The sequence below is a fragment of the Streptomyces sp. NPDC001153 genome (assembly GCF_053598315.1).
This window is the reverse complement of record NZ_JBSFJZ010000026.1, coordinates 1-57,671: the sequence shown is the minus strand read 5'-3', so window position 1 is coordinate 57,671 and position 57,671 is coordinate 1. Positions and strand designations below refer to the sequence as shown.

Genomic DNA, 57,671 nt, shown 5'->3' with positions numbered 1-57,671 from the left:
GAACGAGCGGACCGGCGCGGTCTGCGGCATGCTGGCGCGCTCCGACCTGGCGGGCAGCGCCCACATGGTGCCGATCGAGGAGGTGCTGGCGCGCTGTGCCGTTCCCGGGGCCCCCATCGCCTGGCTGTCCGCGCTGGACGACGCTCAGCTGCGCGCCGGCGGCTTCCGCCACCCCGGCCCCCGGCTGCGGGAGTATCTGCGGGCGGCACGGATCGGGGCGGACGAGCATCCCTACGCGATGCTGGTCGCCGACACCAAGGACATTCCGCTGTCCACCGTGTACGTGCGGCAGGAGGCGTCGGCGCGGCGCGAGACGCCCGACCGGCGGGCATCCGACGAGAAGCGGCCCGCCGAGGGCGTTCTCGACGGCGCCCGGCATGTGCTCTTCACCGGTGAGGCCGGGTCCGGCAAGTCCAGCCTGCTGCGGCGCCTGACGTTCACGGCGGCGACGGCGTGGCTGGAGCACCCGGCGGACGCGCCGTCGTACGTCCCCGTGCGCATCGCCGCCGACCAGCTGGTCGACCGCCCGCTGCCGGAGGCCCTGGCGGAGACGGTACGGCGCGATCTCACCGGTCTGCGCCGCTCGTTCGGCGCGGAGTTCTTCGCGGCCGCTCCCCTGCCGGGCGTGCCCTGGCTGGTGTGCGTCGACGGTCTGGACGAGGTCCTGGACCCGGAGGCCCGGCGCAAGGTCGTCCGGCGCCTCAAGGGGCTCACGGACGATCCGGACCTGCGGTTCGCGGTGGCCGGCCGGTCGCTGGTGGCGGCGGAGATGTACCAGCTGGGCGAGCTGCGGCAGTACACGCTGGAGCAGTTCGGGGAGGAGGAGATCGCCAAGGTCGCGCTGGCCTGGTTCACCGAGCTCGAGGTGCCGGACGCGGCGCGCCGGGTCGCGTCCCTGACCGACGAGCTGCGCCACGGGTGGCTCGGGGACATGGCCCGCAACCCGCTGTACCTCACCATGATCTGCGTGATCGCGGCGACGGGTGGCCTGCCCCGGCATCACGCCGACCTCTACGCCCGGTTCGTCCGGCTGCTGCGCGACAAGGGCGGCCGGCGCCTCGCCGACGGCGGCGCGGCGGTGCTCGGTGTCACCCCCGAGCTGCTGGCCCATGTGCATGACGTCCTCGGGCCGGTGGCGGACCGCCGGCAGGCCGGGGACACCCGTCCGCTGCTGGACCAGGTTCTCGAACTCCTCGCCGTGCGGGCCCCGGAGGCGGCTGCGCCCGCGGACGTGGTCGAGCGCGCCCTGACCCTCACCGGTCTGATCACCCGGCGCAGCGGCGGGTTCTACTTCCTGCACCACACTGTCCAGGAGTACCTGGCGGGGTGCGCCATCGCCGAGCGGCTGAGCCCCCGGGCCCCGGAGGCGCTGCGCATCCTGCGGGACGCGATCGCCGCCGAACAGCCCAAGCTGATCCTCTTCATCGCGGCGGCCTGGCAGCAGGCCCACCCGCTGGACGAGTTCCTGCGCACCGCCGTACGCACGGGCGGCTGGCGGGACCTGCTGCTGTGCGCGACCATCCTCTGCGACGAGGCGACCGTGGACCGGCGGCTGGCGGCCTGGTTCACCCGGGCGGTGATCAAGCTGTACGACCGGGGCGTCCGGGTGGGCGACTCGGTCACGGTGAACACCGTGCTGGAGCGGCTGTGCACCGTGCTGCACGAAGAGGACCTGGCCGCCCTCGTGCGTGACGGCACCGTGCCGAACGGGCCGCGTCTGGTCGCGCTGGAACGCTACGTACGGCGTGCGTGCGCGGACGCGGCCGCCCTCGCCGCGGAACTCGCCGACGACGAGGACCTGCCGCTGTCGCTGCGGATCGACATCGCGGAGCTGTTGGCCGAGGCGGGGGATCCCGCCGGGGCGTGTGAGCGTCTGGTGGCCATGGCCCGGGATCCCGGCCGGCTGCCGGACCGCCGCCTGCTGGCTGCCACGGCGCTGTGGGGACTGGACCGCGCCGGGGGCACGCATCTGGTCGCACGTCTGCTGCGCACGTCCACGGGTTTGCTGGACATCGACACCGACGACCAGCTGTACCACCTGGTGAACGTCACCGACTCCGACACGCGGACCGCTCTGGCCGAGGCCCTGGCGGCGAATCCCCGGCTGGCCCGGCTGCCTGCGTACGAGGCCGTGTACCTGGTCGGCACGCTGCTGTCGCAGGAGCGGCCCGAGGTGCTGGAGAGCCTCTGCCGGGACACCTCCGCTCCGGCCCACCTGCGTCTGCAAGCCGCCATGCGGCTGCGCCGACCGTTGCGGCTGCAGGTCACGCGGACGCTGGCGGCCGAGATCCTGCGCGACCGGACCGCTTCCGACGACGTGATCCGCAACGCCATTGGTGCCACGACCGACGCTCAGCTTCTCGAGCGGACGGCCCGCGACGAGAGGCTGTCCGCCTCGACCCGCTGGGCAGCCGTCCGCGCCCTCGTCCGAGCCGGCCGGCTCACCACTGCGCAAGCCTGCGTGGACGAGTTCCCGCAGACGCGGCGGCAGGGCTCGCAGCTCAACGAACTGGCGCACTTCCTGAGGGAGTTGGGGCACCCGGCCAGGGCCCGGGAACTTCTGCTGACGGCGATGCGCGACCCGGACGCCACCCTGACCGAGCGCCTGGGGTACGCCTCCCGGCTGATCGGCATGGGCGCGAGCGAGCGGACACGTGACGAACTGCGCCACCTGGCCTCCGATCCCGACGTGGGGATGTCCGAGCGCCTGGCCCTCGTGGAGTTCCCCGCCGACGACGACACCGCGGCCTGGGCGGAGAGCGTCGTCAGCATGGCATCCGACGGAACACTGCCCGCAGCCGTGCGCCTCCGCGCCGCGACGGGGATCCTGGGCGCCGAACACCGCGAAACCGCGTCCGGTCTGCTGCGCCGGATCGCGGAGGACCCGCTCGCCGGTGTGCGGCACCGCATCCAGTCACTCGAGAGACTGGCCGCGGTGGACCAGCGCGCGGCCTCGGATACGTTGCACCGTCTGCTGGACGAGCCCGGAATCAAGGACGAACGGCTGTGGCAGCTGCTGGATCTCGCTGACGCGCTGGTGCCCGAGTCACCGGTGCACGAACGGATGCGGGCCATGTTCGCCGGCACCACGACGCCCCCGGACGCTCTGCTGGACATCGAAGAGGAACGGTGGCAGTACCGCGCGGCCATGGCACCGTGCGTCCGCCTCGCGCTCATGCGCATGGTGGAGGATCCCGGGATCGACGAGGCGATCCGGGTGAGGGCCTTGAGCCGGGCCTTCGAGTGGATTCCCTACGACCGGTGGATGGCGCTGGTCGCGGGGATGCGCGACGGCCGGCTGCACCGGCTGAGCATGCAGCTGGCCGCGACGGGATCGTACGTGTCCGGTCTGTCCGGCGGCTGTGCCGAGTACGTGCTTCTCGGGCGGGGCACCGACCGCACTCACCTCCGCATCGCCGCGATCGCCGGTGTGGACCCCCGCGAGGCCGTCGACCGGTGGATGGACCTGGTCCAGCAGCGTCGGACCGAGGCCCTGACACTGCTGAGGCCGCTCGGCCTGCTGCTGCGGGACGAACCTGGGAAGCGCCGGACGGAGGGTCTGCTGCTGGCCTGGGCGAAGGATCCCGAAGCGCCCTTGCCGGACCGGATCGCGGCCGCGGAGGGGGTCGGCTGGGCGCAGCCGGCCATGAGGCACTCCCTCGCGAGCGACCCCACCGAACCGCCCGAACTCCGCGTAGCCCTCTGCGCGTTCCTCCCCACCAGCGGCGCCCACAACCGCATCCCCCTCACCCGCGCCCTGGCCACCGACCCGGACGTGCCGCCGGCGGTCAGGGCCGGGGCCGCCGCCCTGCTCACCGAAGACCTCGGCGAGGAGGGACGGAACGTCCTGCGCGACCTCTCCGGCTCGCACACCACGGACCCCGAGGCTCACCTCGCCGCCGCCTCCGCCTGGGACGGACTGGACGTGGGCAACGAGGCGGTGGCCGCCTATCGCAGGATCCTGGAATCCGATTCCGCAGCGGCCCGGCACCGGGTCCGGGCGGCACGAGGACTCGCGGCGTACCGCCCGGTGCGCAACCTGGCCGAGGAAGCACTGAAGACGGTGCTCGCCGACACCTCCGCCCCCGTCCCCGACCGGGTCGAGGCCGCCGGGGCGCTGCTCGGTCTCCGCGAGACCGCCGAGGCCCACCTCGGCCTCTTCCGCCTTGCCCGGGAGGTCGGCCCGAGCGAGGCCGAGCGGGACCGGATCCTCGGCCTGCTCCCGCCCGACCTCCGTGCCTGCGCCGAGGCCCGACCGCTCAAGCCCGCCAGTCCACCTTGAACACCCACACGTACCGGCCCGCGATCCGCGCGGCCTCCGGTACGTCGATGACCAGCGAACCGTTCGTCATGGTCCAGGTCAGGGGCCGGTCGTGGCCGAGCATGGTCACCTTGTCCCCCGCCCGCACCGGCACCGGCGCCCCGACGATCAGCCTCGCGCCCGGGCGGGCCGGTGAATGGACGTTGAAAGCCTCGTCCGGGCGGACCGTGAAGCGCGGATCCTCCCCGAGCTGGCCCATCCGGGACCAGTACGTGGTGTCGTACACCGCCTCCCCGTTGACCTTGAGCCACTCCCCCGTCTCCCGCAGCCGGGCGCCTGCCGTGGCCCCGGGCGTGCTCATGAGCGGCTCCCATAAACTCCGATTCATCGGACGTCTTGATAATTGTGTGGCTCCGACAAGCCTGTCAACGGCGCTGCAGGGTACGGGACTTGAAGGATTGATCGGATGACGAACACGTTGCGTCGCCCTGGCTCTCGACGTACCCCGCCCGACCAGGCACAGTTCTCCCTGCGCCGTGATTCGTACCAGCGAGTAGCCGACGACCGAGCGAGACCGAGCGAGGAGTGCCCGTGGGTGACTGGGCCGGGCGGAGTGCCGCCGAGATAGCCGCTGCCGTACGCGAGAAGCGGGTGACACCCCGGGAGGTGGCGGCCGAGCATCTCGCGCGGATCGAGCGGCTCGACGGCCGGATCGGGGCGTTCCGGAAGGTGCGGGCCGAGGCGGCGCTCGCCGAGGCAGACGAGGTGGCCTCCCGCGCCAATCTGGCCGAACTGCCGCTCGCGGGCGTGCCGGTGGCCGTGAAGGACAATCTCGCGGTGCGCGGCGAGTCCCACCGCGACGGCTCCGCCGCCACCCCCGACACCCCGGCCGCCGAGGATCACGTCACGGTGGCCCGGCTGCGTGCGGCCGGCGCGGTGGTCGTGGGTCTGACGAACGTGCCGGAGCTGTGTGTGTTCGGCACCACGGAGGGCGTGTTCGGCACCGCCCGCAATCCCTGGGACGTCTCCCGGACGGCGGGCGGCTCCTCCGGCGGCAGCGCGGCCGCGGTGGCCGCGGGCCTGGTACCGATCGCGCTCGGCAACGACGGGATGGGGTCACTGCGCATCCCGGCGGCGAACTGCGGCCTGGTCACGCTGAAGCCGGGGCACGGCGTGGTGCCGGCGGGGATCGGCAACGGCGACTGGTTCGGCATGGCGGAGAACGGCCCGCTGGCCACGACGGTCGAGGACCTGCGGCTGATGCTGGGCGTGCTCGCGGGCGCGGAGGTCCCGGGTGCGGCGGAGCCCCCGCGCCGGCGGATCGCCGCGGCCGTGCGCAGTCCGCTCGCCGGGGTGAGCGTGAGCCGACCGTATACGACCGCGGTCCGGGAGGCGGCCGGGGAGCTCACGCGGGCCGGGCACCGGGTGCGGCGGGCCGAGCCGCCGTATCCCCTCTCGCTGGGCGTGACCGCGCTGCGGCACTGGACGGCCGGGACCGCGGTCGACGCCGAGGGCCTGGACCGGGCCCTGCTGGCCCGGCGGACCCGGGTGCACGCGGCGCTGGGGCGTCGGTTCGTCCGCTCGGTGCGCACCGGGGACAGCCGTGAGCGCCTGCGCGCCCGGCTGACCCCCTTCTTCACCGAGTACGACGTCCTGCTCACCGCGGCCCTGGCCCGGCGCTCCCCCGAGGCCGGTCCGTGGCACGAACGCGGCTGGCTGCGCAACGTCCTGGCCAACACCGCGTACTCCCCGTTCACCCCGCCCTGGAACCTGACCGGCTGGCCCGCGATGTCGGTCCCGTTCGGCACCCTTCCCTCGGGCGCCCCCTGCGCCGTACAGCTCGTGGGCCGGCCGGGTTCGGAGGCCGTGCTGCTGGAGCTGGCGGAGGAGCTGGAGACGCTGCGCCCGTGGCGGCGGACGGCGCCGGTGGCCGGCTCCTGAGCCCCGGCCGTACGGGTCAGGAGGCCCGCGCCTGTTGGCGGCCTACTCGAGCGACCGGTACATGATGTGCAGGCCCACCCTGCCGTGCCGGGGATGGTCGAAGGCCTCCGGGACCGTGCCGAGGACGGTGAAACCCAGGGAGGTCCACAGGGCGACGGCGGGGTTGGTCTCGACCACGGCGTTGAAGACCATCGCGCGGTAGCCGTGGGCCCTGGCCTGGGCGAGGACGTGTTCGGCGAGGGCCCGGCCGATGCCCTCGCCGGCGCGGTCCGGGTCCACCATGAAACCGGCGTTGGCGACGCGGGCGGCGGGGCCGCCGTAGTTCGGGGTGAGATAGGCCGAGCCGACCACCGCTCCGGTCGCGTCCTCGGCGACGTAGACGCGCTTGGCGGGGTTCATCCAGAGTGCGCGGGCGTCGTTCTCGGAGGTCTCGGGGTCCCAGGCGTAGGTTTCGGCGGCGGCGACGATCCGGTGCCAGAAAGGCCAGATCCGCGGCCAGTCCTCGGCCAGGGCTGCTCTGATCAACATGGGCGTGAGTCTGTCAGGTCACGCCCATGCGGCCGGCGATCGCCAGGGGTCCGGCCCGGGGGTCAGTCCACGCTGGGCAGGATGTGGGGTTCGGCGAGGTCGTCCTCGTAACCCGCCAGGCGGATCGGGGCGGACCGGGCCCACACATCGAGGCTGCCGAGCTCCCCAGGGCGCCGGCCCACGCGTTCCGTGCGTTCCTTGGGGCGCTGATCGCGATTCGTCTTCTCCGGTGTCACCGCGCGCTCCTTATGTGTCGGTCACCCTCGGGGGGCCTGCCGGACAGCCTGCGCTCCGGCACTCGGCGCCCGCTCGGGTCTGGTTGGAAGGCCAGTTCGGACGCGGTGGCGCCGGTACGGACGTATGGGTCTGGGTGGGACCCGGTGCTGCTGCCCGTCCCCTCCAGATTACCCAAATGAGCGGGCTCGCGCTCGATCGGGAGTGCAAACAAGGTGTAACTATCAGAAGTCGTTTCGCCCCCCAATACCTCCTAATATGCGGCCATTTACCTTGCGGCGCATCACCCGGCCGTCGAGCGGGTCACCCACTCGGACTACATGCGGCTCAGTTCAGGTGCCGTTGGCCGGGGCGCAAGCTCGCCATGATCTGCTGATGAGCTGCAACGGCTGTCTCGCGGAAGGACTGACGCATGGAGCTGCGCAGCGTCGAGGAGCTGATGGATCTGCTGTACGCCGGCCGGCACCAGCACGCGCTGCGAACCGCCGCGCTGCTGCGCCGCAGCCGCCCCGCCGACAAGGAGCTCCAGGTGGCGGGGCTGGTGCACGGCATCGGGCCGGTGCTGTGCCCGGGTGACGAGAGGGGCCGAGCGCTCGGCGCGGCCGAGGCGGTGCGCTCCCTGCTCGGGGAGCGGGTGTTCCGTCTGGTGCGCGGGGAGGCGGGCCCGGCCGACGACGATGTGCTGCGGCTGCGCCAGGCCGACGAGGAGAGCCGTACGGCGGGGTTCGACGCGGGCGTCCTGGAGGACTGGCGCACGGTGCTGGAGCTGGTGGCGGCCCGCCATTCCCGGCTCGGCGCGGTGGACTGACGCCCGGGGCGCGGGGAAGGGCGTCACCTGCGCACGGTCACCACTTGCCCGGCGCGTAGTCCTTCAGGAAGACGCCGTGCAGGTCCTCGCCCGCCTCGCCGCGCACGATCGGGTCGTAGACGCGGGCGGCGCCGTCGACCAGGTCGAGGGGGGCGTGGAAGCCGGCCTCGGCGAGGCGCAGCTTGTCGTAGTGCGGGCGCTCGTCGGTGATCCAGCCGGTGTCGACGGAGGTCATGAGGATGCCGTCGGTCTCGAACATCTCCGCCGCGCTGGTCCGCGTGACCATGTTCATGGCCGCCTTCGCGGCGTTGGTGTTCGGGTGCCCGGCGCCCTTGTAGCCGCGGCTGAAGACGCCTTCCATCGCCGAGACGTTGACGATGTACGCACGCCCGCTGCCCGCCTTCTTCGCGGCGTCGGCCATGGCCGGGCGCAGGGCGCTGATCAGGATGAACGGCGACGTGTAGTTGCACAGCTGGGTCTCGAGCAGCTCGACCGGCGAGATCTGGTCGATGGTCTGCACCCAGGTGTTGGTGTCGACGACGTCGGGAACGAGGCCGCCGGCGTCGATGGCGGTGCCGTCGAGGTGCCGGGCGACGCTGGCGTTGCCCGCGACCAGGGCGAGGTCGGCGACCTTCTGGGCGTCCAGGCCGCTGGTGCCGACGGGCAGGGCGGCGATGCCGTCGACGGCGCCGGAGTTGAAGGCGCCGATGACGTGGTGGGCGGGGAGTTCACCGGCGGGCAGCGGGGCGGTCTCACCCTCGACCAGGGCCGCGTACGCGGAGGGCAGGCGGCGTACGGTCTGGGTCGCGTTGTTGATCAGGATGTCGAGCGGGCCCGCCTCGGCGACCTGCTCGGCGAGGGCCACGGCCTGGGCCGGGTCGCGCAGGTCGATTCCGACGACCTCCAGACGGTGGATCCAGTCCGCCGAGTCCTCCATCGCCTTGAACCGGCGGATGGCGTCCTTGGGAAAGCGCGTGGTGATGGTCGTGTGCGCGCCGTCACGCAGCAGGCGCAGCGCGATGTACATGCCGATCTTGGCGCGGCCGCCGGTGAGCAGGGCGCGCTTGTCGGTGAGGTCGGCGCGGGCGTCGCGCTTGGCGCGGTTCGTGCGGGCGCAGTCCGGGCAGAGCTGGTGGTAGAAGTAGTCGACCTCGACGTAGCGGGTCTTGCAGGTGTAGCAGGAGCGGGGGCGCTGGAGTATGCCCGCGATCGTGCCGGCGTCGACCTTGGAGGAGGGCAGGATGCCCTCGGTCTCGTCGTCGATGCGCTCGGCGGAGCCGGTGGCGGTGGCCTCGGTGACGGCGCGGTCGTGCGCGGTCTTGGCGGCCCGGCGCTCCTGGCGGCGGCGCTGCTTGACCGTGCGGTAGATGTGCGAGGTGGCCCGGCGGACCTTGATCGCGTCCGGGTGGTCGACCTCGATGGTGTCGAGCTCCTCGAGCACGCTGAGGCAGACGGCCAGCCGCTCCGGGTCGATACCGGGGCCGTAGACCACTTCCTCCGTGGCCATGGAGGCCATGGAGCCGTCCTCTGTCACCGTCATCGCGCTGCCGCTTCCCTGATCACCCGCGCAGCGCTCCGACTCGCGCCCGCTTTCGAACGGGGAATTTTACGGAGCGCACCGGCCCACCGCCAAACCCACCAGGACCAGCAGCGAAACCACCCACTCCCGCGCCCGTTTCCCCATCGCCCGAGCGGACCGGGCCCCCGCGGCTGCAGTGCCGCACCAGCCGGAGATCCGGTCGCCTTGGGGGCGGCCCCCGCCGAGCGCCCTCCCCGCCCCCGACCAGCCACAGCCGCCGCCGGCGGCGGCGCAGGCGCACCGCCGGGGCCACCCGCACCCGGCGACGAAAACCACACGGCAGTACGCGCGCGAACCCCACCCCGACCGAAGCCAGACCACCCCCGCCCCCGACCAGCCACAGCCACCCACCACGAGAGCGCACCACCGGGAGCCACCCGCACCCGGTGGTGAAAGCCGCTCGGCGGTGCGGGTGGGAACCCCGTCCCGGCCTGCGAGGCCGGGTCAGGCCTCGCAGGCCGCCAGCAACGTCGACACCTCGGTCGACACCGCGTGAGCGAACCGGTCCAGGTCCGGCACTGCCTGCGCATCGGCGACCAGGCCGTAGTGCACACGGCCGCGATACGTGGAGATGGCCACCGCCAGCGACTGCCCCGGGGCGAGCGGTGCCAGCGGATACACCTCGCTCAGCTCGTGCCCGCCCAGCCGCAGTCCCAGCCCCGGCAGCGGCACGCTGGTGACGAGGATGTCGAACCACAGCCGGGCCGCCTGCCCGACGAGCGGCCCGCCGAGCCGGTGGCCGAGGGCCGGGACGTGATCGGCGAGCAGCGCCACGGCACCCGCGCCACGGTTCGGCCCCGCGTCCTTGTTGCGGAGCATCGCGGTGCGCACGGTACCGAGCCGGCCGAGCGGATCCGGCTCGCCCACCGGGAGCCGTATCAGATAGCCGGAGAGCCGGTTGCCCTGTGGGTGCGCGGTGCGCGGACGGCGCCGCGAGACGGGGATGAGGGCACGGGGCGCCACGTCCTTCGTGCACTCGCCGCGTTCCTCCAGCCAGCGGCGCAGCGCCCCGGCGACGACGGCGATCAGCACGTCGTTGACGGTGCCGCCGGCGGTCTTGCGCACCCGGTGCACGTCGTCGATGTCGAAGACCACGCCGGCGGTGCGGCGGGTGCCGCTCGGGGCGGAGGTGAGCGCGGAGGTGGGCCGCATGCCGAGGGTGGACCGGGCGAGGGAGGCCCCGATGTCCAGGGCCCGGCCCACGTCGGACAGCGCACCTTTGACCAGCCCGGGGACGAGCCCCGGCAGCCTGCGCACGTCGGGCAGCAGCCCGCGCTGCGGCTCGATGGCGCGCGGCGCCCGCTCGGGCAGGTCCACCGGGTCGAGGACGCCGGCGGCGAGCTTCAGCGCGCGCAGCCCGTCGGCGAGGGCGTGGTGGAACTTGAACAGCACGGCGAAGGACATCCCGTCCTCGCCGGGCAGCACATGCGCCTCCCACGGCGGCCGGCCCCGCTCGAGCGGGCGCTCCATGAGCCGGCCGGCGACGCCGTGGAAGTCGAGGGTCGGGGCGTGCAGCCGTACGTGGTTCAGCGGGTCGAAGTCCGGGTCGGGCTCCCGGGTGGCGCTGCCGAAGGCGAGCGGCTGCCACACGTCGCGGATGCGCAGGCGAAGCCCGGGCACGGCGGCGGCCCGGGCGGCGAGCAGGTCGGCGGCGTGGGCACCGGCGGTGGGCGAGTGCGCGCCGAAGACGCCGAGCGCGCCGAGGTGCATCGGATGCCGGTCGGACTCGATGTTCCAGAACGCCAGGTCCAGGGGGGCGAGCAGGTCGGAAGTCAAGGGATTGCCTCACGCGTCGACGACGGGCGGATCTGCAGTCGCTCGCAGTCAATCTCTGCCACCCGATTACGGTCAAGTACGATCAGGCTACGCTCAGTTAACAGCAGATTAAGTCCCGCCTCGTCCGAAAGAGGCGGGACGCAGGTGGAACGTGAGGTCACCTCAGCACGGGTTGCGCCGCCCCGGGTGACGTACCCCACTCAGACGGGCGCGGGCCGACCGTGAACGCGAGCGAGCGCAGGGAGCGCAGCGCACCCGTCGTCAGATACGTCTGCCCGTGCGGTGCTCCGTCGGTGCGGACGGTCTGGATGTAGCGGTCGGTGGCGGAGGTGCCCGGCGCGGCGACGGTCAGCCGGCCGCTCGGCCAGTAGCGGCGGTCCAGAGTCAGGTCGACGCGGTCGAAGACCGGCGTGGACAGGCCCCAGGTGCCGTAGCCGGGCTGGATCGGGAACAGGCCGATGGACGACAGCACGTTCCAGGCGGACATCGTGCCCAGGTCGTCGTTGCCGGTGATGCCGGTGGGCCCGTCGGTGAAGAGGGTCAGGGCGGCGTGCACCACGTCGGTGGTCTTCCACGGCTGACCGGTGGCCAGATAGGTGTAGGGGGCGATGAGGTCGGGCTCGTTCATCGGGTTGTACTTGTCGGCGTTGTAGTACGCGTACGCGTCGCCGTGCACCCACACCTCGCGGGCCGTCTGCGCCGGGTCGGCGAGCAGCCGGTCGTAGGCGAAGAAGGAGTCCAGCCGGTCGTTGGCCGCGTGCTCGCCGCCGATGAGCCGCACCATGCCGGGCACGTCCTGTGGCACGAGCCACTGGTACTGCCAGGCGGTGCCCTCGTGGAAGCCGGTGCCGCGCGCCGGGTCGGCCGAGCCGGTGAAGGCCCCGGAGGCGTCGCGGGCACGGAAGAAGCCGGTCGAGGGGTCGAAGATGTTCCGGTAGTTCTGCGCCCGTGCCGCGAAGCGGGCGGCGTCGGCCTCGTGGCCGAGGCCGCGCGCCATCTGGGCCAGCATGGCGTCGGCGAGCGCGTACTCCAGCGTGACGGAGGCGCCGTGGTGGTAGTCGGAGTCGCCCATCTTGGCGTACGGCCGGTCCTGGTCGAACGGGGCGAAGCCGTGCGCGAGGTACTCGGTGTTGGCCTCCCGGCCGATGCCCGGGTACGCGGCCGGGGGAACGCCGTCGGCGTTCCTCTTGAGCGCGCGGTAGACCCGCTCCTCGAAGCCCTTGAGCAGCCCCGTCTGGTAGGCCGTGGTGAGGAACGGGGTGACGGGGTCACCGCTCATGACGTTCGTCTCGACCGGGCCGTAGCCCCACTTGGGCAGCCAGCCGCCGTCCTCGTCGATCGCGAGGACCGAGCGGGCCATGTCCCGTGCCTCGCGCGGCGCGAGGAGCGCGAGGAGCTGGGCCTGGGTGCGGTAGGTGTCCCACAGCGACCAGTTCTGGTAGTACGTGAAGCCCTGGGCCCGGTGGACACGGCGGTCCCAGCCGAAGTAGCGGCCGTCGGCGTCGCTGCCGACGTTCGGCGCGAGGAAGGACCGGTACAGCGAGGAGTAGAAGGTCCGGCGCAGCGTACGCGTGCCGCCCTGGACGCGGACGGCGGCGAGCCGCCTCTCCCAGTCCTCGCGGGCCCGCTCGCGCACCGTGTCGAAGGACCGGCCGCCCTCGGCGGCCAGATTGCCGGCGGCGCCGCGCGCGTCGACGTACGACAGGGCCGTGGTGGCGACGACCGTACGGTCCTTGGTGGTGTCGAAGCGGACATAGGCGCCGCCGGGGCCGCGGCGCGAGCCCGGGGTGAGCGTCCCGCCGTCCCAGGTGCCGTACGCGGTGAAGGGCCGGCTGAAGCGGGTGATCGTGTGGACCGTGTAGGGGCCGGTGTCCCGGCAGAAGCCGTGCCCGGTGATCTCGGTGCGCACCGTGTGGTCGTCGAGGATCTCGACGGAGCTGGAGACCCCCTTGTGCAGCGACTGGGCCGCGTTCAGCAGGACGTTGGCCTTGTCGGTGGCCGGGAAGGTGTAGCGCTGCACGCCGGTGCGCTCGGTCGCGGTCAGCTCGGCACGGATGCCCGAGGAGAGACCGACCCGGTAGTAGCCGGGGCTCGCCGTCTCGTCCCGGTGCGAGAAGCCGGCCGCGTACCGGGTGTAGTCCGTCTGCGTGACCTCGCCGGTGGTGGGCAGCACGGGCAGGTCGCCGCCGATGCGGCAGCCGACGCCCGAGAGATGGACCAGGGAGAAGCCGCGGATGCGGTTCTGCGTGTAGTCGTAGCCGGTGTTGTGCCCGGTGTCCGGAGAGAACTGCACCATGCCGAAGGGCACGGCCGCGCCGGGGAAGGTGTTGCCCTCGTCCTGGCTCCCGATGAACGGGTTGACCAGATCGGTGAGGTGGCCGTCGGTCCGCTCGGCAGCCCGTGCGGCGGGGGTGGCGATCAGCGCGGACGCTGCCATCACCCCGGCCAGGCACAGCCGCGTGCGCCGTGTCCCTCTCATGTCGCATGACCTCCGCAGGTTCGACATCGATGTCTGAATCCTGAAGGTCGAACGACTCAGATCCGGGCAAGGTACGGCTATCGGATCAAACGCGTCGCACCCGGCATCGGCGGGATGATGACGGTTCGTCAGAGTGCCTGCGGGAATCCCTCGTGGCTGCGGGCGCGGCGTCGCAGCGGTGCGTGTCCGCACGGCTTCTGTCGCTGGTGAGCCGAACAAGTGCGCACGCCTCACGCGCGTGCCCGCTGCACGGCCCGCTCCATCAGCGTCCGGCCGGGCTCCGGGACGCAGGTCGCCTGCGGACAGCCCATGACCGTGCCGGTGCCGGCTCCGGCGACGGCCGCCGGGTCCACGGCACTCTCCTCGTCGGCCGGCAGAGCGGGAACGGCGGGCGGATCGGGGCGGATCGCGGACCGGAACACGCGTGCGGCGGCATCGGACATGCGTCCGGCCCTGACCCGCACTGCGGGGCGGGTCCCAGGGGTGTGGTTCCGGGACGACGTCCTCGACCTCGATCAGGTCGTCGGCCGCGGCATCCAGTTCCCGCCGGTCGTACTCCGTGAGAACGGGGAACAGGGCTCCGCAGTCGCGGCAGGCGCGCCCGAGGGAGGCCACGAACACCGGCCGGGACTTGAGGAATCCCGGCCGGCAAAACCTCAGCCGCAGCCGCTGGAACGACCTCTCCCCCGAGATGAGCTCACCGACCGGTCTCAGCCGGCCGGACCCGCATATGGCGCATCGCATGCCGCGGACCCTGTCCCTAGGGCACCCGCTGTCCCTTCCCCAGGGCGATCACCCCGCCCTTGGACACGGTGTACAGCTCGGCGTCCCGTTCCGGGTTGACGCCGATGGTCGCGCCGGGCGGGACCTCGACGTTCTTGTCGAGGACGGCGCCGCGCACCACCGCGCCCCGGCCAATGCGCACGTTGTCGTGCAGCACCGAGCCCTGGACCACCGCCCCCGGGTCGACCCGTACGCCCGGGGAGAGGACCGACCTGGTCACCTGACCGCGGATCAGACAGCCCGCGCTGACGATGGACTCGCTCGCGATGCCGCCCGCGTTGAAGCGGGCCGGGGAGAGCTGGCCCGAGTGGGTGTAGATGGGCCACTGGCGGTTGTAGAGGTTGAACGCGGGCCGCTCGGCGATGAGGTCCATGTGCGCCTCGTAGTAGGCGTCCAGCGTGCCCACGTCCCGCCAGTAGCCCTGGTCACGGGTGGTCTCGCCGGGCACGTGGTTCTCGCCGAAGTCGTACAGCTGGGCCTCGCCGCGCACAGTGAGCTGGGGCAGGATCGAGCCGCCCATGTCGTGCACCGACTGTTCGTCCTCGGCGTCCCGGTGCAGCGCCTCGATCAGGGCTTTGGTGGTGAAGATGTAGTTGCCCATCGAGGCGAAGACGGTCTCCGGGTCGTCGGCCAGGCCCGGCGGATCGGCGGGCTTCTCCAGGAAGCGCCGCACCGTACGGCCGTCCGAACCCGGCGTGATCACCCCGAAGGACGAGGACTCCACGCGCGGCACCCGGATGCCGGCCACCGTCACGCCGGCCCCGCCGTCGATGTGCTGTGCGAGCATCTGCCGCGGATCCATGCGGTAGACGTGGTCGGCGCCGAACACGGCCACGAACTCGGGCTGTTCGTCGTGGATCAGGTTCAGCGACTGCAGGATCGCGTCGGCGCTGCCCAGGTACCAGCGCGGGCCGAGCCGCTGCTGGGCCGGGACCGGTGTGACGTAGTTGCCGAGCAGGCTGGACATCCGCCAGGTGGTCGTGATGTGCCGGTCCAGCGAGTGCGACTTGTACTGGGTCAGCACGCAGATGCGCAGCACGTCGGCGTTGACGAGGTTGGACAGGACGAAGTCGACGAGGCGGTAGGTGCCGCCGAAGGTGACGGCTGGTTTGGCGCGGTCGGCGGTCAGCGGCATCAGCCGCTTTCCCTCGCCGCCCGCCAGTACGATCCCGAGTACGGAAGGCCCTCCACGACGCATGGCCGCTCCCCTCACCCTGGTTGAACCATGGCTGCCCCGAGCGGACGGGACTAAGCCTGCTTGAGGATCTCCTCGTACAGCGCGGCCGTGCGCCGGGCCACCGCGTCCCAGCCGAACTCCAGCGCCGCGCGCTCCCGTCCGGCCTCGCCCATCCGCCGGGCCGCCTCCGGGTCGCCGAGGACGGCCTCCAGGGCAGCCGCGAGACGCGACTCGAACTCCTCGTCCACATCGACCAGCACACCGGTACGGCCGTCGTCCACGACCTCCGGGATCCCCCCGACCCGGGAGGCCACGACCGGGGTGCCGCAGGCCATCGCCTCCAGGTTGACGATGCCGAGGGGCTCGTACACCGACGGGCAGACGAACACGGCCGCGCGGGTGAGGAGTTGGACCACCTCGGGGCGCGGCAGCATCTGCGGGATCCAGAACACGCCCGCGCGCATGCGGCTCAGCTCCTCGAACAGCTCGCGGAACTCCCGGTCGATCTCGGGGGTGTCGGGGGCGCCCGCGCACAGCACGACCTGGACGCCCGGGTCGATGTCCCGTGCCGCGCGCAGCAGATGGGGCACGCCCTTCTGGCGGGTGATCCGGCCGACGAACAGGACGTACGGGCGGGCGGGGTCGATGCCGTGCCGGGTGAGGGCGTCGGTGCCGCGGTCGGGCCGGTAGAGGTGGGTGTCGATGCCGTTGTGCACGACGTGGACGCGGGCCGGGTCGAGCGCCGGGTAGCACGCCAGGATGTCCTCGCGCATGGCGCCGGACACGGCGATCACCGCGTCGGCGGCCTCGACGGCGGTGCGTTCGGCCCAGCTCGACAGCGCGTATCCGCCTGCCAGTTGCTCGGCCTTCCAGGGCCGCAGCGGCTCCAGCGAGTGGGCGGTGAGCACGTGCGGGACGCCGTACAGGAGCTTGGCGAAGTGGCCGGCGAGGTTCGCGTACCAGGTGTGGGAGTGGACGAGTTCGCGGCCTTCGAGGGCGGCGGCGATGGACAGGTCCACGGAGAAGGTGCGCAGCGCGTCGTTGGAGCCGTCGAGCGCGGACCAGGGGCGGTGGCGTACGACGCCCACGCCGCGGCCCTCGCCCCAGCAGTGCACCTCCAGCTCCACCAGGGAGGCCAACTCCCGGGCCAGGAACTCCACATGGACACCGGCGCCGCCGTACACGTCCGGGGGGTACTCCCGGGTCAGCAGTCCCACACGCACCTGACAACCCCCTTGTACCAGCGGCAGGTTCCTTTCATGGTCACCCAGAAGCGGCCCCTGGGGAAGAGCGCGGCGGCCGGATGAAGCAGCAGTCGCCGCAGACACCGCCGCCGGGCACCCGGTAGTACAGGCAGCAGCTGCGGCGGCGGAAGGCGGTGCCGGTACGGGCGCCGGTGGTGCGCAGGAGAGGGTGGGCGAAGAGTTCGTCGGTCAGGGCGCGGACTCGTCCGGCCACGTCGGTACGGTCGTGGGCGCGGGCCCAGCGGTCCAGTTGCCGGGCCGCCCCAGCGAGCGCGGAGCCCGCGTTGCCCCACAGCAGTCCGGGCGCGCTGCCGTACCCGGCGCCCAGGGCCTCCGTCAGGGGTTCCAGGTGTCCGTGCAGCACGGCGGCGGCCAGGCCGGCGGCGTCGCCGGGCCGCGGGCGCAGCTCGGTCAGGTACAGGTCGTCGGGGGCGGAGGCGAGCGGGTCCCAGCGCAGCAGGCGCGGGGCGAGGTCGGGCAACCGGCCGTACAGGGCGGCGCAGCCGAGGGCCGCCGACCACAGCCGGGCGGCCAGGCCCTGCTGGGCGATGGAGGCGGCCACGCGTGGCTCGCGGGTGCCGAGCCGGTCCGCGACCACGGCCACCCGCACCGCCAACGCGTCCGGCGTCGCCCGTCCGTAGGTCTCGGCGAGGGTCGGCAGCTGGCCGGGATCCGGTCCGGCGGCGGCTCCGGCCGGGCCGGGCACCGTACGCAGGACGAAGAAGCCGCCGAGCGGGCGGAGGGCGGCGAGAGCGGGGTCGAGGTCCACAACGAGTACTGCTACCAGGTGCGTTCCCCGGGCCCGACACGGGGTGTCCGCCTCGCGTCACCCATCGCGAGGATGATCGCGCGACGGGTGTACTCCATCGGCAGTAGGAGGCATTGCGTGCTCAGGTACGACGACGGGAAGAGTGCGACCGGGCAGAGTGTTGGCCATGGAAGCCGACCGTACGTCGCGCCGGGCTCAGGGCCCCCGCCGCCCGCACAGGAGACGCCGATGAGCGCCCTCGCCTTGTCCGTGCTGCTGTCGTTCGTGTCCGCCCTCGCCTACGCGGCCGGCGCGATCGTGCAGGAGCAGGTGGCGCTCGCCTCCCCCGGCACCGCGTACCTGCCGCTGCGGCGGCCCGGCTGGTGGGGGGCCATGGCGCTGAACGGGCTCGGCGGCGTGCTGCACGTGGTGGCGCTGGCCTACGGCCCGCTCAGTCTCGTGCAGCCGCTCGGCGCGCTGACCATCGTCTTCGCCCTGCCCATGGCGGCGCTGTGCGTCGGCCGCGGGGCCGGCACGACCGCCTGGCGCGGCGCGGTCATGGCCACCGTGGGCCTCGCCGGGCTGCTGGCCCTGGTCGGCTCCTCCGACAGCCACTCCCTGGACGCGGCCCAGCGCGTGGCGGTGGCGCTGGTCACCGGCGGCGCGGTCGTGGCGCTGATGTGCGCGGGCCGGGCCGCGCACCGGCACCCGGCGGTGCGCAGCGTGCTGCTCGCCACCGCCTCCGGCATAGCGTTCGGCATGTCGTCGGTGTTCACCAAGACCGTCGCCGTCGACTGGACGCACGGCATCGACCTGGAGGACCTGCCGGCCCTCGCGGTGATCGCCCTGTTCGCCGTCGCCGGTGTCCTGCTGTCCCAGGCCTCCTACCGGGGCGCCGGCCTCGCCGCGCCGCTGGCCACGCTCACCGTGGTCAATCCGGTGCTGGCGGCCGCCGTCGGCATCCTGATGTTCGGCGAGACGTTCCGCTACGGCGGCGCGGGCGCCGCGCTCGCCGTGAGCTGCGGGGTGGTCGCGGCGGGCGGTCTGGTCATGCTGACGACCGAGCGGATCGAGCGCGCCGAGCCGCCCGCCCTGCCGGACGCCGGCCCGGAACCGGTCTCCGCCGCGGAAACGTTCCCGGGCATGCCCCAGCAGCGAGGGGCGGCGGCACAGGCCGCGCCGGAGCGGGGCGGGCTTCCCGGGGCCGACGGCACGTCCGACGCGCCGCTGCTGCGGGAGGTGCTCGTGCAGGGACCGGGCGGCGGCCTGGTTCCGGGCCCGGGCGGCGGCCTGGTTCCGGGCGGCTGCGGGGAGAGCGCCGACCGCGGCGGACCGCCGGACCTGCGCTCGCTCCCCGCGTCGTACCTCGCGCTGTCCGCGTGCGTCGGGGCACCGCTGCCGGTCCTGGACGCGCACGGTACGTGCCTCAGATCCTGACGCCGCCCGCCCGCAGATAGGCGAGCGGGTCGATGTCCGTACCGAAGCCTGGTCCGGTCCGCACCTCGAAGTGCAGGTGCGGGCCGGTGACGTTCCCGGTGGCTCCGGAACGGCCGATGCGCTGGCCCGTGCCGACGTTCTGCCCGATCCGCACCGAGATGGCCGACAGGTGGCCGTACTGGGTGTAGCGGCCGTCGGCGTGCCGGATCACCACCTGGTAGCCGTAGGCGCCGCCCCACCCCGCGGCCACCACCTGCCCGGCCTCCGCGGCCTTCACGGAGGTGCCGGTCGGCACGAGGAAGTCGACTCCGGTGTGGTAGCCCTTCGACCAGTGCGAGCCGGCCACGCGGTAGCCGGTGCCGATGGGCGCGTCGACCGGGGGGACGAGCGTACGGCCGGTGCTCTTGGTCCGGTGCGGTGCGGTCCTGTGCTCCGAAGGGTGCTTCTTCTCCGGGGACTTGGTGCCGGGGGCGGCCGTACCGCGCAGGCTGAGCCGCTGGCCCGGCAGGATCAGGTCGGGATCGGCGCCGATCGTCGTGCGGTTGCGGGCGTACAGCCCGCGCCAGCCGCCGCGGACGTGGTGCTCGTCGGCGATGCCCGAGAGGGTGTCGCCGTGCACCACCGTGTACATCTCGGCCCGGCCCGCGCGGGACTGCGGGGTGGTGTGCGCCTGCACGTCCTCCAGTGCGGCGCGCTGCGCCGGGCGCACGGTCGCGCTGTCGGTGTGCACGCCGGCGTCCGCGCCCCCGCGGGTCAGCCCGGCCCGCACCGAGCAGACCGGCCAGGCGCCGGGCCCCTGCCCGTCGAGGACCTTCTCGGCGACGGCGATCTGCTGGTCCCTGGTCGCGAGGTCGGCGCGCGGGGCGTACCGGGTGCCGCCGTACGCCTCCCAGGTGGACTGGGTGAACTGCAGCCCGCCGTAGTAGCCGTTGCCCGTGTTGATGCTCCAGTTTCCGCTGGACTCGCAGGCGGCGACCTTGTTCCAGGTGGAGGCGTCGGCCGCGTCGGCCGTGCCGGCGGCGACCAGCGGGATCGCGAGGCCGGCCCCGCCCGCCGTGACCGTGAGTGAGGCGCGGTTGATCCTGTTCGGCTGGTACCGGCGATGCCGGCCGCGTACGGCCATGTCCGAATTCCCCTCGGCATGCGTCAGGAGGGGGCAAAAGTAAGCGCCGCGAACAGGCCATGACAAGACGGAAAACCGGCCTCCCGCACCGCCCAAGTGGCCGGGAACGGCCCCCGCTTGGCCCGGATCGCCGGAGACTGAGGCCGAGGGCGGCGTGCGTGCGTACAAAGGCATGGCGGGTCGGATGTGCGCTCGCCGTGGCGGCACGTCAGGATGGGCGAGGACCCGTACTGACGGAGCCGTAGTCACGAGGCAGCTAGGGAGCAGGCGGTATGAGCACTTCAGCGCAGATCGGTGTCACGGGCCTCGCGGTCATGGGCCGCAACCTCGCCCGTAACTTCGCCCGCAACGGCTACACGGTCGCCGTGCACAACCGTACGGCGTCGCGGATGAAGGCGCTGGTGGAGGAGTTCGGGCACGAGGGCGACTTCGTCGGGGCCGAGACCGCCGAGGAGTTCGTGGCGGCGCTGGAGCGCCCGCGCCGCCTGGTGATCATGGTGAAGGCGGGCGAGCCGACGGACGCGGTGATCCAGGAGTTCGCACCGCTCCTGGAGCCCGGTGACATGATCATCGACGGCGGCAACGCGCACTTCGCGGACACCCGGCGCCGGGAGCGGGAGCTGCGCGAACGCGGCATCCACTTCGTCGGCACGGGCATCTCCGGCGGCGAGGAGGGCGCGCTGCACGGGCCGAGCATCATGCCGGGCGGTTCGGTGGAGTCCTACGCGTCGCTGGGCCCGATGCTGGAGAAGATCTCCGCGAAGGCGAAGGACGGCGCGCCCTGCGTGACGCACTGCGGCCCCGACGGCGCCGGGCACTTCGTGAAGATGGTCCACAACGGCATCGAGTACGCCGACATGCAGCTGATCGGCGAGGCGTACCAGCTCCTGCGCGACGTCGCCGGGTACTCCCCCGCCGAGATCGCGGAGATCTTCCGTACGTGGAACACCGGCCGTCTCGACTCGTACCTGATCGAGATCACGGCGGAGGTGCTGTCGCACGTGGACGCGGCGACGGGCAAGCCGTTCGTGGACGTGGTGGTCGACCAGGCCGAGCAGAAGGGCACCGGCCGCTGGACCGTCCAGATCGCGCTGGACCTGGGCGTTCCGGTGTCCGGTATCGCCGAGGCCGTCTTCGCGCGCTCGCTGTCCGGTCACGCGAAGCTCCGCGAGGCCTCGCAGGGGCTGGCGGGCCCACGGGCGGCAGCGCTGAGCAAGGACGAGGCGGCCGCCTTCGCGGACCGGGTGGAGCAGGCGCTGTACGCGTCCAAGATCGTGTCGTACACGCAGGGCTTCCACGAGATCGCCGCGGGCAGCGAGGAGTACGGCTGGGACATCGACCTGGGTGCGGTGTCCTCGATCTGGCGGGGCGGCTGCATCATCCGCGCCGCCTTCCTGGACCGGATCCGCGCCGCGTACGACGCCCGCGCCGATCTGCCGAGCCTGCTGTCCGACGAGACCTTCGCGCGCGAGATCGCCGAGGCGCAGGACGACTGGCGTGAGGTGCTGATCGCAGCGACGCGGCAGGGCGTGCCGACGCCGGGCTTCGCGGCGGCGCTGGCGTACTACGACGCGCTGCGGGCGCGGCGGCTGCCGGCGGCCTTGACGCAGGGGCAGCGGGACTTCTTCGGGGCGCACACGTACCGGAGGGTGGACCGGGAGGGGTCGTTCCACACGCTGTGGGGTGGGGACCGGTCGGAGGTGTCTGCCTGAGGTGTCCGCCCAGGGGGCGGGGGGACGCGCGGCCGACGTGTCCGGGTGCGTCGTGGCTGGTCGCGCCCACGCGGCGGAGCCGCATAACGACAGGTCCCCGCGCCCCTTCGGGGAGGATGTGTGCCCGGCGTCGTCAGGTGAGGGGTGGGCCTGGCTCGGGGTTGGGTACGGGTTCCGGCCCCGGTGGGATCGGGGACGGTGACGGCTCCGGTGGGCCGGGGGCCGGAGGTGCCGGGGGTGGGGTCGGGTCGGGACCCGGCGGGGGTGGGGTCGGCTGGGGGCCCGGCTCGGGCGGGGGGACGGGGCTCGGGTAGGGGTCCGGTGTGGTGGGACCCGGACCCGGCGTCGGCCCCTGGGGGAGCGGGTCGAGGTGCGGGTTCGTCATGGCGTCCTCCGGGCAGTCGCTGAACGTCGCCTCTGGACTACTCCCCCGCCTACCCGACCCCCGCGCGGCCACTCACCCGACAGGCCGAGCCACCACCCGCCCGGAGCGCCTCGGTCAGGCCCGGACGGCCTGCGGGCTGCGCTGCTGGTCCGAGCCGGGCACCGGCTCGGACGGGTCGGCACCGAGGGAGACGATCCGGTTGCCGGCGTCGACATGCACGACGCGGGGCTTCAGCGCCCGTGCCTCGGCGTCGGTGACCTGGGCGTAGCTGATGATGATCACCAGGTCTCCGGGGTGCACGAGATGGGCGGCCGCCCCGTTGATCCCGATCACCCCGGACCCGCGCTCACCCTCGATGACGTAGGTCTCCAGCCGGGCACCGTTGGTGATGTCGACGATGTGCACCAGCTCGCCGGGCAGCAGATCGGCGGCGTCGAGCAGGTCGGCGTCGATGGTCACCGATCCCACGTAGTGCAGGTCGGCCTGGGTGACGGTGGCGCGGTGGATCTTGGACTTGAACATGGTACGAAGCACGGAGAATCTCCCGGTTTGTCTGCTCCCTGCCTGCTTTTTGCAGGTCAAGGGCGGTCTTCGGAGACTACAACGATTCGCATGTGTGGTCAGCTGTCGCCGGGTGTTCGAGGACACACACTGATCCGTTGCCGGCTTTTCTGAGGTGGATTCAGGTGGGGACATCCCGCAAACGCTTCTGTCGAGCTTGCCGCTCTTCGTCGATTGGCTTGACCGGCTACCAGGTGCGTGCTGCCATCCGCCGGATCGGCCGGTCTGGGCGTCATCGGCGCAGAGTCCCGGCAGTCACCGGCGGAAGCATGGACGTCTTCGGCACCGACGACCGTCTCGCCGGCTGCGGGGGCGTCGCCCTCATACCCCGCGACTCGGGCAAGATCAGCGGCAGCGTGCGGTACCCGCAGATCCACCTGCCTGACATCCACGTCCATCGGATCGTGGCGCTCACCCTCGAAGAGACCGACGACAAGCAGATCAAGATGAGGACGGTCCGTGAGTGGAAGCGCGAACGCCCCCAGAGGCCCCCAGCCATCTCTCACCGCAAAATGGAAATGAGCCGCTCCCGCTCCCAGCGGAGACGACACCGGCGATGCGGAGGCACAGGCGATGTCCACCAGCCCGAGCCGATGGATGACGATCGGCGACTTCCTGCTCCGGCGTCTGAAGGAGGCCGGCGTCGGCCACCTCTTCGGCGTCCCTGGTGACTTCAACCTCGAACTGCTGCAGCAGCTCCAGGACGCGGGCACGCTGCAATGGGTCGGCAACTGCAGTGAGCTGAACGCGTCCTACGCAGCCGACGGCTATGCCCGGCTGAACGGCATGGGCGCACTGCTCGTGACGAACGCCGTCGGCGCCCTGAGCGCGATCAACGGGGTCGCCGGCTCCTACAGCGAGCACGTGCCGGTGGTCTGTATCTGCGGGTCGATACCGCTGAAGTCCATCGATCGCGGCCTGGGGATGCACCACACGATGGCCGACGGCACATGGGACCGCTTCCTCGGCGCCTACGCGCAGGTGACCGCCGCGCAGGCGCGACTGACCCCGCACAACGCGGTCACCGAGATCGACAGACTGATCCTCACCGCGTGGCGCGAAAAGCTCCCGGTGTACATGGAGTTGCCCTCCGACATCGCCTATCTCGACATCGAGGTTCCCGAGGCCCCGCTGGTACTCGCACAACCGCCCAGCGACCCGGAACGGCTGCGGTCGTGCATCACCGCGATCGCGGGCCACCTGTCCGCCGCCGAGTCACCGGCGGTCCTGGTGGATCTGGACGCGGACCGGTTCGGCGTGGCAGCCGACCTCATGGGGCTGGCCGAGAAGATGCAGCTCCCCGTGGCAGTAATCAGCACAGCCAAAGCGGTCATCGACGAGACGTTCCCCTACTACGTCGGCATCTACAACGGCCAGGCAAGCGAGCCGCACACGCGCGCGGCGATCGAGTCCAGCGACTGCCTGCTCTCCATCGGCTACCGGCCGATCGAGGTGACCACGGGCGACTTCACCGCTTCGCTGCCCGCCGACACGATCCGCGCCCGCAGCCACTCGGTGGACATCGGCGATGACAACTACCAGGCAGTGACACTCCAGGAAGTCATCCGCGGCGTACGGGACGCCGTCCCGCACGTCACGAGCCGTGCTGCACCACAGCGGGGGGCTACAGCGGCGAAGACCCACGCAGTCGGCTCCACCAACCTGACCCAGGCCGCGTACTGGCAGGCGATCCAGGGCTATCTCCGGGCCGGGGACGTGCTCCTCCTCGACAACGGCACGTCGTACGCCCTCCTCGGCCTGCAGCTGCCACCGGACTGCACCTTCGTCGGATCGATCAACTGGGGCTCGATCGGCTACTCGGTCGCGGCCCTGCTCGGCACCCTGACCGCAGCACCGGACCGTCGCCACCTGCTCTTCCTGGGCGACGGCTCGTTCCAGCTGACCGCGCAGGAGCTGTCGACCATCCTGCGGCACGACCACAAGCCGGTGATCTTCCTGATCAACAACGGCGGATACACCATCGAACGCGGTTACCTCGGCAGAACCGAGCAGTACAACGACATCGCGACCTGGGCCTACGCGGATCTGCCGAGAGTGCTCCGTCCGGACACCACGGCGCGCTCGTTCGTCGTCAGGACTCCCGCGGACCTGGCGGAGGCCCTCAGCGCGCCCAACGACACGCTGATCCTCATCGAAGCGGTCATGGATCCCTACGACGCTCCGGCCACGGTCATGGCCAGCAGCAACACCGGCGCGGACATCGACTACGGGCCTCGCGGCCCGCAGCACCGCGCCAACGCCCAGCTCAGGCCGGCCTGACTCCCCCGCCGACGCGCAACGGCCGCCGATCCGGGTCCCGTCCTCCGCTACGGGCCCGGTTTGACGGTCTGGGACGGACCTGCGGGTCGCACCTGCGGGAGCCCCCGACGACTCGAGGTCGCGCTGCGGTTCCGCAGTGTTGTGGTGGGGGAAGTCAGCCTTGATGCGGGCATGACGCCGGTGACGACCCACGGGACGGGCCCGAGCACGCTGGTGCGAAGATCAGCGGTGGCGTGTCATCCGTCCGCTCTGGGTGCCCAGCCGGGCGGCCCGAACAGATACCCGACACGGTCGCGCCAACGCCGCGCCGCGCGGACGTCGCGCCAGGCGGCCGCGAACTCGTGGAAGGCCACCCGCACCGGGTTGTAGGTGTCGATGTTCTTCGTCAGGCCGTACACCACCCGCACGCTTTCCGGCTCGAACGTACCGAAGAGCCGGTCCCAGACGATGAGGATGCCGCCGTAGTTACGGTCCAGGTAGACCCTGTTGGAACCGTGGTGCACGCGGTGGTGGGAGGGCGTGTTGAAGAACCACTCCACCGGCCGCCACAGCTTGTCCACCCGCTCGGTGTGCAGGAAGAACTGGTAGACGAGGCTGAAGGCCTGCTGGAGCAGGATCATCCACGGCGGAATGCCGAACAGTGCCAGCGGCAGCCAGAAGGGCAGCCCCGTCATCGGCGTCCAGCTCTGACGCAGGGCGGTCGAGAGGTTGAAACGGACGCTGGAGTGGTGGACCACGTGGCTCGCCCACAGCACCCGCACCCGGTGGTGGGCGCGGTGGAACGCGTAGTACGCGAGGTCGTCGCCGAAGAACAGCAGCACCCACGTCCACGCGGAGGACGGCGACAGGTGCCAGGGGGCGACGGCGAAGACAGCCGCGTACAGCACGATCGTCACTGCCTTCCACGGCATCGCGACGACCTGGCTACCGGCGCCCATGGACATGCTGGTGACAGTGTCCCGCAGCTCGTAGCCGCGTTCGTCGTCGTCCGGGAGGAAGCGGTAGGACAGTGCCTCGACGACGACCAGCAGCACGAACGCCGGTATCGCGTAGACCACGGCCGGGATCATGTCAGCGCACCGCCTTCCGCGCCGTCGCGGGCACACTGCGGGACAGCAGTTCGCGCGCCAGCCGTTCCGCCGCCTCGGCCTCGCGTGCCGCGATGTGTGCCGCCAGCCGCTGATGTGCTTCGACGTCGAGGAGTTCCGCGGTCCGCAGGTCGTCCGGCACGTCGGCCACCGGGAGTGTGCCGCCCACCAGGCTGTTGAAGGCCAGCAGGTAGGCGACGTTCCCGGAACCCTCCACGATCAGCCGCCACCAGGCGACGTCCGCATCACCGAGCTCGGTCAGATCGGGCCCGGTGCGCGCGTACCGGCCCGCGGCCTCGACGATCTGCCGGGCGGTGTCCTCGGAGCACCGGATCGCACACAGCCGGGCCGCGTCGGCGCCGATGCACGCCCGCATCTCCAGGGCGTCGCGGGCGAGGTCCTCCACCGAGGGCCCGGCGTCGGCGGCCGCGATGCCCATGGCGAGGTCGAGGCCGGCGGTGTGCCGCCAGTCCAGGACGAGCGTGCGGCCGCCGTGGCTGACCTCGACCAGCCGTGCCTGCTGAAGCCGCTTGACGGCCTCTCGGACGGCATGCCGGTTCACCCCGAACTCGGCTGCCAAATCCCGTTCGGCGGTGAGCGCGGAACCGGCCGGCAGTTCCCCACCGAGGATCCTGTCGCGCAACAGGGCGAAGAGCTGGTCGGAGACCGCCTCGCGCCGGATGAGTCCCTGATTCATGGCGATCAGGGTGAACGCGACCAAGTCTCTGGTCAACTGGTTGGACCAGTATTTCTGCGATGATTCCGCGCGCACCGGTCGCCACTCGCGGACCGGCCCATGGCCCCCGGGGGACGGTCACCAACTGGCTGTGCGACATGTTCGCCGGTGGCGGCCACGCCGCACTGACGCGTCTGGCGAGGGAGCCGGGACCGGGCGCGGGCGAGCGTACGACTACGATCCGCGCCTGCCCACCGCCCAACGACGCGGCCTCGCACAGCGACTGCGTCCGGCCGACCCCGACCATCCCTGCTCGGGCACCCTGGTCGTATCCCAGCACACCCGCACGACTCCGACGACAGAAGGCGGGTCCGCTCCAGGAACCTGTTGAGCGACGTGTCGGCGGCGCTGCCCGGCGAGACGACCTCGGGACGAGACCCGAGGACGCACGGATTCATGTCCAGCGGGCGTCCAACGCGTCGTCCGACAGATGACGATCAAGATGGACGACTGTTCACTCAGGCCGTTGGGCGTGTCACCCCTACGGCCGCCACCGGCCAGGCCCCTCCGGCGGGTCTGGGGCCGCCGTATTCGATTCGGCTTGCGTCGGAAATCGGCACGGGTGCAGAAAGGCCGTCCCTTCTCTCACGTCTGTCATGCGGGGTGCTCTGCGTGTTTCATAGAGGTGTGGTCTGCGGTGGGCCACCATACGGACGAGGTACAGCACATTTTCCAGCCGGTGAGCGCCATGGCGCGCTGATTGTGTGGGTCGACGTGCGCGAACTCGACACCAGCAAAGCCAACGACGTCAAGAGCGGCAGCCGACAGAAGGAACACCGAGACAGGAAGAAGGACGGGCATGTCCGGCAGCGAAAGCGAGAATCCAGCAATCCCCTCACCGACGCCCACGCCGATTCAGCGGCCGAGGACGAACCGGGACTGGTGGCCGAATCAGCTGGACCTTCAGGTTCTCCACCAGCACTCGCCCCGATCCAACCCGATGGACGAGGACTTCGACTACGCGGAAGAGTTCGCGGCCCTCGACGTCGACGCCCTGAAGCGTGACGTCTTCGAGGTGATGACGACATCCCAGGACTGGTGGCCTGCCGACTACGGTCACTACGGGCCGCTCTTCATCCGGATGAGCTGGCATGCCGCGGGAACGTACCGCATCGAGGACGGCCGCGGCGGTGGCGGCAGCGGCGCACAGCGCTTCGCCCCCCTCAACAGCTGGCCGGACAACGCGAGCCTGGACAAGGCGCGCCGTCTGCTGTGGCCGGTCAAACAGAAGTACGGCCGGAAAATCTCCTGGGCCGATCTTCTGGTCTTCGCCGGAAACTGTGCCATGGAATCCATGGGGTTCAAGACATTCGGGTTCGGTTTCGGACGAGAGGACATCTGGGAACCCGAGGAGATCTTCTGGGGGCCCGAGGACACATGGCTCGGAGACGAGCGCTACAGCGGCGACAGGGAACTCGCCGGTCCTTTCGCCGCCGTGCAGATGGGACTGATCTACGTCAATCCGGAGGGGCCCAACGGAAACCCGGACCCGATGGCTGCCGCCCGGGACGTTCGGGAGACATTCCGGCGCATGGCGATGAATGACGAGGAGACGGTCGCGCTCATCGTCGGCGGCCACACCTTCGGCAAGTGTCATGGCGCGGTCGAAGCCACTTATATCGGCCCGGAACCCGAGGCCGCCCCCATCGAGCAGCAGGGCCTCGGCTGGCGGAACACATACGACAGCGGCACGGGCCCCCACACGCTCACCAGCGGTCTGGAGGGCGCATGGACCACCGAGCCGACCCGGTGGGACAACGGATACCTGGACAATCTCTACGGGTACGAGTGGGAGCTGACGAGCAGCCCCGCCGGCGCCCACCAGTGGACTCCCTCGGACCCCGCGGCCAGGAACACCGTACGCGACGCCCATGATCCGTCGAAGCGCCACGCCCCCATGATGCTGACGACGGACCTCGCGCTGAAGGTGGACCCGGTCTACGGCCCGATCACGAAGAGGTTTCACGAGAACCCGGACGAACTCGCGGTGGCGTTCGCCAAGGCGTGGTACAAACTGCTGCACCGCGACATGGGACCCCTCTCGCGTTACCTCGGCCCCTGGATTCCCGAGCCGCAGCTGTGGCAGGACCCCGTTCCCGACGTCGATCACGAACTGGTCGGGGACGAGGACATCGCTGCCCTCAAGAGCAGGATCCTCGCCTCGGGTCTTTCCGTCGCCCAGCTGGTCACCACCGCCTGGGCGTCGGCGGCGAGCTTCCGCGGCACCGACAAGCGCGGCGGGGCGAACGGAGCACGAATCCGGCTCGCGCCGCAGAAGGACTGGGAGCTCAACGACCTCCCCGAGGTGACCGAGGTACTGCGCACGCTCGAGCGGATCCAGCAGGACTTCAACCTCTCCCAGACCGGCGGAACGCGGGTCTCCCTCGCCGACCTGATCGTCCTCGGCGGGTGCGCGGCCGTCGAGCAGGCCGCGAGGAATGCCGGGTACGACGTGACGGTTCCGTTCGCACCGGGGCGTACGGATGCCTCGCAGGAGCAGACCGACACGACGTCGTTCGCCGTGCTGGAGCCCAAAGCGGATGCCTTCCGCAACTACCTTCCGGCGGGCGAGAAGCTGTCTCCGGAGACGCTCATGCTGGACCGCGCCAACCTGCTGACGCTGACCGCTCCCGAGATGACGGTGTTGATCGGCGGCATGCGGGCCCTGAACACCGGCTTCAAGGGATCCCCCCATGGTGTCTTGACCCACCGGCCTGGAAACCTGACCAACGACTTCTTCGTCAACCTGCTCGACATGGGCACGGAGTGGAAGGCGTCGGCTACGGACGGGACCGTGTTCGAAGGCCGGGATCGCGCCACCGGCGAGGTCAAGTGGACCGCCACCGCCGTCGACCTGATCTTCGGTGCGAACTCCCAGCTCCGAGCCGTCTCGGAGGTCTACGCGTCCCAGGATGGGGGAGAGAAGTTCGTACATGACTTCGTGGCAGCGTGGAACAAGGTGATGAATCTCGACCGGTTCGACCTCGCCTGAGCCCGACGTCCCGGTCCGACCTCATTGTCGGCCCGGGACGCGGCGAAGTGCGGCACTCTGCGGTGCTGAGCCCGGTGCCTGCGTGAGCGGGCCGGCTCCACATCGTCGTCTGCCCCCGGGGTGGAAGCCGGTTCAACGGGACGATCGCACATTCGTGGTCACGTGCCCAGTGCGGCTCGGACTCCGTACTTCCACCCACCATTCAGGCTGGTCGAAGTGGCGCGCATGTGTACCACCGACGGACGAAGAAACCTGCTGTCCGACATGGCCGAATCAAGCCGCTTCCCACAGCCCTGCGTCCGGAATGCGGGCCGCCTTTGTGATGCTGCCCGGCATCAGGTGCCGGTAAGTGCGACACGTCTCCTCCATGGACTTGCGATGCCCGCGTGGCGCGCGATGTCACGGAGCGTCAGATAGCACACTTGGACCGACTGCGGACACCCCGGCCGGCGACGCCGACGGCAGTACCCGCACCCGCACCGGGGCTGTTCCGACCGTCGCCTTCACTGTCGTTCGGGGTGTCCGCCATCGGTACCGGGATCGCCTGCTCGGCCCAGATGAAGGGGGCGTCCCTCGACATCCCCCGTGAGCCCGAGCAGCCGCCGCGCCTCGTCGTTGACCACGGTGATCCGGCCTCGCGGGTCGAGGCCGACCACGCCCTCCCGGATGCCGTGCAGGGTGGCCTCCCGGTCCTGGAGCAGGCCCGCGATCTCCTCCAGCTCCGGTCCGAACGTGCTCCGCTTGAGCCGGGCGGCGAGCAGGAACGCGGCGGCCGCTCCGACCGCCAGGGCGATCCCGGCGTAGTGGCCGAAGGCGGGCAGCTCACGCACCAGCTCGCCGGACGCCTGGGCCTCCGGAATGCCGGCCGAGACCTCCCCCACCAGACGCCGACCGGTACCCGGCGCGTACAGCGGCACTATGCCGTTGGCCGAGCGGCCTGTCGCGCCCACATTGATCCTCGTGTGCGACCTTCCGTCCCGACGGCGCGGGCGGTGCCGGTACGGTTCGCCGCCGCAGCCGGCCGCCCGGCTGGTCGGCGTGCCCCGGGAACAGTCACGCCAGGCGAAGCGGCCGACACCCGACTCATCGCGCGCCCTGCGGACCCGCGTGACAGCCGCTATTGACAAGGCGAAGTCGCGCAAGTTGTCATGAACACATGATCCTGCCTCCCGGGGCCCGCTGCACTCGCCGTACCGATGGTTCCGCCCCCGGCGCCAGGTGTGCCCCCTCACTGGAGGGATCACGGACGAAAGCCACGGATGCCATGGACGCCATGGATGCCGTGGACGAGCTGCTGCAGTGGAAGCACGGTCACTGACCGGGCGCCACGAGTTGCTCGACGCCGCCCGGGTCGCACTGACGGCCCGTCCCGGAGTGCTCTTCCACGGCCCCCTGGGGATCGGCAAGTCCACGCTCGTGGCGGCCCTCACGGCGTCACTGACCGCGCGCGCCGCGTCGGACGGCACCGTGCTGCGCTGCTCGCCCGCGGAGGAGGACGCCCGGCTCCCGTTCGTCGGGCTCATCGACCTGTTCGCACAGGTGCCGGAGGGGTGCCTGGAGCCCCTCGCACCCGAACCCCGTGCGGCGCTGAGGGCAGCGCTGCTGCATGGTACGGAACCGACGGACGACCGCAGCCGTCTCGCTGTGCGCCTCGCGTTCCTCGAGGTGCTGCGCACGCTGGCCGCCGCCGGCCCCGTCCTGCTGGTCCTCGACGGCCTGCAGTGGCTCGATGAGCCCACCGCGGAGGTGCTGGCCTTCGCCGTACGCCGCCTCGACGGCCTGGACGTACGGGTGGTCGCCGCCGAGCGGGTGGCGGACGGTGAACAGCCCGAGCGACTGCGCTGCTGCCCGCCGGGCACCACCGAACTCCCTGTGCCGTCGCTGACGGACGACGAGGTGGCCCGCCTCGTGCGCGCCGGCACCGGCGCCGAGCTGCCACCCGATGTACTGCGGGCGATCCGGGACACCGCCGACGGAAACCCCTTGTACGCACTGGAGTTGGGGCGAGCAGTGGCCCTGCGCGGTCCGGTGCCCAGGACCTTCGGCCCGGCGTTGCCTGTGCCCCGAAGACTGCGCACCCTGGTTCTGGGCCGGGCGCGCACCCTGCCGGAGACGGCGCGGCGCACGCTCCTGGTCACGAGCGCCGCCGCCCGTCCCGACCTCACCCTGCTGCGTGCCGCCGGCCTCGCCGATCCCGCCGCGGACCTGGCGGAGGCCGAACGACTCGGCGTGACGGCGTCCGACGCCGACGGAACCATACGATTCCGGCATCCGCTGCTCCGGGCCGCCGTCTATGCCGACGCCCCGGAGCACGACCGCCGGCAGGCGCACACGCTGCTGGCCCGCGCGATCAACGAGCCCGTCGAACGGGCCCGCCATCTCGCTCACGCCTGCCCGCATCCGGATGAGGACACCGCCCGGACCCTGATGTCCGCGGCGGCGTCCGCGCGCCGCGACGGCGCGCTCGGCGCCGCCTGCGAACTGGCCCAGCTCGCCGCCCGCCGTACCCCCGGCGACCGGCCCGCGGACCGGGACGACCGGCTGCTGGCCGCGGCGGAGTACGCCTGCGACGCCGGACAGCCGGACGAGGCGGCCGAAGCCGCAGAGACGGTCCTCGCCGCATCGGGTTCGGCACGCCGCCGGGTGCGGGCCCGGCTGATCCTGCTGCGCAACGCCGGGCAGGCGCTGGAGGGTGCCCACGCGCTCATCCAGGAAGGCCTCCGGGACGCCGTCGGCGATCCGCAGGCCGAGGCCTGGCTGCACCACTGGGCGGCCGTACGCGGCCTGTTGTGCGGGGAGTTGGAGGAGGCGGCCGGGCATGCCCGGCGCGCTGCCCGGCAGGCGGCGGTGGCGGGCGACACGGAGACCCGCATCGGTGCGCTCGCCACGTACGCCCGGGTGCGGTCCCTGGCCGGCGAACCGGTCGCGGCGGACGCCGCGCTGGAGGAGGCGCTCGCCCTGGCCGGCGGCGCCGACGGAGGTCCGCAGAGTTGGCGACTGATCCGGATGCGGGCGATCCTCGCCCTGGACGCCGACAGGGTGGCCGAGGCAGGGGAGCAGGTCGCCGAACTCCTGTATCGCATAGAGGAGTTCGCGGGGGTCGAGGAGGTCATGGCGACACTGGTGTCGCTGACCCGGATCCAGGTGCGGGCCGGGCACTGCCGCGAGGCACTGCACACCGCCGCGCGCTGCTCGGGCGCCACGGCCCAGGCGGCTCCCGCGCTGTACGCGGCCGCGCTGGCGGCCACCGCGGGCGGCACCGCCGAAGAGGCCCGGCAGCTGGCCGAGCAGGCGGTACGCGCCTCGGAGGCCGACGGCGACCGGCTGTTCCTGCTGCGTGCGCTGGCCGTGCTCGGGCAGGCCGAACTGCTCGCCGGCGACCCGCAGGGGGCCGCCTCCGCGGTCGAGGCGCTGCAACGCGTGAGAGAACTCGGCAACGCCATGTGCGCCGCCGACCCGCCCCTGCTGCACTGGTACGGCGACCTGGCCGAAGCCCTGGTCCTCCTCGGCGAGACGGGCGAGGCCGAGGCCGTCGTCCGAGAGGCCTACGCACGGGTGACCGCTGATACGCCCGGCAGCGTGCTGGCGGCTCTCGAACGGGCGGAGGGACTGCGCGAGGCGGGGATCGGCCGGGCGAAGGAGGGGGCGGCGGGGCTGCGTGCCGTCGTGGGCCGGCTGCGTCGGCTGCCCCTGCCCGTCGAGCTGGTGCGCACACTGATCGCGCTCGGCGCGGTCGAGCGCCGCTCGCGCCGCAGGAGCGCGGCCCGGGCGGTTCTCGGCGAGGCACTTCAGATCGCCACCCGGATCGGCGCCGCTCCGCTGGCGGCGCGAGCCAGGGAGGAGCTGTCACGGCTGGACGCCGCGGACCGGGGCGGTGAGGCGGGCGCGGGCGGACCCGGACTCACCCCCGCCGAGGCCAGGATCGCCGAGCTGGTCGGGGGCGGGGCCACCAACCGGGAAGTCGCAGCCCAGCTGTTCATCAGCGTCAAGACGGTGGAGGGGACCCTGTCGCGGGTCTACCGCAAGGTCGGGGTCCGCTCGCGCACCGCGCTCGCCCACGCGATGGCCGTCGCAGTACTCGCCACCGGGGCGGCCGTCGACTCCGGCAACGACGACCGAGTGGATGTCCTGGCCGGCCGTGACGGTGAGTCGGCCCATCCGTACGCGGGCCCGTCGTGCTCCCGACACACGCCGTTGACGTGACATCGGTTGTTAACACATGAAGCAAGGGTTCCCCCGCTTATGGGGGTGGGGCCGGTGTTTCTACGGTGAAGTCGTTCCGCTTCCGGAACAACTCCCCCACTCCCCGGAGGACTTCAGTGAAGTCACGTCTGAAACTGCTCGGTCTGGTCGCCGCGCCGGCCCTGGTCACCGCGGTCGTCCCCGCCGCCTACGCCGCGAACGGCGCGCAGCCCCACGCGAACCGTGCCGCCATCGCCGGAGACGTCCTGCCGGGCCTGAAGCAGAACGCCACCCGCACCGGGAAGGTCGCGGCCGGCACACGCATATCGGTGGCGATCAGCCTGACTCCCAGAGGTGGCGGGGCACTTGGCTCGTTTGTCGCCAAGGTCAGTGACCCGCGATCGAGTTCGTACGGCCACTACCTGACGAAGCGGCAGTTCGCCGCCCGCTTCGGCCGGACCGACGCCGAGATCAAGCAGCTCAAGGACTACCTGCGCGCCCAGGGCCTGACCGTCGGCACCGTCCACGCGGGCAACCTGCTGGTCGACGCCAGTGGTACCGCCGCCCAGCTGGAGAACGCCTTCGGCGCCAAGTTGTCGACCTGGAAGGACACGAAGACGGGGCGTTCCTTCTACGCCAACGACAGCGCGCCGACGCTGCCTGCCGCCATCGCCTCCCTCGTCAGCGACGTGGCGGGCCTCAACAACCGCGTCCAGCTGCACCACCAGGCGACGCCGCGCACCGTCAGCCCGCACAACGGCCCCGGCGGCGGCTACACCCCGGCCCAGCTCAAGGGCGGCTACAACGTCTCCGGCACGTACTCCGGCAGCGGCCAGAAGATCGCGCTGCTCGAGTTCGACGGCTTCCAGCAGTCCAACATCACCACGTACGACAACCACTACGGCCTGGGTTCGCCCGCCCCGACCGTGCAGAAGGTGGACGGCGGCTCCGGCGCGCTCGGCGACGGCCAGGTCGAGGTCGAACTGGACATCGAGGTCCTGCACGCGATCGCCCCCAAGGCGAACGTCACCGTGTTCGAGGGCCCCAACTCCGACGCCGGCGAGGTCGACACCTACCAGGCCATCGTCGACAGCGGCATCCCGACCACCTCGATCAGCTGGGGCGCCGCCGAGAGCGCCCGCACCACCTCGGGCATCAACGCGGTCGACGCCGTCTTCAAGGCCGGCGCCGCCCAGGGCCTCGGTTTCTACGCGGCCTCCGGCGACAGCGGCTCCGACGACGCGGGCGACGGCGGCACCTCCGTGGACTACCCGGCCAGCGACCCGTACGTCACCGGCGTCGGCGGCACCAGGCTGACCGTCACCTCGTCCAACACCTGGAGCAAGGAGGTGGCCTGGTCCGGAGGCGGTGGCGGCAAGTCCTCCGTCTTCAAGATCCCCAGCTGGCAGACGGCGGTGCAGAAGAGCGCCGGCGGTGGCTACCGCCAGGTGCCGGACGTCTCGGCCCACGCCAACCCCAGCCCCGGCGTCTCCATCTACTCGCAGGGTTCCTGGAGCTCGGTCGGCGGCACCAGCGCCGCCGCACCCGAGTGGGCTGCGTTCGCCGCCCTGTACAACCAGCAGGCCGCGGCGGCCGGCAAGGCCGACCTCGGCTTCGCCGACCCCGCCCTCTACTCCGCAAGCGGCACCGGGTTCCACGACATCACCAGCGGCAGCAACGGCGCCTACTCCGCGGCCACCGGCTGGGACTTCACCACCGGCTGGGGCTCGTACAACGCCGCGACGCTGGCGAGCAAGCTGCTCGGCTGACGACCGGCGGCTGACGACCGACCGACAGAGCGCGGGCCGGCGGTGATCCCCGGCCCGCGCTGCGGCATGACGTCGAAACCCACGTGCGCCGAACAGCCGGCGGCCACCGGCGCTTCCCCGGCCTCGTGCGCCTGTCCATCGGCACAGAGGACCTCGCAGCCTCAAGGCCGGCCGGTGATCGCCGGTGGTACGAGCGTGAGGAGCCGCTGCCCTGGAGGCTGGTGGTGAACTGCCGGGCGTGCGGCCCGCGTTCGAGGTGTGAGGGTGGCTCGCGCTCGAGGCATGGGCAGCCGGCACTGGTCGTCGGCGGATCGATGGGCGGAATACGAGCGCTGGAACGGGCCGTGTGGCATCCGGAGCGGGCGCGGGGGCTCGCTCGATGGGGGTGATGGCCAGGAACCTCGCGACGCTGCCCGCCGGAACTGCGGCAGCGTCATCGCGGGCTCCCGGCGTCGGCGAAGGGCACGTGAACCGAGGCCGTTGCCTGGCGACCGTACGGGTGCCGCCACAGGCCCTGCGCCTGAAGCCTCGGCAGGACGCCCTCGCCGAACCAGTACGCCTCCTCCAAGTGCGGGTAACCGGAGAGGACGAACTCATCGATGCCCAAGGCGTGGTACTCCTGGATCCGCTCGGCCACCTCGGCGTGGCTGCTGACCAGCGCCGTGCCCGCACCGCCGCGTACCAGGCCGATGCCTGCCCACAGGTTGGGATGGATCTCAAGGGCATCGGGGCTGCACCGACCGCACCGCTCCGGGTCGAAGCCGTCCAGGAGCCGGTTCGCCTCCGCCCACGCCTGCTCGGAGGTGTCGCGCGTAATGACGTGCATCCGGATTCCGAAGCGATGGGCACGGTTCTGCTCTGCGGCCAGCCCCTTGATCCAGGCGATCTTCTCGGCGACCTGGGCGGGCGGCTCCCCCCAGGTGAGTTGGTGCCCTTGGTGACCGCCACCTCGGTGGTGCCGCCGTCGGAAGGGTTGCTGCAGGCGGCGAGGACGAGGGCGGAGGCGAGTCCGAGCGCGACTGCGGCGGAGCGGCGGACGAGGTGGATGGACACGGTCGTTCTTCTTGCGCGGGCGTGCGAAACGGGGTGAGTGGCGATCAGAGGACCTTGGAGAGGAAGGCGCGGGTGCGTTCCTGCTGGGGGTCGTCCAGGACGGCTGCGGGCGGTCCCTGCTCCACGACGACACCGCCGTCCATGAACACCACGGTGTCGGCGACCTCGCGGGCGAAGCCGATCTCGTGGGTCACGACGATCATGGTGGTTCCGGTACGGGCCAGGTCCTTGATGACGTCGAGGACTTCGCCGACCAGTTCCGGGTCGAGCGCCGAGGTGGGCTCGTCGAAGAGCAGCACCTTCGGTTCGAGGGCGAGCGCGCGGGCGATGGCCACACGCTGCTGCTGGCCGCCGGAGAGCTGCCGCGGGTAGGCGTCGGCCCTGTCGGCGAGGCCGACCCGCTCCAGCAGCCGGCGGGCCCTTTCCTCCGCCTCTCTGCGTGGGCGGCGCAGTGCGGAGACGGGGGCCTCGACGAGGTTGTCCAGCACGGTCAGGTGCGGGAAGAGATGGAAGTTCTGGAAGACGAACCCGATGCCGGTGCGCTGCTTCAGAACATCCTTCTCCTTCAGCTCGTACAGCTTGCTGCCCACGCGGCGGTAACCGATGAGCTCGCCGTCGATGCTGATCCAGCCGCGGTTGACCTTCTCCAGGTGATTGATGGTGCGCAGCAGCGTGGATTTCCCGGAGCCGGACGGGCCGATGATCACGGTGACCTCGCCGGTGCGGACCTTCAGGTCGACGCCGCGGAGCACTTCCAGCGGGCCGAAGCTCTTGTGGACTCCGTGGACGTCCACCATGACCTCACTCATCGGCTGTCTCCCAGGGGTCCCAGGGCTTTCAGGGGTACGACGGGCCGGCTGCGCTGGGCCGCCGCGGCGCGCAGGTCGCGTACGAACCGGCGGGCACGCTGGATCGGGGTGGGCGGCGGGGTGCGTTGGGTGCCTCGGGCATAGCGGCGCTCGACGTAGTACTGGGCGACCGACAGCAGGGAGGTCAGCACCACGTACCAGGCGGTGGCGACCAGCAGCAGCGGGATCACCCGGCCGTTGCGGCCGTAGATCACCTGCACCTGGTGGAACAGCTCGCCGATGGACATCACGTAGACCACCGAGGTGCCCTGAGCAGGCCGATGATCTCGTTGCCGGCCGTGGGCAGAATGGCGCGCATGGCCTGTGGCAGCACGATCCGCCGGATCTGCCGCAGCCGGGGAATGCCCAGCGCGGCGGCGGCTTCCCGTTGTCCGTGGTCGAGGGAGATGACGCCGCCGCGGACGATCTCGGCGGCGTAGGCGGCCTGGTGCAGCGTCAGCCCGATCACCGCGGCCCCGATGGTGCCGATCAGGCTGTTGCTGTCGACGGACCAGAGCACCGGGCCGAAGGGGATGCCGACGCCCAACTCCTTGTACAGCGCGCCCAGGTTGAACCAGAACACCAGCTGGACGATCATCGGGATGGACCGGAAGATCCAGATATAGGTCCAGGCGACGGTCTGCAGCACCGGGCTGCGCGAGAGCCGCATGAAGGCCAGGACGGCGCCGAGGAGGAAGCCCAGCACGGTGGCGTAGGCGGTGAGCTGGAGGGTCACCCACACCGCCTGAACGATCGTCTCGGACAGGACGTAGTCGCGGAAGACGCTCCACTCCCACACCGGGTTGGTGGCCAGACCGTGCACGAACTGGGCGACCAGCACGACCACGGCGACGGCCGCCGTCCAGCGGGCGTAGTGGCGGGCCGGGACGACCTTGAGGGTGGCCGGAGCGTGCGGGGCGGCGGGGGCGGTGCCCGGGGAGGCCGTACCGGACGGGGCGGCGCCAGTGGTGGAGGGCATCGTGTTGTTCCTGCTCGACTCTTATGTGTGCTCGGGCGGGTTGATCCGCGATGTCTCGATCGCGGAGGCGGAGGTGCTCCATTTCTTGAGGATGCGGGCGTATGTGCCGTCCTCGATCAGCTCGTTGACGGCGGCCTGGAACGCCTTGGTGAGCGGGGAGCCCTTCTTGAAAGCGACGCCCACGTCGAGGCGGTGGTACTCCCCGAGGAAGGTGGTCTGCGACGCGGGCTGTGCGGCCTGGTAGCGCAGACCGTTGATGGTCGACATGATCACGTCGATGCGACCCTGCTGGAGCGCGGTGAGGGTCGCCGCGTTCTCCGAGTAGATCTTCACGTCGTACGGCTTCTTGCCCGCCTTCGCGCACACGCCCTTCTGCGCGGTGAGGGTCGCCTCGAAGGTGGTGCCGGCCCCGGTGCCGATGGTCAGCCCGCACAGCTGGGTGAGGTCGGTGACCTTCGACCTGAGTGCGGTGCTGCCCTTCTTCACCGCGAAGCCCTGACCGTCATTGATGTAGGTGACGAAGTCAATGGTCTTCAGGCGTTCGGTGGTGACGCCGAAGTTGCCGGTGCCGAAGTCGTACTTACCGCTGCCCAGGGCCGGCAGGATCGTCTCGAAGGAGGCGTCCTGACGTTCCAGTCTGACGCCGAGGACCTTGGCCACCGCATCGGCGAGGTCGATGTCCTGGCCGGCGGGCGCCTTGTCCGGGCCGTTCGGGTAGTACGCGCCCGGCGGGAACCCGATCGAGCTGCCGACCCGCAGTGTGCCCGCATTGCGCACGCCGGCGGGCAGCAGGGCGGCTACGGAGTCCACCTTGTGTACCGCGGCGACCGGGTCGTCGGTCGGGGCCGGGGATGCCTGGGCGCCCGCTGCCGTGGTGCCGGGGGCGTCACCGGAGCCGCAGGCGGTCAGGGCCAGTACGGGCAGCAGCGCGATGCCGGCGGCGACGCGCAGACGGGTTCTGATCGCTCGGAGGTTCACCGGTCGGCTGCCTTTCCCGTGCGCGCTGCAGGTGCTTCGGCGGGCAGGTGCTTCTCGAAGGGCAGCGGGCCGGTGGATTCCGGGTCGGCCTCCGTGTCGAACAGCGGGGTGTAACCGGTGGCCAGGTGCAGGCCGCGGGCCTCGGGCCGGCGCGGCCCGGTGGTCAGGCGGATCCGCCGGTGGGCGGAGTGCGTCCAGATCCTCTTCAACTCGGCGGTGGTCGCGTCGTAGTGGCGGAACGCACCGCCCGCGACGGGCTCGCCGTGCTCCAGCAGCAGGAGCAGTCCTCCGTACGGCGGGGTGAACTCCTCGTCGGGGTAGCGGGCGATCTCGGCGTGGGCGTGCTTGCCGATGGGGGTCCCCCCTGCTGAAGAGAATGGTTGAGCTGCTGAACTCATTCGCCCACCGCCGCAAGGGTCTGTGTCCCCCGTGCCGCCCGCTCCGGGTCGCGCTTGGCGACCTCCTCACGGACGATCGGGATCACGTACCGGCCGAAGTCGATCGCGTCGCCCAGCAGGTCGTAGCCGCGGGCGGAGAGGATGTCGACACCGAGGTCGTAGTAGTCCAGCAGGGCCTGGGCGACCGTCTCCGGGGTGCCGACCAGGGCGTTGGAGTTGCCTGCGCCGCCGGTGGCGGCGGCGGTCGGGGTCCACAGGGCCCGGTCGTAGCGCTCCCCCGCCTCGGCGATGGCGATCAGCCGCTGTGAGCCGACGTTTTGAGGAGTTGCAGCGTCCGGGGCGCCGCTGCGGTGGTGCCGTACAAGACCGGCCTCGCGCCGCTCCCGAATGGCACCGACCGTACGGTGGGCCTTCTCCCAGGCCAGTTCCTCGGTCGGGGCGATGATCGGGCGGAACGCCACCTGGATGCGCGGCACGTCGGTACGGCCCGCGGCCCTCGCGGCGGCCTTCACCTTCTCGATCTGCTCGGCGGTCTTCTCCAGCGGCTCTCCCCACAGGCAGTAGATGTCCGCCTCGGCGCCCCCCGCGGCGTACGCTGCGGGTGACGAACCGCCGAACGACACCTTCGGGCGGGGCTGTTGAACGGGGAAGACGTCACTGACGAAGTCGTGGAAGCGGTAGTGCTCGCCCTCGTGGTCGAAGGGCTCGTGGCTGGTCCAGATCTTCTTGACGATCCGGATGTACTCCCGGGTGCGGGTGTAGCGCTCGTCCTTGGTGAGCGTGTCGCCCTCGCGACCCTGCTCGTGGTCGTTGCCGCCGGTGATGAAGTGCACGGTCAGCCGGCCCTCGCTGATCTGGTCGAGGGTGGCGAAGGTCTTCGCGGCGAAGGTCGGGTACGAGACGTTCGGACGGTGGGCGAGCAGGATCTGGAGACGGTCCAGTCTGCTCGCGATGAACGCGGCGGCCGGCGCCGGATCCGGCGATCCGGAACCGTAGGCGAACAGCACCCGGTCCCACCCGTGCTCCTCGTGTGCCCGGGCGAGCCGGAGCGTGTACTCCTTGTCGAAGGCGGCGCCGGAGCGCGGGGTGGTTTCGGAGCCGTCGTTGGTGGCGGCGATGCCGAGGAACTCCACTGGCATGGGAGATGGCCTTTCCTCAAGTCTTCGGTGCCGTGCCCGGACAAGCAGGGCAGCTTGCGGGCACGGCGGATCAGCCCTGCGGCCCGTGGGACGGCACGCCCCGGGGGCTGGGAGAGGGGTGAGCAAGTGTGACGACGCCGGGCAATGGACCTCGGCGAGGCAGGGGCAGGACGGTGGCAGCGCGTGTCCTACGTCTCGTAGGACCGTCCACGCGGGTTCAGCGCGTGTCAGCGCGGGCGTGCGACGGTGCTACGAAGGGTGGAGTTCGGCCCACGACGGGGTGGCCGAGGGAGGGAAGGGCCGATCAGACAGCCCGCTGCCGCTTCAGACGCAACACGCGGCGGACCACACCCGACCGAAGTCGATGTGGCCACGGGTGACCAGGCGCTGCTCGGCGTTCATGCGATTAATTGAGCAGTACATCTCGCGTCTCGTCAACTACGGCCCGGATGCCGGACGGGCGTTGAGCACATCCTGCGCGGTTGACACCTGCGCGCTGTGGCCCCATACGATCGAGGACGGCCCGGCTCCGCCACGTGTGGCGGCCGCACCGGCCGCGTTGAGGGGCGCGGCCGCCGTGATGACGCCGAAACCGGGCCGCATGCCCCGTACCCGCGCCGTCTCTGCGCGCATCCCGATGAACGTGTGGGCTCGTGTGGTCACCGGCGTCCGCGCCTCCCTCCCCTGGAGAGACTCCTGATGGTTTCAACGTCCGACACCACCGATTCCTCCCGCCTCCCGGCATCCGTCCCGCCCGATGGACGCCTGGCAGCCCCCGGCCCGGTCCCCGCCGACGACCTGCCGCGCATCGTGCCGCGCCGGCACCTCGGCCGCCGGCTGACGGCCGGCGGGGCGCTGCTGGTCTTCGCAATGGCGGTCAACTCCGTGGTCCGCAACCGCGCCTTCCAGTGGGATGTGGTCGGCCGGTACTTCACCACCGCCGCCGTGCTCGACGGGCTCCTGCTCACCCTCTGGCTGACCGGAGTGGTGATGGTGCTCGGCTTCCTGCTCGGCACTCCCTTGGCCGTGATGCGGCTGTCCGCCAATCCGGTTCTGCGTACGCTGAGTTGGGGCTATGTGTGGATCTTCCGGTCCACCCCGCTGCTGGTGCAGCTGCTGTTCTGGTTCAACATCGGCGCCCTCTACCCGACGCTCGGCCTCGGCATCCCCTTCGGGCATCAGTTCGTCACCGTCAAAACCGTCAACCTCCTGGGCCCCACCCTCACCGCCGTCATCGGGCTGACCCTGCACGAAGCCGCCTACGCCGCCGAGGTGGTACGCGGCGGCATCCTCTCGGTGGAAGCCGGCCAGACGGAGGCTTCCCAGGCTCTCGGCATCGGCAGACTGCGCACCCTGCGCCGGATCGTCATTCCGCAGGCGATGCGCTCCATCGTGCCGGCCGCCGGGAACATGCTGATCGGCACGCTGAAGGGCACCAGCATCGTCAGCGTGCTGGCCGTGCACGACCTGCTGTACTCCGTGCAACTGGTCTACAACCAGACCTACCAGGTCATCCCGCTCTTGATGGTCGCCACACTCTGGTACCTCGCCGTCACGACCGTGCTCAGCGCGGGACAGTTCTACGTCGAGCGCCACTACGCGCGCGGCTCCGCCCGTAGCCTGCCCCCCACGCCTCTGCAAGGACTCAAGGCGCGTGGGGTCGAACTTCGCGCCCGGTGGGAGAGGGCGACCGCACCCAAGGTCCGCCCGGCGGTGCACGGCGACCGGTGAGCCCGTCGACGGTGTGGCGTTCCCTACATTTCCTATCGGATTACTAGGGAAGCGTTGACGTCCCCCCAGCGCGGTGCGCAGGATGAGGCACATGTCCCCCGCGCAGCAGCGACTCGTTCGTCGTCGGCATGTCGACTTTGGTCACGTCGTCAGCGCCGCCTGCTGTCGTGCGTAAGGCACACGGCTGACACGTAGCAGCGTGCCGCTCCGCTCCTCCCCGCCCGTCCCGGGCGATCAGGCGAGCCATGTCCGCCGCACCTGAGGTCCCGACGTACTTCCGAAGGACGACCGCCATGACCACGGCACTTCCAGCCCAGACCACCGCCCCCACCGAGCCTTTCGCGAAGGACGTGCACGGCCACGCACGCGAGCAGCTGACGGTCGGCACAGGGGGCTACGACCACATCGGTGACGGCCGCTCCGTGGATGTCCCTATCGCTCGCCTGCGCCACAGGCTGGGCGCAGCTCACCGGCACCGGATCGTCACGGTACGGCGCGTGGACTACAGGTACGTGCCTGACCAGCACCCCAACACCCCTTCCTGCCACCGACCTTGAGGAGATCATCGCCATGGGCGTTGCCACTGCGCCGTCCGGCCCCGCTTCGGAGTCCGGCCGGAACGGGCCAGGCCGTGCGCACTGGCTGCGCGTGGCCCGCGAGACGGCGGACGACCTGGCCACGGACGCAGCGGCCCGGGAGCAGGCAGGCAAGGTCCCGTTCGACGAGGTGTTCCGCCTGCGCGAGGCGGGACTGCTGACGCTCCTCATACCGGCCGAGTCGGGGGGAGGCGGAGCGGACTGGCCCACGGCCTACGCCGTGGTCCGTGAGATCGCCGCAGCCGACGGCGCGATCGGTCAACTGCTCGGCTGTCACTACTTCCTGTCGTGGAGCGCCCGGTTTCTCACCGAGCCCTCCCGCGCCGCTCGGCTGGAGCGACAGTACGCGACGGAGCAGTGGTGGTGGGGTGGCGGTCTGGCCCGTCAGGAATCCCCTCTGACGTTGACCCGGGCTCGCGGCGGCCATGTGCTCAACGGTCGGCAGAGCTACTCCACCGGCGTCCTGGTCGCCGACCGCCTCGCCGTACGGGCCGTGCGGGCCGACACCGGCGAACCACTCGCCGTCGTCGTCGATCCCGCCCACCACGGGGTCGGCATAGATGGCGACGCCGATACCTTCGGCCAGCGCCTCGCGGCCGGCGGAAGCGTGGAGTTCGACGCCGTACCCGTTGCCGCCGACGACGTACTCGGTTCCCTGTCCGCGGACGAGGACATCCTGTCTCCCCTCGCTGCTCTGGCCTCTCCGGTCGGGCGTCTCCTCTCCGTCCAGCTCCGTCTCGGCATGGCCGAGGGAGTACTCGACGAAGCCCGGGAGTACAGCCGGGCGAGCCGCTCGTCCCGGCACCCGGCCTGGCCGGGCGACTCTCCCCAGGACCCGCAGGTGCTGGCCGCCTACGGGGAGCTCACCGTGCTCACCCGCTCCGCGTCCGCACTCGCCGATCAGGCGCTGGACGCCGTGCGCCGCGGGCTGACCCGCGGTGAAGACCTCACCTACGACGAGTACGCGGACATCTCCGTCCTCGTGGCCATGGCCGAAGCCGCCGCCTCCCGGGCCGCGCAGGAATCCACCGCCCGCGCTCTCGACATCGTCGGCGCCCGCTCCGCATCCTCGCGGCTGGGCTTCGACCGCTTCTGGCGCAACGCCCGGACCCACACCCTGTACGAGCCCGTCACTCCCCGGCTCCGGGATGTGGGGGACTACTTCCTCAACGGGGCGCATCCGCCGTTCGTCCTGCCTGTCTGACCGTCACCGGTCGCCGCCCCAGAGCGCCGGGGCATGGCCCGCCCGCCAACCGGCTGGTTGCGACAGACTCAGGAGCAAGGCAACGGGTGTGCGCGGACCGGAACCACCAGCGGCACCACCGCCTCGGCCAGATCATCAAGGGCGACGACGCCTGCCACTACACCCCCGTCCCCCAGCCTGACCACAGCGGATGCCGGCCGAGGCCGTACGGGATAATGGGCGCATGCGGATCTCAGCCAGGGCGGACTACGCGGTGCGTGCCGCGCTGCAGCTCGCCGCGTCACGGGACGACGGGCCGATGAAGGCCGAGGCCATCGCCGACGCTCAGGACATCCCGCACAAGTTCCTCGAAAGCATCCTGAACGACATGCGCCGGGGCGGTCTCGTCCTCAGCCAGCGCGGCGGCAACGGCGGCTACCGTCTGGCCAGGCCCGCCGAGTCCATCAGCATCGCCGACGTCATCCGCGTCGTGGACGGACCGCTCGTCTCGGTGCGTGGGGTCCGCCCTCCGGAGCTGTCCTACACCGGCCCGGCCGAGTCGCTGCTGCCCTTGTGGATCGCCTTGCGGTCCAACGTGCGCGAGATCCTCGATGGCGTGTCGCTGGCCGACGTCGCAGCCGCCCGACTGCCCGCTGAAGTATCGGCGTTGAGCGACGCGCCAGGAGCGTGGGTGAACCCCTGACACGCTGAGCCGTTTCGCCCTGTCTCAGAATGCAAGATATCGGCGTCCATCATGCGAATACCCTCTTGGGGTGGGCGCCGCCTTCTGCCACGATCCCTACCAGCCAAGTAGGAAAACTAGGGAATGCGGGGTGAGGTCATGCGATCACTGGACCGCGCACTCCTGCTGCTGCCCCTGCTGACCTCGCGTCGCCACATCGACTTCGGCCGCACGTCCAGCGCCATGTGTCGGCCTGTCTGAGCCTCCGCACAACCTGCGGGCACCGCACAGAAGACCCGGTGCTCCCCCACCGTCCCGCCGGCTTCGGCGGGCTGGTCACCGTCGCCCGACAGCACCGCCCGCATTCCCCAGCCGCATGCCCGAGGCGCGGCACGGCTGTGACGGAGGCGCAACACCGTCCCCCACGATTCTCTCGCCGACCCGAGACGGCATTCCGGCTGCTGCGGGTCGGCGAGCCGGGCAGAGGTGCCCGCCCGTAGCCCCCCGCCTCGCTGTGCCGTACCTCCCTGATCATCCCATCCCTGAGAGGACACCCACGTGTCTGCCGCAAGACCGCTCACCACCCTGCGCACCATCGCCGTCATAGCAGCACTCCCCGTCCTGCTGACCGCCTGCGGGTACGGTTCCAAGTCCACTGACGACGGGAAGAAGACCGCGGTCACGGCGGGTGCCAAGAAGCTCTCCACCGACGAAGTGAAGATCGGCTACTTCCCCAATCTCACGCACGCCACCGCTCTCGTGGGCGTACAGGAGGGCTTCTTCCAGAAGGAGCTCGGCGGCACCACGGTCAAGACCGCCACCTTCAACGCCGGCCCCTCCGAGATCGAGGCGCTCAACGCCGGCTCCATCGACATCGGCTGGATCGGCCCCTCCCCCGCCATCAACGGCTACACGAAGTCCGGCGGCAAGAACCTGCGGATCATCGGCGGTTCCGCCTCCGGCGGCGTGAAGCTGGTCGTGAACCCGAAGAAGATCAAGTCCTTGAACGACGTCAAGGGCAAGAAGATCGCCACGCCGCAGCTCGGCAACACCCAGGACGTCGCGTTCCTCAACTGGATCGCCGGCCAGGGCTGGAAGGTCGACGCCCAGAGCGGCAAGGGCGACGTCTCCGTCGTCCGAACCGACAACAAGATCACTCCGGACGCCTACAAGTCCGGCTCCATCGACGGCGCCTGGGTGCCCGAGCCGACCGCCTCCAAGCTGGTCGCCGAGGGCGCGAAGGTGCTGCTCGACGAGTCGTCGCTGTGGCCCGCCAAGAAGTTCGTGATCACGAACATCGTGGTGCGGCAGGACTTCCTCAAGCAGCACCCGGACGTCGTCGAGGCCGTGCTGCGCGGTTCGGTGAAGACCAATGAGTGGATCAACGCCAATCCGGAGAAGGCGAAGGCGTCCGCCAACACGGCGCTGGAGAAGCTGTCGGGCAAGGCGCTGCCCGCGGACGTCATCGACCCGGCCTGGAAGTCCATCACCTTCCTCGACGACCCGCTGGCCTCGACTCTCAACACCGAGGCGGAGCACGCGGTGACGGCCGGCCTGCTGGACAAGCCCGACCTGAAGGGCATCTACGATCTCACGCTGCTCGACAAGGTCCTCAAGGCCGAGGGCAAGGACAAGGTCGACGACGCCGGTCTCGGCACCAAGTAGCGGCAGCCGGACCGATGAGTTCCCAGGAGGTGACGACCACGCTCGATGTCGCACCGGGCGAGTCCGTCACCCTCCTGGGAGCCTCCGGCTGCGGCAGGTCCACGCTGCTCAACCTGGCCCCAGGGCGCCGCTGCGGGAGACCCTGATACGCAAAGTACCGCTTTCCTCAGGCTTCTCAGCGTTGATTCCGGCCGCATACCAGGTTCTCTGATGGCGTGTCAGCCACCGGGAAGAGCTACCCGGGGTCGGTGCGCGCCACAGGCGGCCCGCGTCAGTCGTGTGTCACGGCCGGCCGTCGACCGCCCGGCCGATCATGTCCGCCACTGACTCGACGAGTCTCGTCCGGCAACCGCTGCTCGCCGATCATCCGGAAGACCGCGCTGAGCGGCCCGATCCGCGATTCGGCGGCGGCGATGACGAGGTCCTGCTCGGTGGGCCGGCGCCGGTACATCGCCGCGGTGACATGTTCCTGCCCCGGCCGTCCCGGTCCCCTCCTCGCCGGCTCCACCCGCTCCTGCGCCATGCCGCGGCCCTGGTCGACACATCTCGGCCACGTCGCAGACGGTGGACACGTGCGGCGGTGCTCAGGTGCCCCTCACTGCTCGGCCGGCTCGGCCGGCTCGGCCCCGAGCACACGCCCGGTGATCTTCCCGGCGGGTGTACGCGGCAGCCGCCCATCGGGGTCTCCCCGCCGGCGCCTACTCCCGCGGACGGTCCTCGGCGCGCAGCTCGAACCACATGGTCTTGCCGGTGCCCGTCCGGGTGCTGCCCCAGGCATCCGCGAGCAGCTCGAGGAGTTCGATGCCACGGCCCCCCTCCGCGTCCGCGTCGGGCACGTTGCGCGCAGGGCCGGCGGACTCGGTGTCCTCGACCTCGCACAGCAGGCGGGAGTGGCGCAGCCGCAGGTTGAGCCTGAGCGGGCCGCGGGTGTGACGCAGGGCGTTGGTGACCAGTTCGCTGACCAGCAGTTCGGCGGTGTCGGCCAGGTCGTCCAGGGCCCAGTCGCTCAGCTGCGCGGTCACCAGGTGCCGGGCCCGGCCCGCGGAGGTCAGCTCCCGCTGCAGGGGCCAGGAGGCGTCCCAGGCGGTGGCGCGGCCGCGCGGCGCGTCCAGCGGCCGCAGCGGGGCGAGCATGCGGGACCACAGAGCCCACTGCCTGGCGAACCACGAGGGCATGACGGTACGCGAGGACCGCTCCTCCCTGCGAAAGGCGATGGGGCAGCCGACGGCCTGGGCGGCCATGGGGATCAGTCCCTTCTGGGCCGGCGGCCGGACGGTCCGCCGGATGGATGTGCCCGGCAGGCGCCAGGCCCTTACATGTAGCAGTCGCTACACCTCAAATATAGACGTAGCGGGCGCTACAGTAAATACCTCACCAAAAACGAATAAAAGGAAGGCCGGGAATCCCACCCTCACGCCCCCAGGAGCCCCCATGCCTCGCCCGCCCGATCCGGCCAAGCGCCGCGACCTTCTCGACAAAGTCCGCGCGTACGTGCTGAGCCACGGCCTGGCGGACCTCTCGCTGCGCCCCCTGGCCCAGGCCCTGGGGACCAGCGACCGCATGCTCCTGTACTACTTCGGCACCAAGGAACGGATGATCGCCGAGGCGCTCGCCCTCTACGAGCGCCGGCCCCTGCTGCGCACGCGCGACCTGCTGGAGACCGTCGGCTCGCCCACGGACGCCACGGGGCTGCGCCGCTTCATGGAGGAGGTGTGGCGCCAGTTCAGCGATCCCGACGTACGCGCCGCACTCCCTCTGTACCTCGAGATCATGAGTGCCAGCGTGCTTCACCCGGACCGCTACGGGCCCGTCATGCGCGACATCGTCACCGAGTGGACGGGCCTGCTCACCTCGGTCCTCCGTGACCTCGGCATGAGCCAGGACCGAGCCCGGACACAGGCCACCCTCCTGGCAGACGCCTCACTCGGCCTCCTGATCGCCCCTCTGGCGGACGGTCACTGGGATCGGGCCGGCAGGGCCTTCCACGCCCTCCTCGACAGCCTGGAACCGGGGTGGAACCGTTGAGCCCGCGTCGTCACTCCGGAGCGGTCGTCACTCCGGAGCGAAGGAGAAGCTGTGCCACAGGTCGGTGGCCCTGACGACCTGGTCCGCCGCTCCGATGTCCAGATAGACGCTCTGCCCACCCGCCGGCACGGTGCAGTCCGGTGTCGTGTACAGGAGCAAGCTGCTCTGCGTCTGATTGTTGACGTGGGTCACGCCCTCGGGGAAACGGTGACATCTGTCGATCGACGGGTTGGAGACCGTCTCCACGAGCCTGACTCCGTTTCGCGCCACCACCTGACCGGACGCCTGGTCCTGGCAGGCGCTGAGCGCGAGGCCGAACAACGTGACGCCGATGAGCGCGGCCAGTGAGCGTGAAGAAGGCATAGGGCCTCCCGAGGTACGGGTGTTGCCGGGGACGTCGCCCTTCCTTCACTATTCGCCAGGTCCGAGGGACCCGCACGGTGAGGACCGTCCCTGGACCGAACTCAGCGCTCGACGACGGCGACCGGCGCACAGCAAGCGCATCCCGGTCGACGAGCCCGAGCAGGACCCGCGCCTTAGGCTGATCGGGGGGTGCGTCCGGGTGAATCGCACACCGAAAGGGGCGCCCGGATGGTCGACTACCCACTGATCGAGAACCACGGTCTCATCGGCGATGTGCAGACCGCGGCGCTCGTCAGCACCGACCGCGTGGTCGACTGGTTCTGCTCCCCTGCCCGCTTCGAATCGCCGAATGCCTTCGGGGCACTGCACGGTCCGGCCGGCGCACCGGACCCATGCGACCAAGCAGTTGTACCTGCCCGACACGGCGGTCCTGGTGACCCGGTTCATGACCGAGGCGGGTGCCGGCGAGGTGCTCGACTTCATGCCCGTGACCGGTACGACGACCACCTCCCGCCACCGGCTGGTGCGTCTGGTCCGCTGTGTGCGCGGCAGCATGACGTTCCAGGTGGAGATCGCCCCGCGGTTCGACTACGGGCGCAGGAAGCACGAGTTGCACATCACTCCGAACGGAGCGGCCTTCGCCGCGGAGGACGGCACGGAGCTCAACTGGGCAACTTCCCCCAGGCGTTCACGCATCTCGCCCTCATCGACGCGGCCCTCACCCTCAACGCGTCGCTCGACGGGCGGTAGTCCGGGCCCGGTTCACCCCGCCGGCGGTGCGGGGCCGAGGAGCACGGGCGGGAGAAGGCGGGGCCCAGGAGGTTTCCGGAACGGACGACGTCGGTCGGGCCGGTGCCCAGCAGGATGTCGTCCTCGCTCACCGGTGCTCCGCTGTGGGGGCGGCGCCCACCGCAGGTGCGCCCGGACATGCGCCGGCCGCGAGGTCAGCCCTGGTCACCGGCGCCGCCGCGCCGCAGGTCGGCGTCGGTGAGGCCCTCCAGCTCGCCATGGGTGTCCACCCAGTACAGCAGGGCGACCGCGGGGATGACGAGCTCACGAACATCGCCACGACGAAATGCCAGTACTGCGGGCCGAACATGGGGGTGAAGACCGCCTGCCAGATCTTCACGTCGACCGGGTTGCCCGCGGCGTCGAGGGTGAAGCCCCGCGGGGTGTTCATCCACGAGTTGGCGGCCAGGATGCCGAAGGCGCCGAGCAGGGCCGTGAAAGGCAGGGGCAGTCCGAGCAGGAATTGGGCCCGGGAGGGGAGCCTTCGCCAGCCGTAGAGGTAGATCGCGATGAGCACGGCCTCCAGGAAGAACGCCCATGCCTCGACACCGAACCCGATGCCGAAGACGTCGCCCCACCGGCCCATCATGCCCGGCCACAGCAGCCCGAACTCGAAGGACAGCACGGTGCCGGTGACCACGCCGATCGCGAACTGGACCGCCATGACGGCCGACCACCGCCGGGCCAGCAGCAGGGCGGTGGCGTCGTCACGGCGCAGACCGTAGCCGTGCATGACGAGCGTGATCAGCGGCAGCGCCACGCCCAGGGGCACCAGGATGATGTGGGAGGCCAGGGTGAAGGCCATCATCGATCTGGCCGGCAGCGTCTGCGACGGTACGTCCGCCAGCAGCAGGACCGTGTGCATGGGATGTCTCTCCGGGGGCCGACACGGGTGGGGTGGTCAGCCGCCGGTGGCGAAGCCGGGGAAGAGGGTCATCCCGCCGTCGACGTACAGGGTGGTGCCGACGACGTAGTCCATGAGGTCGGAAGCGAGGGCGACGACGGCGTGGGCGATGTCCTCGGGGTCGCCGATGCGCTTGTACGGGATCAGCCGCAGGAGATCCTGCTGGGCCTCGGCCGTCTCCCAGGCGTTGCGGTTGATGGGCGTCTTGATGGCTCCGGGGGCGACCGCGTTCACCCGGATGCGCTGGGGGGCGAGTTCCTGGGCGAGCGTCGTCATCAGCATCTGCACGCCGCCCTTGGACGAGGCGTAGTTGACGTGACCGGACCAGGGGATGATCTGGTGGACCGAGCTCATGCAGATGATCTTCCCGGCGGAGCAGGAAACCTCCGGGACGACACCGCGCCGCAGGAACTCCTTGGTCGCCTCACGCGCGCACAGGAACTGCCCGGTGAGGTTGACGTCCAGGACCTTCTGCCACTGGGCGAGGGTCATGTCCGTGACCGACGCGTCCCGCTGCAGTCCCGCGTTGGCGACCAGGATGTCGATCGTGCCGAACTCCTGGACCATCCGGTCCGTCATGGCGCGGACCTGCTGCTCGTCGGACACGTCCGCCTCGTAGGCGGCCGCCCGGACCCCGAATCGGGTGATCTCCTCGACCACCTTCTCGGCGTCCTCGCGGCCGGCCACGTAGTTGACCACGACATCGGCGCCCGCGCGGCCCAGGGCGACGGCCGTCGCCCTGCCGATTCCGGAGTTCGCGCCGGTCACCAGTGCCTTCTGGCCCTTCAGCAGGTGGGCGGGGATCACGACCTGGGGCGCCCCCTCGGTGGAACTCACGATGTCCTGCTCCTCCACTGCGTGCCCGCATCCGCCGGGCCCGTCGCCCAGAGGTCCAGGCATCAGGCAAGCACCGGTGCGGGACGGCGGCATCCGGGGGCGGACCGCGTTGCGCTGCCCGGCTGAGGAGCTTCGCCCGGTCGTCGGAGTCCGGGCGGCGTCACCGGGGCGGCGGAGTCCGGACGGCGGTGGTCAGCCCAGCCGTTCCGTCAGGTGGTCGCCCACGCGGAGGGCGTTGGCGATGGCCGTCAGGGACGGATTGACCGCGCCGATGCTCGGGAAGAAGCTGGTGTCGACGACGTAGAGGTTGTCCAGGTCGTGGGCCTTGCAGTTGACGTCCAGGGCCGAGGACGCCGGGTCGGTGCCGAAGCGCACCGTGCCGGCCTGGTGCGCGGTGGCGCCGATCGGCATGCCCTTGTGCAGGTAGATGCTGTGGGACAGCAGCCGGTGCTCGTGCATGCCCAGATGGCCGAGCATGTGCTGGAGTTTGTGCCGCAGTCGCCTCAGGCCGGCGATGTTGTTGCCCTCGTCGAGGGTGAGCCGGATCCGGCCGTCGGCTTCCAGGGTCACCCGGTTGTCCGGCTGCGGCAGGTCCTCCCCGCACAGCCAGAAGTCGACGGCGTGATGGGCGAGGACCTCGAACGGCATGTCCGGCGCCACCGCTCCGGCCCAGCGCGGGGCCTCGCCGTGGATCTGCTCGGCGTCCGACTTGCCGAGCATCTGGATTCCGCCGAGCGGGTACTCCCACTCGTCCGCGCCCAGGTACCAGTCGTGCAGGGCCAGGGTCTTCTGGAACTGGGTGTCGTTGGGTTCCTTCGAAACGGCCATCAGCGCGAAGTTGTTGTGGCGCATGTAGTGCCGGCCGACGACGTCCGAGCTGTTCGCCAGCCCGCGCGGATGCCGGTCGTTGGCCGAAGCGAGCAGCAGGGCGGCGGAGTTGACGGCCCCGCAGGCCACGACCACGATGTCCGCCGAGAACCGGGCCTCCTCCTCGTCGGAGAGCCGGGCCACGACAGTGGTCACGCTGCGCCCGGTGGCATCGGTCTCCAGCCGCGTCACCCGCGCGTTGGTGATCATCTCCACGTTGGGGTGCTCCAGTGCCGGCTCCACACAGATCACCTGGGCGTCGGACTTGGCGCGCACCAGACACGGGAAGCCGTCCACCCGGTTGCAGCGGATGCAGACGCTGGAGTGGGTGGCCCGGCCGAGCGCGTCCTGGGTGAGGTTGACCCCGATCGGCAGGTGGAAGGGGTGCAGCCCCCGCTTCTCCAGGTCGGTGCTCAACTGCTGGATGCGCGGCTCGTGTTCGACCGGCGGGTAGGCGTACTGCGCACTGTACGGCCCTTCCCGGGGATCCTCACCGTGCCGGCCGTGCACCAGGTAGAGGTGCTCCGCCTGGGTGTAGTACGGCTCCAGGTCGTCGTAACCGAGGGGCCAGGCCGGCGAGATGCCGTCGTGGTGGCGCAGTTTTCCGAAGTCCTCGGGGCGCAGCCGGAACAGCGCCGCGCCGTAGAACTTGGTGTTTCCGCCGACGTAGTAGTTCACTTCGGGCGGGAACTCGTTGCCGTGCCTGTCGAGCCAGAACTCCGGGGCCCGGTACTTGGCCTTGACGAACACGGCGGTGGAGTCCCAGTTGTCGCGTTCGCGCCGCAGGTAGTCGCCGCGTTCGAGGACGAGCACGCGTTTGCCGGACGGGGCGAGGCGGTGGGTCAGGGTGCCGCCTCCGGCCCCGGTACCGATCACGATGACGTCGTACGAAGGCAGGGCGTCCACGGCAACCACCGTCCTTGCTCGTGCTCGCGTGGTCTGCGGGGCCGTTGCGGCTCTTGCCCCCTTCGAACGTACGCGTCGTGCAGGGCTACGGCACTCGGAGGGGGCCGCACACCGGCACGGTCACAGAACGGCGATCGGGTTCACCGGAGAGCCGGTCGCCGCCGGGAGCCGCAGCGGGGCGACCACGCACAGGAAGTGCCGGCGCCCCTGCTCCTCGCACACCCCCACCAGTTCCTCGAGGTCCAGGTAGTCCAGCAGGTGCAGCCCCAGGGCGTTGACCGCCAGCACGTGCACGGGGAACGCGACCTCGGCGACCGCACTCGGTGCGGCGTCGCTGTTGCCGTCCGATCCCAGGACGGACACCTGCCGGTCGGCCACGAAGTGCATCGCCGTCGGATGCAGGCCCGCCCGCGCCCGCGTCACGTCCCACGGCCCGAGGTCACGGCGCCGCAGGCGGTGTCCTACGCGCACGAACAGCAGGTCACCCGGGCCGACCGTGGTCCGCTGGGCGGTCTCGGCCGCGACGAGGTCCTCGGCGGTCACCTGGGCGCCGGGTTCGAGCCAGGGCACCCCGCGCAGGCGCGGGATGTCCAGCAGGACGCCCCGGCCGACGATGCCGTCTCGCACCAGATCGAGGGTGAGCGCTCCGGCCCCGTCCGGTGTCACGGTGCTCGACGGGACGCCGCCGTACAGTTCGCCGTCGAAGATCACGTGGCACAGCGCGTCGAGGTGGCTGTCGACATCACCGTGCACGTTCATGGCGAACCGGTCACGGGCGAAAGCGAGCCCGGGTTCGGCGGGCTCCCGGTGCGTGGGAGCCGTCATCCGGTGGGACGCGGGCTCCGGGCTGTCCGGACCGGAGCGCGTCTCGACGGGCGCGGACAACGACACGGTGCGCCCGCACCGGACCTCGGCGGCGGCCGCCACCACGCGCTCGGGCGTCAGCCGGTCCAGCGCGCCGCGCCGTTGCCCGCCGCCGTCCAGGGCCTGGTCCCGCAGCCGGCGGTACAGGTCGCGGAAGGCCGCTTCGGACAGGGACGGGAGTGCCGTGGGAGGCGCCGGTACGGGCTGCTGGTGCGAGGTCATCGGGAGCTCCTCCTCATCCGCCTCGGCCGTCCCGCAGAGCTGTCGTCCCGAGTGGCGGCCGGCAGGTGCGGCCGGGGCACGGGCCAGGTCGCTGAAGGACGGTCGGTCCCCCGGGACGTGGCCCCGCATGGACCGGCGGCTCGGTCCGCAGCACGTATTCCCTCGCGGGAGATGGATCCGACCGCGGCACGGCGGCCGAGCTCATGCTCACGCCTCCCGCCATTGCACCACTCGGCCACAGGCCGCGCACGTCCGAGCAGTTCGGCTGTACGGCGCTTCCGGTCGGCGTGGCTCGGTGCGGGCGGGCCGGGCGGGATCATGGGGCGCATGGCGCAGCTCGCAACCGGCTCCGGGGTACTCGGAGCCGGTTCCGATCCGCCACGGGAAGGGAGGCGGGGGCCGTGATGCTTTCCCACTCGCTTCAGCACGAGGTGCTCGTCGTCACGGTGCACGACAACCCCGGCACCGGCGGGCGGTCCACCCTGCTCACGAGCATCAGCGACCTGCTGCAAAGTTACCGGCCGGCCTCCCCTGATCGTCCTCGACGAGCCGGCGGCAGCCGATCCCGTGGTCGGCGTCGTGCTGCTGGCCGACCGTGTGTGCCATCGCCTCGGACTTCTGCTGTCCGTCGCCACCCACAGCGCCCCCGGGCGACGCCTTCTCGAGTCCGGCGCCGCCGCCGTCGCGGTGGCCACGTGAGGGTCCTCGATGATGTCCTGGTCGGCCGGGTCGCCGCCGCCCGGCCCCGGGCCGTGACCCATGGCCGTGACCGTGTACCACTCGTACCCGTGGGCATGAGCCGGCGGACAGGGGACATCGCTGTCGGGGAGGTGGGTGGAGCAGCCGGCGGAGATGGCGACGAGCGCGCGGATCCGGTCCGGGAACAGCGCCCCGACGACGGCACCTGGTGCGAGGCGTGGACGGTGCGTGACGTCCTTGTCCACCAGACGGGCAACGCCGAGGAACTGGCCCGGGTGCTGCAGGCGTTCCTCGACCGGTCGCCCGTGGAGACCAGGGGCTTCGACCGTGAGGAACCGTTCCGGCGCCTGTCCGACGCCGAGCTCTGGGTGACGTTCCTGAACCGCTGCGAACGGCTCACCGAGGTGGCCGCGGCCGCCGCACAGGACCTCTCCCCGGACACGGAGGTGATGTGGACGGGCCGGTCTGTTCAAGGCGCCGTTCTTCGCGGAACACATGCGTGAGGAGCTCATCCCGCATCGCTGGGACCTCACCGGCGACGACCGGACGGCCGTACAGGCGCTGAACGAGCACTGGATGACGGAACACAGTGTGGTCTCGGTCGGCCGCCCGCTGCTGAAAAAGGGCCACGCCAGGCTGGACCTGGGACCCGGCGACCGGGTCGAGGGCCGGCTGCGCACGCCGGGCACCGACGACATCGTCGTGACCTCCGACGCCGACGGCAGCAGCATCCGGCTCGCCGCCCCCGAGGGCCCCGCCACGATCGAGAGCGACGCGGCCGTACGCGTCCTGCTGCTGTGAGGACGCCGCCCCGCCGACCCGACCCGCTGGCACAGCGACGCCGGACCGGAGACGCTGCGCAGGGTGCGCAGCCTCCTGGGCGGCTACTGACGCCGCGCCGGCCGCCCGGCCGCCCGTCGGGGGCGACCGAGAACATGCAGGCCCGATTCGAGGGATGAAATCCTTTTCAGCCGCAGGGTAGGGTGGTCCTACACACGGCTGAAAGGATGCGCACTCAGGTGGTGACGATCCATGACGTGGCGCGAGCCGCCGGGGTGTCCCCGGCGACGGTCTCGCGTGTCTTCAACGGCGGCAAGGTCACGCCGGAACGCGCCCTCTCCGTCCAGCAGGCCGCCGCGGCTCTCGGCTTCGCGCCGAACCGGGTGGCCCGGTCGCTGCGCATGCAGCGCTCCAGCGTGATCGCCCTGATCATCCCGGACATCGAGAACCCCTTCTTCACCTCGCTCGCCCGCGGGGTCGAGGACGCGGCGCAGCGCACCAGCCTCTCGGTCGTCCTGTGCAACTCCGACGAGGACACCGACAAGGAACGCCGCTATCTCGAGGTCGCCCTCGGCGAGCAGATGGCCGGTGTGATCGTGGCCGCCGCCTCTCAGGACGAGACGGACCTGGCGCCGCTGATCGCCCGGGGCGTGCCCGTGGTCGCCGTGGACCGGCGGCCGCACGCCGCCGAGGTGGACGCGGTGCAGGTGGACAACCAGCACGGCGGCGAGGTGGCCACCCGCCATCTGCTGGAGGCCGGTTACCGCCGGATCGCCTGCATCACCGGCCCCCGGGGCGCCTCCACCTCCGAGGAGCGCCTCGCCGGGTACCGCATGGCGGTGTACTCCGCGGGCGACGCCGCCCCGCCCGGCGACGCCTACGTACGGCACGCGGACTTCCGGGTCGAGGGCGGCCGGGCCGCGATGCGCGAGCTGCTGGCGCTGCCCGAGCCACCGGACGCCGTGTTCGTCGCCAACAACCTCATGACGATCGGTGTCCTGGACGCGCTGCGCGAGGTCGGGCGCACTCCCCCGGCCATCGGTGTGCTGTCCTTCGGCGACGTGCCCTGGGCGTCGCTGCTGCGGCCGTCCCTGACCGCGGTGGAGCTGCCCTCGTACGAGCTGGGCCGTACCGCCGCCGATCTGCTGCTGCAGCGCATCGACGGCAAGCCGTCGCCGCTGCAGACCGTGGTGCTGCGCACCAGGCTCCAGGTGCGGGAGAGCACCGCCGGGCCGTGAGCCGGCCCGGCCCGCAAAGGGGGCGCGGTACCGGTCGGGTGACCGCGCGTCCTGCTCGTGGACGAGCTGGACAAGGGAGACCTTGATCTGCCGAACGATCTG

The 57,671-nt window shown here is 71.3% G+C and carries 44 protein-coding genes and 5 pseudogenes (1 of these 49 running past the window's edge); 22 read left to right on the top strand and 27 right to left on the bottom strand.

Annotated elements, in window-relative coordinates:
- Positions 1-4,282, top strand: partial view of a trypsin-like peptidase domain-containing protein gene (locus ACWDEN_RS27655; RefSeq protein ID WP_450860384.1) — the 3' portion only. 458 nt of this gene lie to the left of the window's left edge; 4,282 of the gene's 4,740 nt are visible here — the last part of the coding sequence; the start codon falls outside the window, past its left edge; its stop codon occupies positions 4,280-4,282.
- Here the strand turns inward: ACWDEN_RS27655 and ACWDEN_RS27650 are convergent.
- Entirely contained in the window at positions 4,260-4,622 is a 363-nt protein-coding gene (locus ACWDEN_RS27650; RefSeq protein WP_450860383.1) for an alpha-L-fucosidase C-terminal domain-containing protein, read from the bottom strand. The two genes, ACWDEN_RS27655 and ACWDEN_RS27650, sit on opposite strands and share 23 nt — an antisense overlap.
- Positions 4,623-4,852: 230 nt before the next feature.
- Here ACWDEN_RS27650 and ACWDEN_RS27645 point away from each other — a divergent pair, with 230 nt between their 5' ends.
- On the top strand, positions 4,853-6,202 hold the full coding sequence (locus ACWDEN_RS27645) for an amidase (RefSeq protein ID WP_450860382.1): 1,350 nt from the start codon (positions 4,853-4,855) through the stop codon (positions 6,200-6,202).
- A gap of 42 nt (positions 6,203-6,244) precedes the next feature.
- Here ACWDEN_RS27645 and ACWDEN_RS27640 read toward each other — a convergent pair whose 3' ends face one another.
- Complete coding sequence (locus tag ACWDEN_RS27640; protein ID WP_450860381.1) at positions 6,245-6,730, bottom strand: N-acetyltransferase family protein; 486 nt, start codon at positions 6,728-6,730, stop codon at positions 6,245-6,247.
- Positions 6,731-6,792: 62 nt separating this feature from the next.
- Complete coding sequence (locus ACWDEN_RS27635; protein ID WP_184966741.1) at positions 6,793-6,966, bottom strand: hypothetical protein; 174 nt, start codon at positions 6,964-6,966, stop codon at positions 6,793-6,795.
- 410 nt (positions 6,967-7,376) lie between these two features.
- On the opposite strand from ACWDEN_RS27635, the gene ACWDEN_RS27630 reads away from it, so the two are divergent.
- Positions 7,377-7,772 carry a hypothetical protein gene (locus tag ACWDEN_RS27630; RefSeq protein WP_351612782.1) on the top strand — a complete coding sequence of 132 codons (396 nt, stop codon included), beginning with the start codon at positions 7,377-7,379 and terminating at the stop codon, positions 7,770-7,772.
- A gap of 37 nt (positions 7,773-7,809) precedes the next feature.
- Here ACWDEN_RS27630 and ACWDEN_RS27625 read toward each other — a convergent pair whose 3' ends face one another.
- The 7 genes from ACWDEN_RS27625 to ACWDEN_RS27595 all read right to left on the bottom strand — a co-directional run bounded on the left by ACWDEN_RS27625 (position 7,810) and on the right by ACWDEN_RS27595 (position 17,579).
- Positions 7,810-9,312, bottom strand: coding sequence for an SDR family NAD(P)-dependent oxidoreductase (locus tag ACWDEN_RS27625; protein WP_450860380.1), 1,503 nt, complete (start codon positions 9,310-9,312; stop codon positions 7,810-7,812).
- A gap of 483 nt (positions 9,313-9,795) precedes the next feature.
- The gene (locus ACWDEN_RS27620) at positions 9,796-11,127 is read right to left on the bottom strand and encodes a wax ester/triacylglycerol synthase family O-acyltransferase (protein ID WP_450860379.1); all 1,332 of its coding nucleotides are present in this window, start codon (positions 11,125-11,127) and stop codon (positions 9,796-9,798) included.
- A gap of 157 nt (positions 11,128-11,284) precedes the next feature.
- Positions 11,285-13,606: a GH92 family glycosyl hydrolase gene (locus tag ACWDEN_RS27615; RefSeq protein ID WP_450860378.1), complete on the bottom strand. Its 2,322-nt coding sequence runs from the start codon at positions 13,604-13,606 to the stop codon at positions 11,285-11,287.
- A gap of 230 nt (positions 13,607-13,836) precedes the next feature.
- Positions 13,837-14,049, bottom strand: coding sequence for a hypothetical protein (locus tag ACWDEN_RS27610; RefSeq protein ID WP_450860377.1), 213 nt, complete (start codon positions 14,047-14,049; stop codon positions 13,837-13,839).
- A 317-nt stretch (positions 14,050-14,366) separates the two neighbouring features.
- On the bottom strand, positions 14,367-15,587 hold the full coding sequence (glgC, locus tag ACWDEN_RS27605) for a glucose-1-phosphate adenylyltransferase (protein ID WP_351612768.1): 1,221 nt from the start codon (positions 15,585-15,587) through the stop codon (positions 14,367-14,369).
- Between the two features lie 50 nt (positions 15,588-15,637).
- Positions 15,638-16,789, bottom strand: coding sequence for a glycogen synthase (gene glgA / locus ACWDEN_RS27600; RefSeq protein ID WP_450860376.1), 1,152 nt, complete (start codon positions 16,787-16,789; stop codon positions 15,638-15,640).
- A 40-nt stretch (positions 16,790-16,829) separates the two neighbouring features.
- Positions 16,830-17,579 (bottom strand): (2Fe-2S)-binding protein, encoded by a 750-nt coding sequence (locus ACWDEN_RS27595; RefSeq protein ID WP_450860375.1) that lies wholly within the window; start codon positions 17,577-17,579, stop codon positions 16,830-16,832.
- Positions 17,580-17,807: 228 nt separating this feature from the next.
- On the opposite strand from ACWDEN_RS27595, the gene ACWDEN_RS27590 reads away from it, so the two are divergent.
- Positions 17,808-18,995: a DMT family transporter gene (locus ACWDEN_RS27590; RefSeq protein WP_450860374.1), complete on the top strand. Its 1,188-nt coding sequence runs from the start codon at positions 17,808-17,810 to the stop codon at positions 18,993-18,995.
- Here the strand turns inward: ACWDEN_RS27590 and ACWDEN_RS27585 are convergent.
- Positions 18,985-20,118, bottom strand: coding sequence for a transglycosylase family protein (locus tag ACWDEN_RS27585; RefSeq protein ID WP_351613588.1), 1,134 nt, complete (start codon positions 20,116-20,118; stop codon positions 18,985-18,987). The genes ACWDEN_RS27590 and ACWDEN_RS27585 overlap by 11 nt on opposite strands.
- 272 nt (positions 20,119-20,390) lie before the next feature.
- Here ACWDEN_RS27585 and gndA point away from each other — a divergent pair, with 272 nt between their 5' ends.
- A complete protein-coding gene (gene gndA, locus ACWDEN_RS27580; protein WP_351613591.1) occupies positions 20,391-21,830 on the top strand; it encodes an NADP-dependent phosphogluconate dehydrogenase in 1,440 nt (479 codons plus the stop codon).
- A 499-nt stretch (positions 21,831-22,329) separates the two neighbouring features.
- Here the strand turns inward: gndA and panD are convergent, their stop codons facing one another.
- The gene (panD, locus tag ACWDEN_RS27575; protein ID WP_351613594.1) at positions 22,330-22,749 is read right to left on the bottom strand and encodes an aspartate 1-decarboxylase; all 420 of its coding nucleotides are present in this window, start codon (positions 22,747-22,749) and stop codon (positions 22,330-22,332) included.
- A gap of 278 nt (positions 22,750-23,027) precedes the next feature.
- Here panD and ACWDEN_RS27570 point away from each other — a divergent pair.
- Both ACWDEN_RS27570 and ACWDEN_RS27565 read left to right on the top strand, forming a co-directional pair.
- A pseudogene (locus tag ACWDEN_RS27570) lies at positions 23,028-23,147 on the top strand (IS110 family transposase); the annotation flags it as partial.
- A 202-nt stretch (positions 23,148-23,349) separates the two neighbouring features.
- Entirely contained in the window at positions 23,350-25,056 is a 1,707-nt protein-coding gene (locus ACWDEN_RS27565) for an alpha-keto acid decarboxylase family protein (RefSeq protein ID WP_450860373.1), read from the top strand.
- Positions 25,057-25,292: 236 nt separating this feature from the next.
- Here the strand turns inward: ACWDEN_RS27565 and ACWDEN_RS27560 are convergent, their stop codons facing one another.
- Together ACWDEN_RS27560 and ACWDEN_RS27555 are read right to left on the bottom strand one after the other, a co-directional pair.
- Positions 25,293-26,126: a sterol desaturase family protein gene (locus tag ACWDEN_RS27560; protein ID WP_450860372.1), complete on the bottom strand. Its 834-nt coding sequence runs from the start codon at positions 26,124-26,126 to the stop codon at positions 25,293-25,295.
- A gap of 1 nt (position 26,127) precedes the next feature.
- Positions 26,128-26,841, bottom strand: a complete 714-nt coding sequence (locus tag ACWDEN_RS27555; RefSeq protein WP_351613609.1) for a FadR/GntR family transcriptional regulator — start codon at positions 26,839-26,841, stop codon at positions 26,128-26,130.
- Positions 26,842-27,679: 838 nt separating this feature from the next.
- On the opposite strand from ACWDEN_RS27555, the gene katG reads away from it, so the two are divergent.
- The gene (gene katG, locus ACWDEN_RS27550) at positions 27,680-29,872 is read left to right on the top strand and encodes a catalase/peroxidase HPI (protein WP_450860371.1); all 2,193 of its coding nucleotides are present in this window, start codon (positions 27,680-27,682) and stop codon (positions 29,870-29,872) included.
- A gap of 503 nt (positions 29,873-30,375) precedes the next feature.
- On the opposite strand, the gene ACWDEN_RS27545 is transcribed toward katG, so the two are convergent.
- Positions 30,376-30,822 carry a PAS domain-containing protein gene (locus ACWDEN_RS27545; protein WP_351613612.1) on the bottom strand — a complete coding sequence of 149 codons (447 nt, stop codon included), beginning with the start codon at positions 30,820-30,822 and terminating at the stop codon, positions 30,376-30,378.
- 349 nt (positions 30,823-31,171) lie between these two features.
- Here ACWDEN_RS27545 and ACWDEN_RS27540 point away from each other — a divergent pair, with 349 nt between their 5' ends.
- Together ACWDEN_RS27540 and ACWDEN_RS27535 are read left to right on the top strand one after the other, a co-directional pair.
- Complete coding sequence (locus ACWDEN_RS27540) at positions 31,172-34,075, top strand: helix-turn-helix transcriptional regulator (protein WP_450860370.1); 2,904 nt, start codon at positions 31,172-31,174, stop codon at positions 34,073-34,075.
- A 116-nt stretch (positions 34,076-34,191) separates the two neighbouring features.
- On the top strand, positions 34,192-35,823 hold the full coding sequence (locus ACWDEN_RS27535; RefSeq protein ID WP_450860369.1) for a S53 family peptidase: 1,632 nt from the start codon (positions 34,192-34,194) through the stop codon (positions 35,821-35,823).
- Positions 35,824-36,256: 433 nt separating this feature from the next.
- Here the strand turns inward: ACWDEN_RS27535 and ACWDEN_RS27530 are convergent.
- From ACWDEN_RS27530 to ACWDEN_RS27505, 6 genes and pseudogenes are all read right to left on the bottom strand, one after another.
- Positions 36,257-36,748 (bottom strand): annotated as a pseudogene (locus tag ACWDEN_RS27530) (LLM class flavin-dependent oxidoreductase); the annotation flags it as partial.
- 172 nt (positions 36,749-36,920) lie between these two features.
- The gene (locus ACWDEN_RS27525) at positions 36,921-37,685 is read right to left on the bottom strand and encodes an amino acid ABC transporter ATP-binding protein (protein ID WP_351613620.1); all 765 of its coding nucleotides are present in this window, start codon (positions 37,683-37,685) and stop codon (positions 36,921-36,923) included.
- Positions 37,682-38,703 (bottom strand): annotated as a pseudogene (locus ACWDEN_RS27520) (amino acid ABC transporter permease). Before ACWDEN_RS27520 ends, ACWDEN_RS27525 begins: the two are co-directional and overlap by 4 nt.
- Before the next feature lie 21 nt (positions 38,704-38,724).
- On the bottom strand, positions 38,725-39,681 hold the full coding sequence (locus tag ACWDEN_RS27515) for an ABC transporter substrate-binding protein (protein WP_450860368.1): 957 nt from the start codon (positions 39,679-39,681) through the stop codon (positions 38,725-38,727).
- Entirely contained in the window at positions 39,678-40,079 is a 402-nt protein-coding gene (locus ACWDEN_RS27510; protein ID WP_450860367.1) for a hypothetical protein, read from the bottom strand. Before ACWDEN_RS27510 ends, ACWDEN_RS27515 begins: the two co-directional genes overlap by 4 nt.
- Entirely contained in the window at positions 40,076-41,218 is a 1,143-nt protein-coding gene (locus tag ACWDEN_RS27505) for an LLM class flavin-dependent oxidoreductase (protein ID WP_450860366.1), read from the bottom strand. The genes ACWDEN_RS27510 and ACWDEN_RS27505 overlap by 4 nt, the downstream gene beginning before the upstream one ends.
- Positions 41,219-41,917: 699 nt before the next feature.
- Between ACWDEN_RS27505 and ACWDEN_RS27500 the strand changes: the two genes are divergently transcribed.
- The 7 genes and pseudogenes from ACWDEN_RS27500 to ACWDEN_RS27470 form a co-directional block, all read left to right on the top strand.
- Positions 41,918-42,949 (top strand): amino acid ABC transporter permease, encoded by a 1,032-nt coding sequence (locus tag ACWDEN_RS27500; protein ID WP_450860365.1) that lies wholly within the window; start codon positions 41,918-41,920, stop codon positions 42,947-42,949.
- Positions 42,950-43,308: 359 nt separating this feature from the next.
- A pseudogene (locus ACWDEN_RS27495) lies at positions 43,309-43,506 on the top strand (winged helix-turn-helix domain-containing protein); the annotation flags it as partial.
- Positions 43,507-43,519: 13 nt separating this feature from the next.
- Complete coding sequence (locus tag ACWDEN_RS27490) at positions 43,520-44,749, top strand: acyl-CoA dehydrogenase family protein (protein WP_351613631.1); 1,230 nt, start codon at positions 43,520-43,522, stop codon at positions 44,747-44,749.
- A gap of 223 nt (positions 44,750-44,972) precedes the next feature.
- On the top strand, positions 44,973-45,431 hold the full coding sequence (locus ACWDEN_RS27485) for an RrF2 family transcriptional regulator (RefSeq protein WP_351613634.1): 459 nt from the start codon (positions 44,973-44,975) through the stop codon (positions 45,429-45,431).
- 138 nt (positions 45,432-45,569) lie between these two features.
- The gene (locus tag ACWDEN_RS27480; RefSeq protein ID WP_351613636.1) at positions 45,570-45,671 is read left to right on the top strand and encodes a putative leader peptide; all 102 of its coding nucleotides are present in this window, start codon (positions 45,570-45,572) and stop codon (positions 45,669-45,671) included.
- A gap of 297 nt (positions 45,672-45,968) precedes the next feature.
- Entirely contained in the window at positions 45,969-47,075 is a 1,107-nt protein-coding gene (locus ACWDEN_RS27475) for an aliphatic sulfonate ABC transporter substrate-binding protein (RefSeq protein ID WP_450860364.1), read from the top strand.
- A gap of 5 nt (positions 47,076-47,080) precedes the next feature.
- A pseudogene (locus tag ACWDEN_RS27470) lies at positions 47,081-47,200 on the top strand (ATP-binding cassette domain-containing protein); the annotation flags it as partial.
- A 573-nt stretch (positions 47,201-47,773) separates the two neighbouring features.
- On the opposite strand, the gene ACWDEN_RS27465 reads toward ACWDEN_RS27470, so the two are convergent.
- Positions 47,774-48,316, bottom strand: coding sequence for an ATP-binding protein (locus ACWDEN_RS27465; protein WP_450860363.1), 543 nt, complete (start codon positions 48,314-48,316; stop codon positions 47,774-47,776).
- Positions 48,317-48,506: 190 nt separating this feature from the next.
- Here ACWDEN_RS27465 and ACWDEN_RS27460 point away from each other — a divergent pair, with 190 nt between their 5' ends.
- Positions 48,507-49,100 carry a TetR/AcrR family transcriptional regulator gene (locus ACWDEN_RS27460; RefSeq protein WP_450860362.1) on the top strand — a complete coding sequence of 198 codons (594 nt, stop codon included), beginning with the start codon at positions 48,507-48,509 and terminating at the stop codon, positions 49,098-49,100.
- Between the two features lie 27 nt (positions 49,101-49,127).
- On the opposite strand, the gene ACWDEN_RS27455 is transcribed toward ACWDEN_RS27460, so the two are convergent.
- On the bottom strand, positions 49,128-49,463 hold the full coding sequence (locus tag ACWDEN_RS27455) for a hypothetical protein (RefSeq protein ID WP_450860361.1): 336 nt from the start codon (positions 49,461-49,463) through the stop codon (positions 49,128-49,130).
- Positions 49,464-49,734: 271 nt separating this feature from the next.
- On the opposite strand from ACWDEN_RS27455, the gene ACWDEN_RS27450 reads away from it, so the two are divergent.
- Complete coding sequence (locus ACWDEN_RS27450; protein WP_450860360.1) at positions 49,735-50,454, top strand: trehalase-like domain-containing protein; 720 nt, start codon at positions 49,735-49,737, stop codon at positions 50,452-50,454.
- On the opposite strand, the gene ACWDEN_RS27445 is transcribed toward ACWDEN_RS27450, so the two are convergent.
- The 4 genes from ACWDEN_RS27445 to ACWDEN_RS27430 form a co-directional block, all read right to left on the bottom strand.
- Positions 50,341-51,117 (bottom strand): cytochrome ubiquinol oxidase subunit I, encoded by a 777-nt coding sequence (locus tag ACWDEN_RS27445; RefSeq protein WP_450860359.1) that lies wholly within the window; start codon positions 51,115-51,117, stop codon positions 50,341-50,343. The genes ACWDEN_RS27450 and ACWDEN_RS27445 overlap by 114 nt on opposite strands.
- A gap of 36 nt (positions 51,118-51,153) precedes the next feature.
- Complete coding sequence (locus ACWDEN_RS27440) at positions 51,154-51,993, bottom strand: SDR family oxidoreductase (RefSeq protein ID WP_351613651.1); 840 nt, start codon at positions 51,991-51,993, stop codon at positions 51,154-51,156.
- Positions 51,994-52,185: 192 nt separating this feature from the next.
- Positions 52,186-53,775: a GMC oxidoreductase gene (locus ACWDEN_RS27435; protein ID WP_450860358.1), complete on the bottom strand. Its 1,590-nt coding sequence runs from the start codon at positions 53,773-53,775 to the stop codon at positions 52,186-52,188.
- Between the two features lie 111 nt (positions 53,776-53,886).
- Positions 53,887-54,852 (bottom strand): cyclase family protein, encoded by a 966-nt coding sequence (locus ACWDEN_RS27430; protein WP_450860357.1) that lies wholly within the window; start codon positions 54,850-54,852, stop codon positions 53,887-53,889.
- Between the two features lie 830 nt (positions 54,853-55,682).
- Here ACWDEN_RS27430 and ACWDEN_RS27425 point away from each other — a divergent pair.
- From ACWDEN_RS27425 to ACWDEN_RS27415, 3 genes are all read left to right on the top strand, one after another.
- A complete protein-coding gene (locus ACWDEN_RS27425) occupies positions 55,683-56,054 on the top strand; it encodes a maleylpyruvate isomerase N-terminal domain-containing protein (RefSeq protein WP_351613659.1) in 372 nt (123 codons plus the stop codon).
- Complete coding sequence (locus ACWDEN_RS27420; RefSeq protein WP_450860356.1) at positions 56,047-56,352, top strand: hypothetical protein; 306 nt, start codon at positions 56,047-56,049, stop codon at positions 56,350-56,352. The genes ACWDEN_RS27425 and ACWDEN_RS27420 overlap by 8 nt, the downstream gene beginning before the upstream one ends.
- Positions 56,353-56,558: 206 nt before the next feature.
- Entirely contained in the window at positions 56,559-57,569 is a 1,011-nt protein-coding gene (locus ACWDEN_RS27415) for a LacI family DNA-binding transcriptional regulator (protein WP_450860355.1), read from the top strand.
- Positions 57,570-57,671 lie beyond the last annotated feature (102 nt).

Excerpts from the sequence above, each read along its gene's own strand:
- ACWDEN_RS27610 (WP_450860377.1), bottom strand. The coding sequence starts at position 14,049 with ATGTCCGATGCCGCCGCACGCGTGTTCCGGTCCGCGATCCGCCCCGAT.
- ACWDEN_RS27565 (WP_450860373.1), top strand. The coding sequence starts at position 23,350 with ATGTCCACCAGCCCGAGCCGATGGATGACGATCGGCGACTTCCTGCTC.
- ACWDEN_RS27615 (WP_450860378.1), bottom strand. The coding sequence starts at position 13,606 with ATGAGAGGGACACGGCGCACGCGGCTGTGCCTGGCCGGGGTGATGGCA.
- ACWDEN_RS27480 (WP_351613636.1), top strand. The coding sequence starts at position 45,570 with ATGCGATCACTGGACCGCGCACTCCTGCTGCTGCCCCTGCTGACCTCG.
- ACWDEN_RS27555 (WP_351613609.1), bottom strand. The coding sequence starts at position 26,841 with ATGAATCAGGGACTCATCCGGCGCGAGGCGGTCTCCGACCAGCTCTTC.
- ACWDEN_RS27445 (WP_450860359.1), bottom strand. The coding sequence starts at position 51,117 with ATGCACACGGTCCTGCTGCTGGCGGACGTACCGTCGCAGACGCTGCCG.
- gndA (WP_351613591.1), top strand. The coding sequence starts at position 20,391 with ATGAGCACTTCAGCGCAGATCGGTGTCACGGGCCTCGCGGTCATGGGC.
- ACWDEN_RS27420 (WP_450860356.1), top strand. The coding sequence starts at position 56,047 with ATGCGTGAGGAGCTCATCCCGCATCGCTGGGACCTCACCGGCGACGAC.
- ACWDEN_RS27585 (WP_351613588.1), bottom strand. The coding sequence starts at position 20,118 with ATGGCCGTACGCGGCCGGCATCGCCGGTACCAGCCGAACAGGATCAAC.
- ACWDEN_RS27490 (WP_351613631.1), top strand. The coding sequence starts at position 43,520 with ATGGGCGTTGCCACTGCGCCGTCCGGCCCCGCTTCGGAGTCCGGCCGG.
- ACWDEN_RS27590 (WP_450860374.1), top strand. The coding sequence starts at position 17,808 with ATGAGCGCCCTCGCCTTGTCCGTGCTGCTGTCGTTCGTGTCCGCCCTC.
- ACWDEN_RS27415 (WP_450860355.1), top strand. The coding sequence starts at position 56,559 with ATGCGCACTCAGGTGGTGACGATCCATGACGTGGCGCGAGCCGCCGGG.
- ACWDEN_RS27525 (WP_351613620.1), bottom strand. The coding sequence starts at position 37,685 with ATGAGTGAGGTCATGGTGGACGTCCACGGAGTCCACAAGAGCTTCGGC.
- katG (WP_450860371.1), top strand. The coding sequence starts at position 27,680 with ATGTCCGGCAGCGAAAGCGAGAATCCAGCAATCCCCTCACCGACGCCC.
- ACWDEN_RS27650 (WP_450860383.1), bottom strand. The coding sequence starts at position 4,622 with ATGAGCACGCCCGGGGCCACGGCAGGCGCCCGGCTGCGGGAGACGGGG.
- ACWDEN_RS27485 (WP_351613634.1), top strand. The coding sequence starts at position 44,973 with ATGCGGATCTCAGCCAGGGCGGACTACGCGGTGCGTGCCGCGCTGCAG.
- ACWDEN_RS27465 (WP_450860363.1), bottom strand. The coding sequence starts at position 48,316 with ATGGCCGCCCAGGCCGTCGGCTGCCCCATCGCCTTTCGCAGGGAGGAG.
- ACWDEN_RS27625 (WP_450860380.1), bottom strand. The coding sequence starts at position 9,312 with ATGACGGTGACAGAGGACGGCTCCATGGCCTCCATGGCCACGGAGGAA.
- ACWDEN_RS27640 (WP_450860381.1), bottom strand. The coding sequence starts at position 6,730 with ATGTTGATCAGAGCAGCCCTGGCCGAGGACTGGCCGCGGATCTGGCCT.
- ACWDEN_RS27505 (WP_450860366.1), bottom strand. The coding sequence starts at position 41,218 with ATGCCAGTGGAGTTCCTCGGCATCGCCGCCACCAACGACGGCTCCGAA.
- ACWDEN_RS27460 (WP_450860362.1), top strand. The coding sequence starts at position 48,507 with ATGCCTCGCCCGCCCGATCCGGCCAAGCGCCGCGACCTTCTCGACAAA.
- ACWDEN_RS27455 (WP_450860361.1), bottom strand. The coding sequence starts at position 49,463 with ATGCCTTCTTCACGCTCACTGGCCGCGCTCATCGGCGTCACGTTGTTC.
- ACWDEN_RS27560 (WP_450860372.1), bottom strand. The coding sequence starts at position 26,126 with ATGATCCCGGCCGTGGTCTACGCGATACCGGCGTTCGTGCTGCTGGTC.
- glgC (WP_351612768.1), bottom strand. The coding sequence starts at position 15,587 with ATGCGTCGTGGAGGGCCTTCCGTACTCGGGATCGTACTGGCGGGCGGC.
- ACWDEN_RS27630 (WP_351612782.1), top strand. The coding sequence starts at position 7,377 with ATGGAGCTGCGCAGCGTCGAGGAGCTGATGGATCTGCTGTACGCCGGC.
- ACWDEN_RS27510 (WP_450860367.1), bottom strand. The coding sequence starts at position 40,079 with ATGAGTTCAGCAGCTCAACCATTCTCTTCAGCAGGGGGGACCCCCATC.
- ACWDEN_RS27430 (WP_450860357.1), bottom strand. The coding sequence starts at position 54,852 with ATGACCTCGCACCAGCAGCCCGTACCGGCGCCTCCCACGGCACTCCCG.
- ACWDEN_RS27450 (WP_450860360.1), top strand. The coding sequence starts at position 49,735 with ATGTGCAGACCGCGGCGCTCGTCAGCACCGACCGCGTGGTCGACTGGT.
- ACWDEN_RS27500 (WP_450860365.1), top strand. The coding sequence starts at position 41,918 with ATGGTTTCAACGTCCGACACCACCGATTCCTCCCGCCTCCCGGCATCC.